The 57,671-nt window shown below is 70.7% G+C and carries 50 protein-coding genes (2 of these 50 cut by a window edge); 13 read left to right on the top strand and 37 right to left on the bottom strand.

The genetic code is table 11. The features are described 5' to 3' along the window. Both HH310_RS32325 and hisI read right to left on the bottom strand, forming a co-directional pair. Positions 1 to 764, bottom strand: partial view of an anthranilate synthase component I gene (locus HH310_RS32325; protein WP_169179501.1) — the start only. Its footprint begins 769 nt before the window's first position; 764 of the gene's 1,533 nt are visible here — the first part of the coding sequence; its start codon is at positions 762 to 764; its stop codon lies beyond the left edge, outside the window. Beyond that, positions 761 to 1,117, bottom strand: a complete 357-nt coding sequence (gene hisI, locus HH310_RS32320; protein WP_312034460.1) for a phosphoribosyl-AMP cyclohydrolase — start codon at positions 1,115 to 1,117, stop codon at positions 761 to 763. Before hisI ends, HH310_RS32325 begins: the two co-directional genes overlap by 4 nt. Positions 1,118 to 3,265: 2,148 nt before the next feature. Here hisI and HH310_RS32315 point away from each other — a divergent pair. From HH310_RS32315 to HH310_RS32300, 4 genes are all read left to right on the top strand, one after another. Then, positions 3,266 to 3,922: a hypothetical protein gene (locus HH310_RS32315; protein ID WP_169179500.1), complete on the top strand. Its 657-nt coding sequence runs from the start codon at positions 3,266 to 3,268 to the stop codon at positions 3,920 to 3,922. Between the two features lie 1,587 nt (positions 3,923 to 5,509). Beyond that, entirely contained in the window at positions 5,510 to 6,235 is a 726-nt protein-coding gene (locus HH310_RS32310) for an ABC transporter ATP-binding protein (RefSeq protein ID WP_169179499.1), read from the top strand. Further along, positions 6,232 to 6,969: an ABC transporter permease gene (locus HH310_RS32305; RefSeq protein WP_169179498.1), complete on the top strand. Its 738-nt coding sequence runs from the start codon at positions 6,232 to 6,234 to the stop codon at positions 6,967 to 6,969. Before HH310_RS32310 ends, HH310_RS32305 begins: the two co-directional genes overlap by 4 nt. A 10-nt stretch (positions 6,970 to 6,979) precedes the next feature. Beyond that, positions 6,980 to 7,585, top strand: coding sequence for a TetR family transcriptional regulator (locus tag HH310_RS32300; protein ID WP_169179497.1), 606 nt, complete (start codon positions 6,980 to 6,982; stop codon positions 7,583 to 7,585). Here HH310_RS32300 and HH310_RS32295 read toward each other — a convergent pair. Next, on the bottom strand, positions 7,582 to 8,307 hold the full coding sequence (locus tag HH310_RS32295; RefSeq protein ID WP_169179496.1) for a DUF2470 domain-containing protein: 726 nt from the start codon (positions 8,305 to 8,307) through the stop codon (positions 7,582 to 7,584). The two genes, HH310_RS32300 and HH310_RS32295, sit on opposite strands and share 4 nt — an antisense overlap. 93 nt (positions 8,308 to 8,400) lie before the next feature. Between HH310_RS32295 and rpsD the strand changes: the two genes are divergently transcribed. Next, on the top strand, positions 8,401 to 9,009 hold the full coding sequence (gene rpsD / locus HH310_RS32290; protein WP_169179495.1) for a 30S ribosomal protein S4: 609 nt from the start codon (positions 8,401 to 8,403) through the stop codon (positions 9,007 to 9,009). Here the strand turns inward: rpsD and HH310_RS32285 are convergent. Both HH310_RS32285 and HH310_RS32280 read right to left on the bottom strand, forming a co-directional pair. Further along, the gene (locus HH310_RS32285) at positions 9,006 to 10,769 is read right to left on the bottom strand and encodes an ABC transporter ATP-binding protein (RefSeq protein WP_169179494.1); all 1,764 of its coding nucleotides are present in this window, start codon (positions 10,767 to 10,769) and stop codon (positions 9,006 to 9,008) included. The two genes, rpsD and HH310_RS32285, sit on opposite strands and share 4 nt — an antisense overlap. Beyond that, entirely contained in the window at positions 10,766 to 12,550 is a 1,785-nt protein-coding gene (locus tag HH310_RS32280) for an ABC transporter ATP-binding protein (protein WP_211192870.1), read from the bottom strand. The genes HH310_RS32285 and HH310_RS32280 overlap by 4 nt, the downstream gene beginning before the upstream one ends. Positions 12,551 to 12,659: 109 nt before the next feature. On the opposite strand from HH310_RS32280, the gene HH310_RS32275 reads away from it, so the two are divergent. Both HH310_RS32275 and HH310_RS32270 read left to right on the top strand, forming a co-directional pair. Next, positions 12,660 to 13,286, top strand: coding sequence for a TIGR03085 family metal-binding protein (locus HH310_RS32275; RefSeq protein WP_169179493.1), 627 nt, complete (start codon positions 12,660 to 12,662; stop codon positions 13,284 to 13,286). Positions 13,287 to 13,353: 67 nt separating this feature from the next. Next, a complete protein-coding gene (locus HH310_RS32270) occupies positions 13,354 to 14,640 on the top strand; it encodes an amino acid permease (RefSeq protein WP_169179492.1) in 1,287 nt (428 codons plus the stop codon). On the opposite strand, the gene HH310_RS32265 is transcribed toward HH310_RS32270, so the two are convergent. Next, positions 14,532 to 15,977, bottom strand: coding sequence for a PLP-dependent aminotransferase family protein (locus tag HH310_RS32265; RefSeq protein WP_169179491.1), 1,446 nt, complete (start codon positions 15,975 to 15,977; stop codon positions 14,532 to 14,534). The two genes, HH310_RS32270 and HH310_RS32265, sit on opposite strands and share 109 nt — an antisense overlap. 239 nt (positions 15,978 to 16,216) lie before the next feature. Here HH310_RS32265 and HH310_RS32260 point away from each other — a divergent pair, with 239 nt between their 5' ends. Together HH310_RS32260 and HH310_RS32255 are read left to right on the top strand one after the other, a co-directional pair. Then, positions 16,217 to 17,434, top strand: a complete 1,218-nt coding sequence (locus HH310_RS32260; RefSeq protein ID WP_169179490.1) for an MFS transporter — start codon at positions 16,217 to 16,219, stop codon at positions 17,432 to 17,434. A 146-nt stretch (positions 17,435 to 17,580) separates the two neighbouring features. Beyond that, positions 17,581 to 19,404, top strand: a complete 1,824-nt coding sequence (locus HH310_RS32255; protein ID WP_169179489.1) for a long-chain fatty acid--CoA ligase — start codon at positions 17,581 to 17,583, stop codon at positions 19,402 to 19,404. 419 nt (positions 19,405 to 19,823) lie between these two features. Here the strand turns inward: HH310_RS32255 and HH310_RS32250 are convergent, their stop codons facing one another. Continuing rightward, positions 19,824 to 21,278 (bottom strand): PLP-dependent aminotransferase family protein, encoded by a 1,455-nt coding sequence (locus HH310_RS32250; protein WP_169179488.1) that lies wholly within the window; start codon positions 21,276 to 21,278, stop codon positions 19,824 to 19,826. Positions 21,279 to 21,337: 59 nt separating this feature from the next. Here HH310_RS32250 and HH310_RS32245 point away from each other — a divergent pair, with 59 nt between their 5' ends. Continuing rightward, positions 21,338 to 21,955: a YitT family protein gene (locus HH310_RS32245; protein WP_169179487.1), complete on the top strand. Its 618-nt coding sequence runs from the start codon at positions 21,338 to 21,340 to the stop codon at positions 21,953 to 21,955. Between the two features lie 98 nt (positions 21,956 to 22,053). Next, positions 22,054 to 22,482 carry a hypothetical protein gene (locus tag HH310_RS32240; RefSeq protein ID WP_169179486.1) on the top strand — a complete coding sequence of 143 codons (429 nt, stop codon included), beginning with the start codon at positions 22,054 to 22,056 and terminating at the stop codon, positions 22,480 to 22,482. A gap of 7 nt (positions 22,483 to 22,489) precedes the next feature. Here the strand turns inward: HH310_RS32240 and hisF are convergent, their stop codons facing one another. Both hisF and HH310_RS32230 read right to left on the bottom strand, forming a co-directional pair. After that, positions 22,490 to 23,242 (bottom strand): imidazole glycerol phosphate synthase subunit HisF, encoded by a 753-nt coding sequence (gene hisF, locus HH310_RS32235; protein WP_169179485.1) that lies wholly within the window; start codon positions 23,240 to 23,242, stop codon positions 22,490 to 22,492. 1,044 nt (positions 23,243 to 24,286) lie between these two features. Beyond that, positions 24,287 to 25,189 (bottom strand): EamA family transporter, encoded by a 903-nt coding sequence (locus HH310_RS32230; RefSeq protein WP_169179484.1) that lies wholly within the window; start codon positions 25,187 to 25,189, stop codon positions 24,287 to 24,289. A 73-nt stretch (positions 25,190 to 25,262) separates the two neighbouring features. Here HH310_RS32230 and HH310_RS32225 point away from each other — a divergent pair, with 73 nt between their 5' ends. Further along, positions 25,263 to 26,180 (top strand): LysR family transcriptional regulator, encoded by a 918-nt coding sequence (locus HH310_RS32225; protein ID WP_169179483.1) that lies wholly within the window; start codon positions 25,263 to 25,265, stop codon positions 26,178 to 26,180. On the opposite strand, the gene priA is transcribed toward HH310_RS32225, so the two are convergent. Genes priA through hisD form a run of 7 tightly spaced genes read right to left on the bottom strand, consistent with a single transcriptional unit; the run spans position 26,135 to position 30,914 of the window. Further along, entirely contained in the window at positions 26,135 to 26,851 is a 717-nt protein-coding gene (gene priA, locus HH310_RS32220) for a bifunctional 1-(5-phosphoribosyl)-5-((5-phosphoribosylamino)methylideneamino)imidazole-4-carboxamide isomerase/phosphoribosylanthranilate isomerase PriA (protein ID WP_169179482.1), read from the bottom strand. The genes HH310_RS32225 and priA overlap by 46 nt on opposite strands. Before the next feature lie 2 nt (positions 26,852 to 26,853). Further along, positions 26,854 to 27,159: a hypothetical protein gene (locus HH310_RS32215; RefSeq protein WP_169179481.1), complete on the bottom strand. Its 306-nt coding sequence runs from the start codon at positions 27,157 to 27,159 to the stop codon at positions 26,854 to 26,856. Continuing rightward, complete coding sequence (gene hisH, locus HH310_RS32210) at positions 27,160 to 27,777, bottom strand: imidazole glycerol phosphate synthase subunit HisH (RefSeq protein ID WP_169179480.1); 618 nt, start codon at positions 27,775 to 27,777, stop codon at positions 27,160 to 27,162. It abuts the gene before it with no gap. Further along, positions 27,774 to 27,929 carry a hypothetical protein gene (locus HH310_RS32205; protein WP_169179479.1) on the bottom strand — a complete coding sequence of 52 codons (156 nt, stop codon included), beginning with the start codon at positions 27,927 to 27,929 and terminating at the stop codon, positions 27,774 to 27,776. Before HH310_RS32205 ends, hisH begins: the two co-directional genes overlap by 4 nt. Beyond that, positions 27,926 to 28,534 (bottom strand): imidazoleglycerol-phosphate dehydratase HisB, encoded by a 609-nt coding sequence (gene hisB, locus HH310_RS32200; RefSeq protein WP_169179478.1) that lies wholly within the window; start codon positions 28,532 to 28,534, stop codon positions 27,926 to 27,928. Before hisB ends, HH310_RS32205 begins: the two co-directional genes overlap by 4 nt. Further along, a complete protein-coding gene (locus HH310_RS32195; protein ID WP_169179477.1) occupies positions 28,531 to 29,610 on the bottom strand; it encodes a histidinol-phosphate transaminase in 1,080 nt (359 codons plus the stop codon). Before HH310_RS32195 ends, hisB begins: the two co-directional genes overlap by 4 nt. Beyond that, the gene (hisD, locus tag HH310_RS44340; RefSeq protein ID WP_169179476.1) at positions 29,607 to 30,914 is read right to left on the bottom strand and encodes a histidinol dehydrogenase; all 1,308 of its coding nucleotides are present in this window, start codon (positions 30,912 to 30,914) and stop codon (positions 29,607 to 29,609) included. Before hisD ends, HH310_RS32195 begins: the two co-directional genes overlap by 4 nt. Positions 30,915 to 31,016: 102 nt before the next feature. Here hisD and HH310_RS32185 point away from each other — a divergent pair, with 102 nt between their 5' ends. Next, the gene (locus tag HH310_RS32185; RefSeq protein ID WP_169179475.1) at positions 31,017 to 31,727 is read left to right on the top strand and encodes an LON peptidase substrate-binding domain-containing protein; all 711 of its coding nucleotides are present in this window, start codon (positions 31,017 to 31,019) and stop codon (positions 31,725 to 31,727) included. A 768-nt stretch (positions 31,728 to 32,495) separates the two neighbouring features. On the opposite strand, the gene HH310_RS32180 is transcribed toward HH310_RS32185, so the two are convergent. The 21 genes from HH310_RS32180 to HH310_RS32080 form a co-directional block, all read right to left on the bottom strand. Then, a complete protein-coding gene (locus HH310_RS32180; protein ID WP_169179474.1) occupies positions 32,496 to 32,984 on the bottom strand; it encodes a hypothetical protein in 489 nt (162 codons plus the stop codon). 1,561 nt (positions 32,985 to 34,545) lie between these two features. Continuing rightward, a complete protein-coding gene (gene dnaE, locus HH310_RS32175; RefSeq protein WP_169179473.1) occupies positions 34,546 to 38,079 on the bottom strand; it encodes a DNA polymerase III subunit alpha in 3,534 nt (1,177 codons plus the stop codon). Between the two features lie 80 nt (positions 38,080 to 38,159). Continuing rightward, positions 38,160 to 39,695 carry an AAA family ATPase gene (locus HH310_RS32170; RefSeq protein ID WP_169179472.1) on the bottom strand — a complete coding sequence of 512 codons (1,536 nt, stop codon included), beginning with the start codon at positions 39,693 to 39,695 and terminating at the stop codon, positions 38,160 to 38,162. Positions 39,696 to 39,899: 204 nt separating this feature from the next. Continuing rightward, positions 39,900 to 40,868, bottom strand: a complete 969-nt coding sequence (locus HH310_RS32165; RefSeq protein ID WP_169179471.1) for a hypothetical protein — start codon at positions 40,866 to 40,868, stop codon at positions 39,900 to 39,902. A 17-nt stretch (positions 40,869 to 40,885) separates the two neighbouring features. After that, positions 40,886 to 41,770, bottom strand: coding sequence for an RluA family pseudouridine synthase (locus tag HH310_RS32160; RefSeq protein ID WP_248294647.1), 885 nt, complete (start codon positions 41,768 to 41,770; stop codon positions 40,886 to 40,888). 38 nt (positions 41,771 to 41,808) lie between these two features. Then, positions 41,809 to 42,330 carry a signal peptidase II gene (gene lspA, locus HH310_RS32155; RefSeq protein ID WP_169179513.1) on the bottom strand — a complete coding sequence of 174 codons (522 nt, stop codon included), beginning with the start codon at positions 42,328 to 42,330 and terminating at the stop codon, positions 41,809 to 41,811. A 68-nt stretch (positions 42,331 to 42,398) separates the two neighbouring features. Beyond that, on the bottom strand, positions 42,399 to 42,821 hold the full coding sequence (locus HH310_RS32150; protein ID WP_169179469.1) for a TraR/DksA family transcriptional regulator: 423 nt from the start codon (positions 42,819 to 42,821) through the stop codon (positions 42,399 to 42,401). A 248-nt stretch (positions 42,822 to 43,069) separates the two neighbouring features. Further along, positions 43,070 to 44,602 (bottom strand): potassium/proton antiporter, encoded by a 1,533-nt coding sequence (locus tag HH310_RS32145; RefSeq protein ID WP_169179512.1) that lies wholly within the window; start codon positions 44,600 to 44,602, stop codon positions 43,070 to 43,072. A 64-nt stretch (positions 44,603 to 44,666) separates the two neighbouring features. Continuing rightward, on the bottom strand, positions 44,667 to 45,302 hold the full coding sequence (locus HH310_RS32140) for a hypothetical protein (protein WP_169179468.1): 636 nt from the start codon (positions 45,300 to 45,302) through the stop codon (positions 44,667 to 44,669). Between the two features lie 42 nt (positions 45,303 to 45,344). Continuing rightward, positions 45,345 to 46,163, bottom strand: coding sequence for a DivIVA domain-containing protein (locus HH310_RS32135; RefSeq protein WP_169179467.1), 819 nt, complete (start codon positions 46,161 to 46,163; stop codon positions 45,345 to 45,347). 51 nt (positions 46,164 to 46,214) lie between these two features. Next, a complete protein-coding gene (locus HH310_RS32130; protein WP_169179466.1) occupies positions 46,215 to 46,520 on the bottom strand; it encodes a YggT family protein in 306 nt (101 codons plus the stop codon). A gap of 22 nt (positions 46,521 to 46,542) precedes the next feature. After that, the gene (locus HH310_RS32125) at positions 46,543 to 47,241 is read right to left on the bottom strand and encodes a cell division protein SepF (protein ID WP_169179465.1); all 699 of its coding nucleotides are present in this window, start codon (positions 47,239 to 47,241) and stop codon (positions 46,543 to 46,545) included. Positions 47,242 to 47,495: 254 nt separating this feature from the next. After that, complete coding sequence (locus tag HH310_RS32120) at positions 47,496 to 48,200, bottom strand: YggS family pyridoxal phosphate-dependent enzyme (protein ID WP_169179464.1); 705 nt, start codon at positions 48,198 to 48,200, stop codon at positions 47,496 to 47,498. A gap of 20 nt (positions 48,201 to 48,220) precedes the next feature. Then, entirely contained in the window at positions 48,221 to 49,354 is a 1,134-nt protein-coding gene (ftsZ, locus tag HH310_RS32115) for a cell division protein FtsZ (RefSeq protein WP_169179463.1), read from the bottom strand. Positions 49,355 to 49,664: 310 nt separating this feature from the next. Further along, complete coding sequence (locus HH310_RS32110; RefSeq protein WP_169179462.1) at positions 49,665 to 50,429, bottom strand: cell division protein FtsQ/DivIB; 765 nt, start codon at positions 50,427 to 50,429, stop codon at positions 49,665 to 49,667. Between the two features lie 8 nt (positions 50,430 to 50,437). Then, complete coding sequence (gene murC, locus HH310_RS32105) at positions 50,438 to 51,895, bottom strand: UDP-N-acetylmuramate--L-alanine ligase (RefSeq protein WP_211192868.1); 1,458 nt, start codon at positions 51,893 to 51,895, stop codon at positions 50,438 to 50,440. Continuing rightward, on the bottom strand, positions 51,892 to 53,004 hold the full coding sequence (gene murG, locus HH310_RS32100) for an undecaprenyldiphospho-muramoylpentapeptide beta-N-acetylglucosaminyltransferase (protein WP_169179460.1): 1,113 nt from the start codon (positions 53,002 to 53,004) through the stop codon (positions 51,892 to 51,894). The genes murC and murG overlap by 4 nt, the downstream gene beginning before the upstream one ends. Continuing rightward, positions 53,004 to 54,359 (bottom strand): FtsW/RodA/SpoVE family cell cycle protein, encoded by a 1,356-nt coding sequence (locus HH310_RS32095; RefSeq protein ID WP_169179459.1) that lies wholly within the window; start codon positions 54,357 to 54,359, stop codon positions 53,004 to 53,006. The genes murG and HH310_RS32095 overlap by 1 nt, the downstream gene beginning before the upstream one ends. 74 nt (positions 54,360 to 54,433) lie before the next feature. Beyond that, positions 54,434 to 55,537 (bottom strand): phospho-N-acetylmuramoyl-pentapeptide-transferase, encoded by a 1,104-nt coding sequence (mraY, locus tag HH310_RS32090; protein ID WP_169179458.1) that lies wholly within the window; start codon positions 55,535 to 55,537, stop codon positions 54,434 to 54,436. Further along, complete coding sequence (gene murF / locus HH310_RS32085) at positions 55,534 to 56,928, bottom strand: UDP-N-acetylmuramoyl-tripeptide--D-alanyl-D-alanine ligase (RefSeq protein WP_169179457.1); 1,395 nt, start codon at positions 56,926 to 56,928, stop codon at positions 55,534 to 55,536. The genes mraY and murF overlap by 4 nt, the downstream gene beginning before the upstream one ends. Beyond that, positions 56,925 to 57,671, bottom strand: partial view of a UDP-N-acetylmuramoyl-L-alanyl-D-glutamate--2,6-diaminopimelate ligase gene (locus HH310_RS32080; protein ID WP_169179456.1) — the 3' portion only. It continues 774 nt past the right edge of the window; 747 of the gene's 1,521 nt are visible here — the last part of the coding sequence; its start codon lies off the right edge, out of view; the stop codon is at positions 56,925 to 56,927. Before HH310_RS32080 ends, murF begins: the two co-directional genes overlap by 4 nt.

Below are 57,671 nucleotides of genomic sequence, written 5' to 3'. Positions count from 1 at the left end.
TGGAAGCACTCGCCCGCGCGGATGGCCTCCTTGGCCTCCTCGACCGATTTCTGGTACGCCCCCGGCGCCGTGTTGCTGACCGGGTCACCGGCCGGCTGCCGCTCCACCGTCGAGATCATCGGCGGCGTCGGGCGGGACAGCGCGGTGGTCATCGCGTCCAGCCGCCCGACGGCGTGGTGATAGGCGGCACGCTTGGCGTCGTCGGTGGCGCCGTCGGCGAGGATGGCGTTCGCCACCAGGATCGCCGAGCCGTCGTAGTGGTCCAGCACCACCAGATCGGTGGCGAGCATCATGCCCAGCTCGGGCAGCTCGAGGTCGTCGGTCGCGCTCACCGGCAGCCGCTCGAAGCGGCGCACCAGGTCGTACGCCAGGTAGCCGACCATGCCCCCGGTCAGCGGTGGCAGGCCCTCCCCGGCCGGGCCCTCGGCCAGTGCTTTCACCGTCTCCCGCAGAGCGACGACCGGGTCGCCGTCGCTTGGTACGCCCTCCGGCGGGGTGCCCAGCCATGCGGCTCGGCCGTCGCGCTCGACCAGGGTGGCGGCGCTGCGGACGCCGACGAACGAATACCGCGACCAGGCGGCGCCGGACGGGCCGGCGCCCTGCTCGGCCGACTCCAGCAGGAAGGTGCCGGGGCCGCCGGCGAGCTTGGTGTACACGCCGACCGGGGTCTCGCCGTCGGCCAGCAGCCGCCGGATCACCGGCACGACGCGGCGGGTCTCGTTCAGGAAACCTTGCTCATCGGGGAAGACGGCTCCGCTGGTCATGGCGTCACCACCGGCAGCTCGTCGCTGAAGCAGGTGTGGGTGCCGGTGTGGCAGGCGGGACCGATCTGGTCGACGGTGACGAGCAACGCGTCACCGTCGCAGTCCAGCGAGACCGACCTCACGTACTGATGGTGACCGGACGTCTCGCCCTTCACCCAGTACTCCCCGCGGCTGCGCGACCAGTAGGTGGCGCGTCCGGTGGTGAGCGTGCGGTGCAGGGCCTCGTCGTCCATCCACGCGAGCATCAGCACATCGCCGGTGGCCTGCTCGCGCACGACGGCGGCGACGAGGCCGTCCGGGGTGCGCTTGAGCCGGGCGGCGATGGCCGGATCCAGGTCGGTCTTGACTACCACGAGACCGATTCTCCCTCCCGGCGGCGGGTCCTGTCCGGCGAGGTCTCCGACACGGCCACGATCCGGGCACGGGGGATGTGCGGGACGGCGAGTAACGGTACCGTCGTCGTGCGCCGCGGCCCGCGCCGTGCCCTGCCAGGGGCGCCTCCGTCCGAGGTCCGAGCTGGCCGGCGCCGCGACCGCGACGGGAGTCTAGAACCGATGGAGCCGACGTCGAGCCCCGACAACCCGCGCCCGCAACGAGGCCTGGCCCGCTTCTGGCCGGTCCACCGCGAGGGCGAGGACGAGACCGGGGCGTCCGATTCGGGGGATATGTCGATCGCTCATCCGGGTGAAACCGAGGTGGTCGCGCTCGGCTCCCGGGAGGTTCCTCCGGCGTCCGCCGGCATGGACGGGCCCCTACCGTCGTCATCGGACCGCGATTCAGATCACTCCGACGCGACGCCGCCCGGCGAAGACGCAGCTCAAAGCCTAGAGTCCTCGGGTGCCGCCCGCTGGGAGGGGAATTCCGGCACGTTCGGCGGGTTCGACCTGGGTGGGCGCAACGGACGCTTCCTGTTCGGGGGCCGGAACACCCCGCCCGCGCCGCGCGGCCTCAACGGCCACGCCGCGACAGAACTGAACGGACGGACGAGGGATCCGGCTGCTGGGGGCTCTACTGTGGATGACCCGGCGCCGGGTGCCGCGGGGTCCACTGCGGAGCCGCCGGGTGCGCAGACTGACGAGAACGGGCGTGATGACATGAGCGGACGGGCGAGCGCACCAGGGTTCCCCGACCCCGCACCCGAGGGCGTCACTCCGGAGCCGGGCGCCGGGGGGCCGGGGCGTCGCCGTGACCTGGGCGACGCGGGCGACCTGATCGCGGGGCGCCGCCGAGAGCTGGGCGACCCGCCGTCACCTCGTCTTGGGGATCCGGCGTCACCGCGGCTTGGGGATCCGGCGTCACCTCGTCTTGGGGATCCGGCGTCACCGCGTCTTGGGGATCCGGTACCGCGGCTGGGGGATCCCGCGTCATCGCGCCTGACCGACCCGGTGTCGCCGCGGCTGGGTGACCCGCCGCCTGCCCCGCCGCGCCTCGGAGAGGTGCCGCCGCGCGTGGGCGACCCGTCGGGCGCGCGCCTGAACGACCCGCCCTTTCCTGGCCCCGCGTCGCCGCGCCTGAGCGACCCGGCGTCGCCTCGACTGGGCGATCCGGCAGCGCCGCGGTTGGGTGATCCGGCAGCGCCGCGGTTGGGTCATCCGGCCGCGTCACGGCTCACTGACTCCGCGGGCGATCCCGCGGCCGCGCGGCTCAACGACCCTGCGTCACCACGCCTCAACGACTCCGCGTCATCGCGCCTCAGCGACCCCGCGTCACCACGGCCGGGAGTTCCGACGCCGACCGACCCCGTGTCGCCGGGCCTCAACAACACGCCGGCCTCCCGGCTGAACGACTCGGCGGCCGCACGGCCGGGCGATCCGGCGGGGTCGCGGCATCGCGAGGCGCCGACGTCACGTCTGAACGACTCGGCTGCCCCACGCCTGGGCGACCCGTCGGCGCCGCGGCTCGGCGACGCGGCAGGTTCGCGCCCGGGAGATGCAGCGGGCTCCCGGCTGGGCGACACGCCGGCGTCGCGGCTCGGGGACGCAGCAGGATCACGGCTCGGCGACCCACCGGCAACGCGGCCCGGAGACGTAGCGGGGCGGCCCGCAGACGTAGCGGGATCGCGGCTGGCCGAAGCAATTGGATCGCGGCTGGGCGACATGCCGGGGACGCCGACCAGCGCGCTGCCGTCCGACTCGGAGTCGCCGCGGCGGCAGGCGACCGGCTGGGCCTCGGTGCCGACGACGACCCACCCGGTGGTGTCGCCTACCTCGGCCACGCCCACGTCGGGTTCGCCCACCTCGGGTTCACCCACGTCAGGCGTGTCTTCCTCAGGTTCGCCCACCTCAGGTTCGCCCACCTCGGGCGCGTCCACTTTGGGTTCGCCGACTTCAGCTACGCCCACGTCAGGTTCACCTACCTCAGGCGCGTCCGCCTTGGGTTCGCCCGCCTTGGGCGCGTCCGCGTCGCGAGCGTCCACGCCGGGTGCGTCCACATCAGCCACGCCTGTCTCGGGGGCGTCCGCGTCAGGCGTATCCGCGACGGGTGGTCTCATACCGGGTGGCGTGACTGGCGGTCTGAGCGGTGCTATCGGCAGCCCCGTGGCGTCCGCGCCGGTTTCCGGGAACGCCTACGGCCAGCCGCCGACATACGTGCCCGGTCTCCCCGATCCGTCCTCCGGCCCGGTCTCCGGACTCCCCGCGCCGCGGCCGGCCTCTCCTTCTCCGCTCTCCCCGGCTGCCGGCACCGCGTCGGTGATCGCCCCGGCCACCGCAGCGCCGCCGGCCGACGCGAACACGGACGAGGATCTCACCACTCGGCGCACCCCGTCTCCGCGCCGTTCGGCAAGCCTGGAGGACGCCGAACCGGCCCATCGCGGCCGCCGCGCCGCCCCCGACCCGGACGATGACTTCGACGACGACCCGCCGCTCCGCCCGGGCGACGTGGCCGAGGGCCAGATCGCCTTCTGGGACGACGAGGCAACCGACCACTTCCGCGCCGCCTGGCACGAGGTGAAGGCCGAGTTCGTCGACGACCCGGTCACGGCATTGACCAGGGCCCACGACCTGCTGACCGACGCCGTGAACGAGCTGACCGAGGCCCTGCTCGCCGAACGCGACGAGCTGGACCCCTTGCGCGGCACAGCCACCCCCGACACGGAGAGCATGCGCATGGCAATGCGCGGCTACCGAGAGTTCCTGGACCGCATCCTGGCCCTCTAACCCAGGGTCACGCTCGCCCTGGAGCGCGACGTGGGTGGCCGCCCGGACGGGCTGCCGCCGCTCGCGCTGGGAGCTGTGGCGCGCTGGGCAGCCACGGCGGCGCCGGCGCGGCGAACGCAAAGTGCCGCCGGTTACGCACCGACGTCTGGCGCGGCTGGGCAGCCATGGCGGCGCCGGTGCGGCAAAAGCAAGTGCCGCCCGTTACGCACCGAAATGTGGCACGCTGGGCAACCATGGCGGCGCCGGTGCGGCAAAAGCAAGTGCCGCCCGTTACGCACCGAAATGTGGCACGCTGGGCAACCATGGCGGCGCCGGTGCGGCAAAAGCAAGTGCCGCCGGTTGCGCTGCGCTGGGTGGCGCGCTTGGCGATCATGGCGGCGGGAGTGGGTGGAAGGTGAGAGCCTCGCGTTGCGTTATTCGCCTGGCTCGTCGCGCGGGCGTGGCGTTTGCTTGATGGGCTCGGCGGTCGATCCCGCGATGTGGACAACCATGCCGCATCGTGGACTTTTGCGAATCTTGGAGAGTTGCGCCCATATTTGAACCACAACTCTCCAAGGTTCGCTTCACGCCGGGAAAACCGCGTGTACAAAAGCCGTATTGAGGGACAAATGGTTGGCCACAATGGATGGTCATCCCACATTGTGGACTTGAATTCACGATGTGGACGCCGTTCCCAGCAGGCGGGCGACCGTCCCGAGTAGTGGAACGCTGCGCCGCTCGGCACGGCCGCCCGCCGCCCGCAGCGGCGAGCCACCGCTGCCGCCCGCAAAATCGGATACCCAGATAGCCGGAAATATCGGATATGAGCAGGCGACACGACCGGCGGCAACCGGAGCAACGGGGGAAGCCGGCGCCGCCACCGCTCTGCAGATCATCAACCGCGGCCCGCCGCAGACCGCAAGCGGCGCTGGGCAGCATGACCATGCACCACGCCGCCATGGCCGCCCACAGCAACCAGCCACCAACCGCAAGCGGCGCCACGCAGCATGACCATGCACCACGCCGCCATGGCCACCCACAGCAACCAGCCACGAACCGCAAGCGGCACCACCCAGCACGACCACCCGCCACCCCGCCATGGCCGCCCACCGCAACCAGCCGCGGGCCGCAAGCGGCGCCACGCAGCATGACCATGCACCACGCCGCCATGGCCACCCACAGCGACCAGCCACAAACCGCAAGCGGCACCACCCAGCACGACCACCCGCCACCCCGCCACGGCCACCCACAGCGACCAGCCACAAACCGCAAGCGGCACCACCCAGCACGACCACCCGCCACCCCGCCACGGCCACCCACCACAACCAGCCACAGACCGCAAGCGGCACCACCCAGCACGACCACGCACCACCACGCCACGGCCACCCAAAGCAGCCAGCGACGAACCGCAAGCGGCGCCACGGCCGCAGAAGCGATCGAGCGCCAGCCCCGTCTCGAACTGAACGGCGTGACCCGCGTGCGGCGCAGGCCTGGGCGCCGGGTGGGTCCGGTTCGGGTAATTCAACGGGTGGTGAGATCTGGCGTTGACCCGGGGGCGGGAATTCATCTAGCGTTGATTTCAACGACTGGTGAATTGGAGGGGCATCGATGGAGAACGCGATCGCGGTCACCGGCCTCGTCGTGGATCGCGGGCGGCGGCGGGTGCTGCACGGCATCGACTGTGCGGTTCCGGCGGGCAGCGTCACCGGGCTCCTCGGGCCCAGTGGCAGCGGCAAGACCACCCTCATCAGGGCGATCGTCGGGGTGCAGATCGTCCGGGCCGGCACGGTCACCGTGCTGGGCAAGCCGGCCGGCAGCGCCGCCCTCAGGCACGCGGTCGGCTATGTCACGCAGGCCCCGAGCATCTACGCCGACCTCTCGGTGCGGGAGAACGCCCGCTACTTCGCCTCCCTGTACGGCTTGAGCGCCACCCACGCGGACGCCGCGATCGCCGACGTCGGGCTGGCGAGCGCGCAGGGCCAGCTGGTCGGCAACCTCTCCGGCGGGCAGCGCAGCCGCGCCTCGCTGGCCTGCGCGCTGATCGGCACCCCCAGGCTGCTGGTGCTGGACGAGCCCACCGTCGGGCAGGATCCGGTGCTGCGCGCCGACCTGTGGGCCAAGTTCCACGCCCTGGCCGCGAGCGGCACCACGCTGCTGGTCTCCAGCCACGTGATGGACGAGGCCGGGCGCTGCGACCGGCTGCTGCTGATCCGCGAGGGGCGCCTGGTCGGCGACGACACGCCGGCCGCGATCCGGGCGCTGGCGGGCACCGACGACCTCGAAGAAGCCTTCCTTCATCTGATCCGCAACCAGGACGAGGCGGTGCCGGCATGAGCCTGAGAATCACGCTGCACACGACCGCGCGCATTCTGCGTCAGTTGCGCCACGACCGGCGTACCGTGGCGCTCCTGATCGTGGTTCCGGCTTTGCTGCTGGCTCTGCTCTATTTCATGTACGACGGGTCGGGCGGCACCTTCGACCGGATCGCCCTGATCATGCTGGGCATCTTCCCGTTCGTGATCATGTTTCTGGTGACCAGCATCGCGATGTTGCGGGAGCGCACCACCGGCACGCTGGAACGCCTGCTCACCACGCCGCTGGGCAAGCTCGACCTGCTGTTCGGCTACGGGCTGGCGTTCGGGCTCGCCGCCGCCGTCCAAGGGGCGGTCGCCACCGCCGCCGCGTACTGGCTGCTGGGTCTGGAAACCACCGGCCACGCCGGACTGGTCGTGCTGATCGCCGTGATCAACGCGGTGCTCGGGGTGGCGCTGGGGTTGCTGTGCAGTGCCTTCGCCCGCACCGAGTTCCAGGCCGTACAGTTCTTACCGGTGGTCGTCGTCCCGCAGGTGCTGCTCTGCGGCCTGTTCGTGTCGCGCGCGCAGATGGCGGGCTGGCTCGAGGCGATCAGCAACGTGCTGCCGCTGACGTACGCGGTGGACGCGCTGGTCGAGGTCGGCCGCCATTCCGAAGCCACCACGGCGATGTGGCGTGACCTGGTCATCGTCGCGGGGGCCGCGGTCGTCGCGCTCGTCCTGGCCGCCGCGACGCTGCGGCGGCGTACACCCTAGGAGCCTTTCTTTGGTACGCAGAAGCGGGCGGCGCCCCGGCAATCAGGACACCAGGCAGTCCATCCTGGAGGCCGCCCGCAGCACGTTCGCCGAGAAGGGCTACGACAACGCGTCGATCCGGGCGATCGCGGCGAGTGCCGAGGTCGATCCGGCACTGGTGCACCACTATTTCGGCACCAAGGAAAAGCTGTTCCTGGCCACCATGAACGCGCCGATCAACCCGGGTGAGCTGATCCCGCAGGCCCTCGACGGCCCGCGCGAGCAGGCCGGCGAGCGGCTGGTGCGGATGGCCTTGACGGTGTGGGACTCGCCGGCCGGCACGGCGGCGCTCGCGGTCTTCCGCTCGGCGTTGAGCAACGAGTGGACCGCGCGGCTGCTGCGCGAGTTCGTGGTCACCCAGATCCTGCGGCGCGCGATCGGCGAGCTGGTCACCGATCCGGCCGAGGCGCCGATGCGCTCGGCGCTGGTGGCCACCCAGATCGCCGGGATCCTGGTGCCGCGTTACGTGCTGCGGATCGAGCCGCTGGCGAGCGCCGACCCGGAGATTCTGGTGGCCGCGCTGGGTCCCAACGTGCAACGTTTCCTGGCCGACCCGCTGCCCGGGGTCTTCGGCTAGGAACCGCAGCGGGGGCAGAACACCGGGTGCAGCAGGTGCGCCAGGTCGTGCCGGTCGGTCACCGGGCGGGGAAACACCAGCCGGGCCACCTTGTCGTCGAGCTCGACCATGAAGCCGTAGCGGTCCATCCGGAGCACGCGCGGCTCGGCGGCCGGCTGGAACGCGGACCCCAGGTGCTTGCGGACGTAGGCGCTGATCGCCGCCCGGTGGTGGTCGGCCAGATCCGCGATCAGGTCGAACTCGCACAGCCGCAGCGGGTCCGGCGCCGCCTCGGTGAACTCGTCCGGGTCGATCTCGGTCAGCTTCTCGTCGCGCTCGTGGCGCACCTCGGAGACGCCCATCCGGTGCAGCACCTGACCGGTGCCGACGTCCAGCAGGTCGCCGGTGGCGTCGATCTCGGCGTAGTCCAGCGCGGCCATCCGCGCCTCGTCACCCTCGAGCAGCGAAGCGAAGCCGGAGACCCACACCCGGCCCAGGGACGGCGAGCCGGGCATCGGCGGGACGTCCGAAATGTCCAGAACCATCGCGGTGTCGTCGGCGCCGTCCCGTGGCCGCAACGCGGAAGCGAGAGCCCCGTCCGAAGGCGAAAGCAGCAGCACCCGGCCCTTCGCGTCGGTCACGTGGCGCACCGGGAGCGAGCCCGGTCCGTACGCGACGTGCGCCACCGCGGGCAGGTGGCCGGCCGCGAGCGTGCGCGCGACCTCGGCGGGAGTGGGCTGCATGGTGGGAACCTCCGGACACCGGTTAGGCTAGCCTTAGTAAGGTGAGGCTACCGTAACAAAGGCCTCAAGCATCGTGTGACTCTCGGAGACTTAGTGAACAACTCTCGGCCCAAGGCCAAGCTCTCTCGCGCCCTCGGCATCCCGCTGACTCAGAAGACCGTGAAGTACTTCGAGAAGCGGCCGTTCCCGCCGGGCGTGCACGGGCGATCGCGGCGCAAGACCTCGGATTACCAGGTGCGGCTGCTGGAGAAGCAGCGGCTCCGCCACCAATACAACATCAGCGAGGCGCAGATGCGCCGCGCGTATGACGACGCTCACCGCGGCGAGGGCAAGACCGGCGAGACCATGGTCAGCCTGCTCGAACGCCGGCTCGACGCCGTCGTGGTCCGGGCCGGCCTGGCCCGGACCATCTACCAGGCCCGGCAGCTCGTCGTGCACGGCCACTTCATGGTCGACGGCCGGAAGGTCGACCGGCCGAGCTTCCGGCTCAAGCCGGGACAGGTCGTCGAGGTGCGCGAACGCAGCCGGGAGAAGCCCCCCTTCCAGATCGCCGCGACCGGCGCCCACCTGGACGGCCCGTCCGCTCCCTACCTGTCGACGGCGGTCGAGGAGTTGCGCACCACGCTGCTGCGCAACCCGGAGCGCAAGGAGATCCCGGTCCTCTGCGACGAGCAGCTGGTCGTCGAGTTCTACGCCCGCTAGCGGGTCTGCTCGAGCCAGCTCGCGTACAGGCGGGCGTAGATCGAGCCTTCCTCGGTGACGAGTGATGAGTGCGGGCCGCGTTGCACCACGCGGCCCGCGTCCACCACGATCACCTCGTCGGCGGCCTGCGCGGTGGACAGCCGGTGCGCGATCGCCACCGTCGTCCGCCCGCGGGTCACCATGTCGAGCGCGCGCTGGATCCGCACCTCGGTGGCCGGGTCGACCGCACTGGTCGCCTCGTCCAGCACCAGAAGATCAGGATCGGCCACGTACGCCCGTACGAGCGCGACGAGTTGCCTCTCGCCCACGCTGAGCGCCTCGCCGCGTTCGCCCACCGGGGTTTCGAGTCCGTTGGGCAGCCCGGACACCCAGTCCTCCAGCCCCAGCTCGGTGAACGCCCCGGCCAGCCGCGCGTCGGACAGATCGGGCGCCGCGAACCGGATGTTCTCGGCGATCGTGGCGTCGAACAGGAACCCGTCCTGCGGCACCATCACGACCCGCGAGCGCAGCGAGGAGAACTTCACCGACGACAGCGGCGTCCCGGACAACTCGACGTCGCCGTCCACCGGGTCCATCAGCCGGGTGAGCAGCTTCGCGAACGTCGTCTTACCGCTTCCGGTCTCGCCGACGACGGCCACCTTGGTCCGCGGCTCGATGGCGAGATCCACGTCGGCCAGCACGATCGGCCCGCCCGGGTACCGGAACGACACGTCGCGGAAGCGCACCGACAACGGCCCGGCCGGCAGGTCCACACCCGCATCGTCCGGGTCGGCCACGTCCGGCCGCAGGTCGAGCACGTCCAGCACCCGCCGCCAGCCGGCCACCGCGTTCTGCGCCTCGTTCAGCATGTCGGTGGCGATCTGCACCGGCTGGATGAACAGCGTGACCAGGAACAGGAACGCGGTCAGCTCGCCCACGCTGAGCCGGCCGTGCACGCCCAGCAGCACGCCGACCACGACCACCGCGGCCATCGCCAGCCCGGCCCCGATCTCGCCCGAAGAGAAGCTGGTCACGCTGGTGCGCAGCGCCTTCTGCTGACCGACGCGGAGCCGCTCGATCGCGGTGTCCAGGCGGCGTTCGGTGCGGTCGCCCACCCCGTACGCGCGGATGACCATGGCACCGACCACGCTCTCGGCGACCGCGCCCAGCATCACGCCGGTCCGCTCGCGCACCGCGCGATAGACCGCGGCCAGCCTCTTCTGGAACAGCCGGATCACCGCGACCGACGGCCCGAACGAGAACAGCACGACCAGCGCGAGCTGCCACGAGTAGACGAACATGACCACGGTGGACACGATGAGCTGGCCGGAGGCGAGCAGCATCTGCACGCCGCCGAACTGCAGGAAGATCGAGATCTGGTCGATGTCGCTGGTCACCCGCGACACCATCGAGCCGCGCCGCTCGGACTGCTGGTGCAGCATCGACAGGTCGTGGATGTGCCGGAACGTACGCGACCGCAGCGCGCCCAGCGCGGTCTCGCTGACCGTGAACAGCCGCCGGGTCATCAGGTAGCCGGCGGCCGTCGAGACCAGCAGCGCGGCCGCGGTGACGAGCACCACCTCCAGCACGTACGACAGATCGGGTCCGCCGGCCGCCCGGATGCCGTGGTCGATGCCCTGCTGGATGGCGATCGGCACGGTGACCCGGCCGCCCATCTGCACGAGGGCCAGCGCGATCGTGCCGGCCAGCCCGGGCCGCAGTTCGGGCGAGAGCCGGACGCCCCGCCGGACGGTGGCGAGCGTGCCGTCGGTCGCGGTCATGCCTCGGCCCTTTCCGCTTCAGCTTTTTCGTACGCCGTGACCAGGTCCGCGTATCCGGCGTGGTTCGCCAGCAGCGACGCGTGCGTGCCGGTCGCCACGACCTTGCCCTGTTCCAGGTAGACCACCTCGTCGGCGAGCGCGATGGTCGCCCGCCGGTAGGCCACCACCAGGATCGACGCGCCCGCGTCCCGGGTCCGCAGCGCGGCCAGGATCGCCGCCTCCACGCGCGGGTCGACAGCGCTCGTGGCGTCGTCCAGCACCAGCAGCCGCGGGTGCCCGGCCAGCGCCCGGGCCAGCGTGATGCGCTGCCGCTGCCCGCCGGACAGCGACGTACCCCGCTCGCCCACCGCGGTGTCGAGCTGCTCGGGCAGCTTGGTCACGAAACTGTCGGCCTGGGCGAGCCGCAGCGCCCGCCACGCGTCCTCGTCGCCGAGGCCCTCGCGGTCCAGCGTCACGTTCCCGCGGACGCTGTCGTCGAACACGAACGGGATCTGCGGGACCAGCGCGGACGTACTCGTCAGCGACACCTCGGTCAGCGACGGCAACGCGACGTCGTCCAGCGTGATCCGGCCGCCGACCGGGTCGAGCAGCCGCACGGCGAGCGCCGCGATGGTCGACTTCCCGGAGCCGGTCGCGCCGACCAGCGCCACGGTCTTGCCCGGCGGCACGGCGAAGGACACATCACGCAACACGAGCGGACCATCGGCGTACGCGAAATCGACGCCCTCGAACCGCAACGTGGCCGGGTCGCCGCGGGACAGCGCGACCGAACCGTAGGTGAGGTCGCCGGTGGCCGACAGCACCGCCTGCACCCGGTCCCACCCGGCCACGCTGCGCGGCAGCTCGCCGACCACCCAGCCGATCGCGCGCACCGGGAACGCCAGCACCGTGAACAGGAACGACACGAAGACGACGTCGGCCACGCTGACCGCGCCGGCTTGTAAGCGCCAGGCGCCGAGCAGCAGGACGGCGAGCGTGCCGAAGCTGGGCAACGCGTCCATGACCGGGTCGAACAGGCCGCGCAGCCGGCCCACCGAGATCAGCGAATCGCGCAGTTCGGTGACGAACACCCCGAACCGGTTCGATTCGTCCTCCTCGCGGCCCATCGTCTTGACCACCAGCGCGCCGTCGAAGCTCTCGTGCGCGACCGCGCTGACCTTCGCCCGCATCTGCTGGACGCGGATCTGGCGCGGCGCCATATAGCGCGAGTAGACGACGTTCACCCCGAACAGCAGCGGGAACAGGGCCACGCCGACCAGCGCGAGCACCCAGTCGGTGAGGAACAGCGCGACCAGCGCACCGACGATCATCACGACCGTGCCGACCGCGAACGGCAGCGGCGCGATCGGCGAGAACGAGGACTCCACATCGGAGTTCGCGTTCGACAGCAGGGTGCCGGTCGAGTGCTGCTGGTGCCAGGACGGCGGCAGCGACAGGTACCGGCGGGTGACCGCCCGGCGGTAGCGCGCCTGCAGCCGGAACTGCATGAACCCGGCGCCCAGCCGGCGACCGAAGATGCTGCCGACGCGCAGCGCGCTGATGCCGAGAAAGACCGCGGCGATCACCGCCAGGTCGTCGGCGCCGGCCTTGCCGTCGGTGAAGGCCGGTACCACGACGTGGCCGGTCACCCAGCCCACCAGGTACGAGTTCGCGATGATCAGCAATCCGAAGACGCTGCTGCCGACGACTCCGACGGTGAACAGGCGCGGCTCTTTGCGGATCGCCTGCCCGAGCACCCAGAGTCCTCGTCCCAGCACGTCCCGGCCGGCCCTGCCACCCAATTGTCCACCTGACTGGTAAGCGTTCGCCGGCGATCCCGGCCTTACCGATCCATCCTGCCGAACGGCCGCGCCCGTTCACACCCGTGAACATGTGTCTAGCATCACGGAGGTGAACTCCTATGCGAAGCTCGAGCGGCGGCAGCTGGCGGATCTGCTGGAGAAACTCGGCCCGGACGTTCCCACTCTCTGTGAAGGATGGACCACCCGGGACCTCGCCGCCCACCTCGTCGTCCGGGAACGCCGGCCGGACGCCGTCGTCGGCAACTACGTGCGCCCGCTGCGCGAGCACGGCGAGAACGTGCGCCTGGCCAAAGCCGCACAGGCGTACGCGGCCGTCCTGCAGGAGTTCCGCCGGCCGCCGCGGTGGAGCCCGGTCAGCAACCCGCTGGTCGACGAGCTCACCAACTCCGGCGAGTTCTTCATCCACCACGAGGACGCGCGGCGCGGCCAGCCCGGATGGGAGCCGCGGACCCTGGACCCGGGCCAGGAGCAGGCCCTCTGGCGCACCCTGAAGATCACCGGGAAGATCGCGCTGCGCCGGCTCGGGGTCCCGGCGGCGATCAAGGCGGACGGCTTCGGCGAGTTCGTCGTGGGCGGCGAGCCGCAGGTCACGATCTCCGGGCCGCCCGGGGAGCTGACGTTGTTCCTGTCCGGGCGGCAGCGGGCCGCGCGGGTTTCGGTGTCCGGCGAGGACGGTCCCTCACAGAGGGTGCAAAAGGCGCGTCTCGGGTTCTGATTGGCCCAATCAAGTCGGTCCGGATTGGCCCAGATCACGAGGCCAATCCGGCCATAGTGTTGCGCGTGTGAAGCAACTATCCGTCGCGCAAGGCACCGCCCTGGCCGTCGGCGCCGTCCTCGGCACCGGTGTGCTGTCCATGCCCGCTCTCGCGGCCGACGTCGCCGGGCCCGCCTCGCTGGTCGCGTGGCTCGCCCTGATCGTCCTGTCCGCGCCGCTGGCCTGGACGTTCGCGGCGCTCGGCGCGCGACATCCGGACGGCGGCGGCGTGTCCACCTACGTGCGGCTGGCGTTCGGCCCGCGCGCCGCCGCCGCGGTCGGCTGGTGCTTCTACTTCGCGGTCCCGCTCGGCGCCCCGGCGGCCGCCGCGTTCGCCGGCAACTACGTCGAGTCGGTGGTCGGCGGCGGCCGCACCACCGTGCTGATCGTGTTCTTCGGCATGGTCGCCGCCGTCTTCGCGATGAACTGGTTCGGCCTGCGCGTCTCCGGCCGGGTCCAGCTCGTGCTCGCCGCCGTACTGGCCACGCTGCTGCTGATCACGGTGATCACGGCGCTGCCGCACGCCCGCTGGTCGAACCTGACCCCGTTCGCCCCGGCCGGCTGGGCCGGCATCGGCTCGGCCGCCGCGGTCCTGGTCTGGGGCTTCGCCGGCTGGGAGGCGATCTCGCCGCTGTCCGCCGAATATCGCAACCCGCGCCGCGACGTGCCCCGGGCCACCGCGATCGCGGTGGTCGTGGTCGGCGTGCTGTATCTCGGGATCGCCACCACCAGCGTCCTCGTGCTCGGCCCGGAGCTGGGCGGCAGCCCGGCGCCGCTGGCCGATCTGCTCGCGATCGGCACCGGCGGCCCGGTGCGGCTGCTCACCGCGATCGTGGCGGTGCTGCTCACGCTCGGCGCGATCAACGCGTACTTCGCCGGCGCGTCGCAGCTCGGCGCGGCGCTGGCCCGCAACGACGCGCTGCCGCGGTGGCTCACCGGGACGCCGCGCAGGTCGCTGACCGTCGCGGCGATCGGCAGTGTGCTCGCGGTGTTCCTGCCGATCGCGCTGCACACCACGATGCTGCTGGTGACCGGCTGCTTCACGCTGGTCTACGTGTTCGGGACGGCGGCCGCGATCCGGTTGCTGCCGGGCGGCCGGGACCGGATCGGCGCGGGCGTGGCGTTCTGCGCGGTCGTCGGGCTGCTCTGGCTCACCGGGTGGCCGGCGCTGCTCAGCCTCGTGGTGGCCGCCGGGGCGGTCGGCTATCAGGCGTGGCGGGCCAGAATCGCCGCGAAGAGGGCCATCCCCTCGTCGATCAGCGACGCGTCGACGGCCCCGAACCCGAACACGAAGCCGGCCTGCGTCGTCGAATAGTCGCGGAGGTCGTTCACCGCGCCGGCCCGCGTCGTCGAATAGTCGCGGAGGTTCTCCACGGCAAGGCCGGCTCGGGCCGCCTCGGCGACGACGGGGGCGGGGTCGGCCCGGGCCAGGGCCGTGACGTGCAGACCCGCCGAGGAAGGAATCACCACAAGAGACGAAATTTCACGCAAAGCGCGGACAATTGCGGCGTGGCGTGACCCGTACTCCTTGCTCGCCTTACGCACATGCCGCGCCAACTGACCCTCGTCGATGAACCGGGCAAGCGCCGCCTGCACCGCCGTCTGCCCGTACCCGTCGGACACCTGCCGCGCGGCCACCACCGCGTCCCGCAGCCCGCCCGGTACCAGCGCGAACCCGGTCCGGATCGCCGGCACCATGCTCTTCGAGAACGTCCCGACGTACAGCACCCGCCCGTGAGTATCGAGGCTGACCAGCGGTTCCAGCGGCCGCGCCGAGAACCGGAACTCGCTGTCGTAGTCGTCCTCGACGATCGCGGCGCTGCGTCCGGCGGCCCAGGCGAGCAGCTCCCGTCGCCGGCCCAGGGACATCGCGCCACCCAGCGGAAATTGGTGCGACGGGGTGGCGTACACCAGCTTGGTCTGGGGTGGCAGAGCCGTCACCACCAGGCCTTCCTCGTCGACCGGCACGCCCACGACCCGGCATCCCATCGCCTGGAACAGCCGTCGCGGCGGCGGATAGCCCGGCTCCTCGACGGCCACGATGTCACCCGGCGTGAGCAACACCCGTCCGATCAGATCAAGCGCGTGCTGCGTCCCGTTGGTGACCACGACATCGTCGCCACGAGTCTTAATACCCCGAGATATACCGACATATCGCGCAATAGCGTTGCGTAGCGCGGGCTGTCCGGACGGTTCCGCATAGGTGCCCGGGCTGTTCGCGCGCAGCCGCAACTCCGCCGCCACCAGCCGCCGCCACGCATCGAACGGGAACAGCCCCGCATCCGGGATCCCGGTCCGGAAGTCGTACCGCGGCGCCACCCCGTTTCCGCTGGTCGGCAACGGTGTGAGCGGCCAGCTCGCGCGCGGCCGCAACGGATCCACCACACTGCGCGCCGCCCGCGGCCCACCGGAAGCGACGGATGCCACGAACGTCCCCGAACCCACCCGCGCCGTCAGATATCCCTCCGCCACCAGCCTCTCGTACGCGATCGCCACGCTCCCCCGCGCCACCCCGAGATCGGCCGCGAGCACCCGCGTCGGCGGCACCCGTTCCCCCACCGGCAGCCGTCCGTCCACGATGGCCTCCCGCAACGCCCGGTACACGAGCACGGTCTTCGCACCGGTGCCGTCGAGCCGGATGACCAGATCCATAAAGCCCATTAAATACGGGATTTACGAAGAGTCCCGAACGTTGCGCCTGCTCCAGGCGTGTCCGCACGGCCATACGCGGCCGCCGGGCCGGCGAGCCGCCGGACGAGGGCCGTGCCGGATTGACGTCAGTCGAAGAGCCGATATCTCATGCATTACATATCCTGCGTCAGGTGACCAAGGCGTGGCGGAGCGTGGTGATCCCTCGACCGCGTGCGGCCCCGCCCCGGAGGGAACCACCGGTGACCAGCCTCTGGCAGAACCGCGAGTTCAATCTGCTGTGGAGCAGCCAGTCGCTGTCCGACCTGGGCGGAACCATCGCCCAGCTGGCGGTTCCGCTGCTCGTGCTGGAGGTGACCGACTCGGCGGTGCTGGCCGGCGCGGTCGGCACCGCCGCCCAGGTGGCGAAGGTGCTCGCCCGCCTGCCCTCGGGCGTGCTCGCCGACCTGGTCAACCGCCGCCGCACGATGCTGATCTGCGACGTCATCCGGCTGTTCGCGTTCGCGGTGCTGACCGCCGCGGTCGCCACCGGGCACGCCGGGCTCGCCCTGATCACGATCGTGGCCGTGGTGGACGCCGCGTGCGGCTCGCTGTTCAACACCACCGAGCACGCCGCGCTGCGCAGCATCGTCCCGGCCCGGCAACTGCCCGACGCCGTGGCCCGCAACGAGGCGCGCAGCTACGGCACCACGCTGGCCGGCCCGCCGCTGGGCGGTCTGCTGTTCGGGGTCACGCACGCGCTGCCCTTCCTCGGCAACGCCCTGTCCTATCTGGTCTCGCTGATCGGCATCACAATGATCCGCAAGCCGCTGCAGGCCGCCCGGCGCGAACCGCCCGCCGGGCACGCCGCCGCGCTGGCCGAGGGGCTGCGTTTCGTCTTCACCAACCCGTTCCTGCGGGCCGTCGTGGTGATCGCCGCGCCGCTGAACCTGGCCCTGACCGGCACCACCTTCACGATCATCCTGACCCTGCAGCACCACCGGGTGGAGCCCGGCGTGATCGGTCTGACCGAGACGATCATCGGGGTCGGCGGCCTGGCCGGGGCGTTCGCGGCACCCCTGCTGCAGCGGGTGTGGCCGTTCGCGAAGCTGATCCGCTACATCTGCTGGGCCGCCACCGGGGTGATCGCGCTGAGCGCGCTGTTCACCGCGACGCTGGCCGCGGCCGTCCCGGTGGCCCTGGCCGTCTTCCTCGGCCCCTCCTGCAACGCGGCCCTCTTCGGCTACCAGGCCGCGATCACCCCGGACCGGCTGCAGGGCCGGGTTCTGAGCGTGATCTTCCTCGCCGCCATGTCGGTCGCGACCGTCGCGCCGCTGCTCGCCGGGGTGCTGGTCACGACGTTGTCAAGCGAGGTCGCCGTCTTATTCTTCGCAGCGGTCGTAACAATCTCCGGGTTGACCGCGACATTCGCGCCCGGCATTCGCACGATGCGCCCACTCGAAGGGGCAGCTCGGGCCTGAGCGGCAGATACACTCCAATCACAGGTTTGTCCCCGATCATTTAGCACGGAATATTTGCACCGAGTCGCTGGCCCTTGGGCGGCGTATTCAATACTCTCCGGTAACACCGTTGTCATTCCCCCGGACCAGCAATGAAGGCGGCGCCGATGGCTCTCGAGGCTCCATACCGGTCGATCCCCGACATGTTCCTGAAGCGCGTGGCGGCCACGCCGAACGGTCAAGCGTTCGCGGTGCCCAACGCCGACGACACGGGGATGGTCTGGCACACCTGGGGACAGGTGGGCGACCAGGCGAAGGCGATCGCGGCCGGCCTGCGCGACCTGGGCATCGGCCTGGAGGACCGGGTTTCCATCCTGTCCGGCACGCGGTATGAGTGGCTGCTCGTCGACATCGCCATCATGCTGGCCGGCGGTGCGACGACCACGGTCTACCCGACGACCGAGCCGGAGGACGCGGGCTACATCATCGCGAACTCCGGGTCGAAGGTGCTGGTCGCGGAGAACGCGAAGCAGGCCCTGAAGATCTCCGGCATGGACACCAGCGTGACGCACGTGGTGCTGATCGACGGCCCGGCCGACGCCGGCGCCACCCCGCCGCAGGTCACGCTCGCCGAGCTGGCGGAGCGCGGGGCACGCACGCTGCGCGAGAGACCCACGCTCGTCGAGGATGTCGTGGCGGGCATCGGTCCCGAGCATCTGGCGACCCTCATCTACACCTCGGGCACCACGGGACGGCCCAAGGGCGTACGGCTGCTGCATCGCAGTTGGGTCTGGCAGGGCGTCGCCCAGGAGGGTCTGGGCCTGTTCAGCGCGACCGACCTGCACTACCTGTGGCTGCCGCTGTCGCACTCGTTCGGCAAGTCGCTGATCTGCGGCATCATCCACGTGGGCACCCCGACGTACGTGGACGGCCGCGTCGACAAGCTGGTCGACATGCTGTCGGTGGTGCGGCCGACGCTGATGTGTGCCGCCCCGCGCATCTTCGAGAAGGTCTACAACCGAGCCGTCACCACCGCGCTGGCCGGCGGCGGGGCCAAGGCCAAGATCTTCCAGTGGGCGGTCGCCACCGGCAAGCAGAAGGTGGCGCTGGAGCAGGCGGGCCGTTCGATGCCCGCGGGCCTCAAACTCAAGTACGCGGTGGCCGAGCGGCTGGTGTTCGCCAAGCTCCAGGCCCGGCTCGGCGGCCGGATCAGCATTCTGGTCAGCGGTTCGGCGCCGCTCAGCCGCGAGATCTCCGAGTTCTTCGCGGCGGCCAACCTGCCCATCCTGGAGGGCTACGGCCTGACCGAGAGCAGCGCGGCGAACTTCGTGAACCGCCCGGAGAGCCTCAAGATCGGCACGGTCGGCCTGGCCATCGGCGACCTCGAATGCAAGATCGACACGGACGGCGAGATCCTGCTCCGCGGAACGCCCATCATGGAGGGCTACCACAACCTGCCGAAGGACACCGCCGAGGCGTTCACCGAGGACGGCTTCCTGCGCACCGGCGACATCGGCCAGCTCGACGCGAACGGCCTGCTGAGCGTCACCGACCGCAAGAAGGACCTGGTCAAGACGTCCGGCGGGAAATACATCGCGCCCTCGGCGATCGAGGGCATGTTCAAGGCGGTCTGCCCGTACACGTCGCAGGTCGTGGTGATCGGCCAGTCGCGCAACTTCGTGACGATGCTGGTGTCGCTGGACGAGGACGCGATCGCCGCATGGGCCGCGGGCAACGGGCTGGCCGGCAAGTCGTACGCGGAGGTGTGCGCGGCCCCGGAGACGCAGGCGATGGTCGAGGGGTATGTGAAGGCGCTCAACGAGAAGCTGAACCGCTGGGAGACCATCAAGAAGTTCGCGATCCTCCCGCGCGACCTCAGCATCGAGGCGGGCGAGATCACCCCGTCCATGAAGATCAAGCGCCGCAGCGTCGAGACCAACTTCGCCGACGAGATCAACCGCATGTACGAGGGTTCGCTGGCCCAGATCTGACCGCGGGGGTGTGGGGAACGGCGCCGCCCTGAGCGTCGCTGTTCCCCACACCCCGGGCCCGCACTGCACGTGTGGGGAACAGCGACGCCCCGGGCGTCCCGCCTCCCCACACCCACGCACCCGTGCCCAGGGTGTGGGGAACCACACCGCTCCGAGCGTCCCGCCTCCCCACACCCACGCACCCGTGCCCAGGGTGTGGGGAACCACGCCGCCCCGAGCGTCCCAACTCCCCACACCCACACCCACGCCCCCGCGCCCAGGGCGCGGGGAACCACGCCGCCCTGGGCGTCCCGACTCCCCACACTCACGCACCCGCACTCCAGGTGTGCCAAGCAGCGACGCGCCCAACGTCCGAACTCCTCACACCAACGCGCCCGCACTCCAGGTGTGGGAAGCGGCGACGCGCGGGCCGGCTCCGGTTACGCGATCACTGACGGGGTGCGCCACTCGGGGCGTGCGCCGCGGTCGAGGTCGTGGCGGACCGAGGCGATGCGGCGGACGGCCTCGGCCAAGTCGTCCGGGGCGAGCGTGAACGGCAATCGCAGGAAGCGTTCCATCGTGCCGTCCAGGCCGAAGCGCGGGCCGGGCGCCAGCCGCACGCCGACGTCCTCGGCCGCGCGGGCCAGCGCGCTGGAGATCGGGCCGTCGAGCTCGGCCCACAGGGTCAGGCCGCCGGGCGGCATCGCGAACGTCCACTCCGGCAGGTGCTCCCCGAGCGCCGCGATCAGGGCGGCGCGGCGGTCGCGGAGCTGGGCGCGGCGGGCCGCGACGATCTGCGACGACTGGCGTAGGAGCCGTACGGCGACGAGCTGTTCCAGCACCGGACTGGCCAGGTCGACGCCGACCCGGATCGCGGCCAGGCGCTGCACCAGCGGGGCCGACGCTCGCACCCAGCCGATCCGCAGGCCACCCCAGTACGCCTTGCTCATCCCGCCGATCGACACCACCCGGGAATGACGGTCGAACACGGCGACCGGAGGCGGCATCTCGTCGACGTCGAGCGCGAGGTCGACGAACGACTCGTCGACGACCAGTTCGGTGCCCGCGCTGTGTGCCGTGGCGACGAGCCGCTCGCGCAGGTCGGCCGCCATCAAGTGGCCGGTGGGGTTGTGGAACTCCGGGATCACGTACGTCAGGCGGGGTTTGGTCTGCCGCAGTGCGCCGAGCAGCATCTCGCCGTCCCAGCCGAACGCCGGGTCGATGCCGTGCGTGTTGATCCGGGCGCGGCGCGACGAGAGGGCGGCGAGCGCGTTCGGATATGTCGGCGCCTCCACGAGCACCGGCGAACCGGGGGGCACGCACAGGCGTACCACCAAATCGAGTGCTTGCTGGGTGCCCGCCGTGATCAGAATCTGCTCGGGTGAGGTGGTGACGCCACGGCCGGTGTAGAGCTCGGCGACCGCCTCGCGCAGCTCGACCAGGCCGGTCGGGTGGTAGCCCGCGGTGCCCAGATAGCGCGGCAGGTCGTCGGCGGCGGCGCGGGCGGCGGGCACCAGCTCGAGCGGCGCCCCCGAGGCCGCCACGCCCAGGTCGATCATGTCGAGGTCGTCGCCGGCCGCCCACAAGCCGGAGGTGGCCACCCGATGGCCGGACGGCAGGGTGGTCCAGCTCCCCGCGCCGCGCCGGCTGGTCAGATGGTCACTCTCGCGCAGGGCCCGGTACGCCGCGGAGACCGTGGTCCGGCTGATCCCCAGCGACTCGGCCAGCTCCCGCTCGGCCGGCATCCGGACGCCGAGAGGCAGCCGCCCGTCGGAGAGAAGCCCGCGCACCGCACCGGCCAGCGCGGCGTAATCCGGGCTTCGGTGACGACCGGGCAGGGAGTGCCACTGACCGAGTAAACGGGCCAATTGGCCCCCTCGTATCGTCGTGGTCACATCCACCTCCGTGAAATTGGCACTATTGCCACGTGCAATTGGCCTTCAGAGTGGCAGTCGTGCAGAGAACTGGCAACCTCACCCGACGTGTGATGCAACTCTTAGCCGGGCTGGTGCTCTATGGCGTCAGCATGGCGATCATGATCCGGTCGGGGCTGGGTCTGAGCCCCTGGGACGTCTTCCACCAGGGTTTGTCGAAGGTCACCGGGATCAGCTTCGGCACCGTGGTGATCCTGCTCGGCATCCCGATCCTGCTGCTCTGGATCCCGCTGCGGCAGCGGCCCGGGTGGGGCACGCTGGCGAACCTCGTGGTGATCGGCTTCGTGGTGGACTTCGCGCTGTCGGTGCTGCCGGCCGGGCACGCCCTCCCCGCCAAGATCGGGTATCTGGTCACCGGGATCCTGATGAACGGGCTGGCCACCGGGCTGTACATCGGCAGCCGCTTCGGGCCGGGACCGCGGGACGGCCTGATGACCGGGATCGCCGGGCGCTTCCCGCGGCTGTCGATCCGGCTGGTGCGCACCACGATCGAGGTGACGGTCCTCGCTGTGGGTTTCCTGCTCGGCGGTACGGCCGGGGTCGGCACCGTGGCGTACGCGCTGGCGATCGGTCCGCTGGTGCAGCTGTTCCTCCCGCTTTGCACTGTCGAACCGCGCCGTTTGTCCCTTGTGGAGTGATACTTTTTGCACCGCTCGTGACGTTTTTAGGACACAGCTTGGTGATCACCCGGACACATTTGCTTCCGGGGTCGCCGGGGGCACGGCATCATTGCGCCATGGGGGCCGGGGACTGGCAGTGGAACGACGCTTGGATCTTCGTGTCCGCGGTGATCGCCGAACGGATCGAGCGGGACAGGGCGATCGACGCCGCCCTGCCGATCACCGGGGCGAGCCTGGCCGAGGTCCTGGCCGCCGCCGACTTCCTGCACCACACCGTGCCGAACCGCGACGAGCTCGAGGAGTCGGTGCGCCGCCTGGCCGGCGCTGGCCTGCTGAACATCGAGGACGACCTGGTCCAGATCGCGCCGGCCGGTGAGCAGCTGTGGCGCACCCGCCCGTTCAGCGGCCTGTCCTCAGCGGTGATGACGCTGCAGGCGCAGTTGAACCGCGCGGCCCGGCCGGGTTCGCACGACTGGACGCTCGACCAGCAGACGTACAACGCGGCGCTGCGCGACTACCAGCACCGCCTGGCCGACGGTCGCTAGCGTCGCTTTATCGGACGGGGTGGCCGGCCTCGCGCAGGCTGTCCTTGACCTCGCCGACGGTCAGCTCTCCGAAGTGGAAGACGCTGGCCGCGAGCACGGCGTCGGCCCCGGCGGCCACGGCCGGCGGAAAATGCCCGACCGCGCCCGCACCGCCGCTGGCGATCACCGGGATGTCGACGACGGCCCGCACGGCCTCGATGAGCGGCAGGTCGAACCCGGCCTTGGTGCCGTCCGCGTCCATCGAGTTGAGCAGGATCTCCCCGGCCCCTCGCTGCGCGACCTCCCGGGCCCACTCGATCGCGTCCAGCCCGGCCCCGCGGCGGCCGCCGTGCGTGGTGACCTCCCAGCCGTTGCCGGCCCGGCGCACGTCCAGCGAGAGCACCAGCACCTGGTTCCCGAACCGCTCGGCGATCTCCCCGATCAGCTCGGGCCGCTTGATCGCCGCCGTGTTGACGCCCACCTTGTCGGCCCCGGCGCGCAGCAGCACGTCGACGTCGTCGGGCGAGCGCACCCCGCCCCCGACGGTCAGCGGGATGAAGACCGACTCGGCCGTGCGGCGCACCACGTCCAGCGTCGTACGGCGGTCGTCGGAGGAGGCGGTCACGTCCAGGAAGGTCAGCTCATCGGCACCGGCGGCGTCATAGGCGGCGGCCAGTTCCACGGGGTCACCGGCGTCGCGCAGGTCAACGAAGTTGACCCCCTTGACCACGCGCCCGGCGTCCACGTCCAGGCAAGGAATCACACGCACCGCCACCGTCATGCCGTTAAGCGTAGTGACCCGCTGGTGGAGCGGTGGCGTGCCGGGGGTCGCCTCGGCCGCGCCACCCCAGCGTCTCCCACGACTTGTTCACGGCGGCGGCCGCCCCGCACTCTGCGCCCGCGTCACTGGGCACGGCCCACCTGATCACTCATCCTCACCCTGCCCCGCTGAGCACGCCTCGCAGCCACCCGGTCACCCGACCTGCCGCCCCTCACCCCGGGTAAGCCCGCAGCCACCTGGTCATACAACCTGCCGCCCGTCACCCGACGCCACGGGGCACGCACCGCAGCCAGGCTGGCAACCACCCGGTCACCCAACGTGCCGCCCCTCACCCCACGCTACGGGGCACGCACCACAGCCAGGCCGGCAACCACCCGGTCACCCAACGTGCCGCCCCTCACCCCACGCCACGGGGCACGCACCACAGCCAGGCCGGCAACCACCCGGCCACCCGACCTGCCGCCCCTCACCCACGTCATTGGGCGTGCACTCGCCTGCGTCGCCAGGTTTCACCGCCTTCGTCCGTATTGTTCGCTGGGTCAACGCGCCCACGACCGAATTTCGGAGACCTTGGAGAGTTATGGCTCGTATGTGGGCGTAACTCTCCAAGGTCTCGAAATCAGTCATCGATTCGGGGTCACAAGCTGGCACAAATACGGACGAAGGCGTCGTCCACTTTGGATGATCGTCCGCCATCCGGGAGACCCTGACCGAATAGTGAGACGTCGGCGCGTGCGGGCAACAACCGCCGGCCCCGCCGCCAAGTCTTCTCCACCCTAAAACGGGATATATGCGGATAAAGCGCAACGCGAGGATGGGCACGATCCGCAGCATGGCCAGCCCGCGTGGCCGGCAGCGGGCTTCTGGAGGAAGGAGGTCAGCGGGCGGCCACCGGCGCCCGGGTCAGGTCGGGCTGCGGGCCGCCGCCGGCTCCGGAGTCAGGTCGAGCCACGGGCCGCCGCCGACTCCCCAGTCAGGTCGGGCCGCGGGCCGCCGCCAGCCCCCGGGTCAGGTCGGGCCGGACGCGGTCGCCAGCCCCCCGGATCAGGTCGGGCCGGACGCGGTCGCCAGCTCCCGGGGCACGTCGGGGCGGGGGCTGACGGCGGTGCGCTTCAAGCCCAGCAAGATGCCGCCCACCACCAAGACGCCACCCACCACGTCCAACGCGTGGATTCGCTCCCCGAGGAACACGGCCGCTGACGCCATGCCGAAGAACGGGACCAGCATGGAGAACGGGGCGACCGTTGCGGAGGCGTACCGGCGCAAGAGGAAACCCCAGCCGGCGAATCCCGCGAGTGTCGAGATCAGCGCGACGTAAAGCAAAGCCAGGACAGCCTCTGGATCGATCGCGCGCAGCGCGGCGACGTCCGCGGCGGGACCGTCGAACGTCAGCGAGAGCAGGATCAACGGGCCGGACGCGACGGCGCTCACCCAGATCATGAAGCGCAGCGTGTCCGGCGGGGACGCCTTGCGGGTGGCGATGTTCGAGAGGCCCCACGCCGCCGCCGCGCCGACGATCAGCAGGAACGCGCCCAAGTTGGTGCCGCTTCGGGTGGCCACCACGATGATGCCGGCGAACGCCACGGCCAGGCCGGTCACCTGGAGGGCGCGCGGCCGTTCGCGCAGCAGCAGCACCGCGAACACCGTGGTGAACACCGCCTGGGCCTGCAGAACCAGCGAGCTCAGACCGGCCGGCATGCCCGCCGCCATCCCGGCGAACAGCAGCGAGAACTTCGTGACGCCCAGGACCAGCCCGACCGCGATGATCCAGCGCCACGGCACCTGGGGTCGGCCGGCGAACAATAACGCGGGGAACGCCGCCAGCGTGAAGCGCAACGCGTTGAACAGCAGGGGCGGAAAATGGTCCAGGCCGGTCTCGATGACGACGAAGTTGAATCCCCAGATCGCCATCACCACGACGGCCAGAGCGATGTCGCGCGGTTTCATGTGCCCCAGCCTCGCGGCCACCAACAGTTAAGCACCAGCGAAATTTCCTACACCGACGATGTAGAGTCGCTGCATGATTGATCTGGGCCGTCTCCGGGCTTTGCATGCCGTGGCCAGCTACGGAACGGTGCTGGCCGCCGGGGAAGCATTGCACTGCACGCCGTCGGCCGTGTCGCAGCAGCTCGCCAAGCTCGAACGGGAGACCGGCGCCACGCTCATCGAGAAGGACGGGCGGCGGCTGCGGCTGACCGAGGCCGGCCGGGTGCTGGCGGCGCACGCCGAGCGGGTGCTGTCCACGGTGGACGAGGCGGAGGCGGCGCTGGCCGCGCATCGCGATACGGTGATGGGACGGCTCACGGTGGCGGCGTTCGCGACGGCGTGCCGGGCGCTCCTGCCGTACGCGTTGCACCGCCTGGAAAGCGAGCATCCGCAACTGGCGACCGGCTTGGTCGAGGTGAATCCGCACGAGGGCCTCGACATGCTGCATCGCGGCCACGTCGACATGGCCGTGCTGGACGACTGGCCGGAGGCCGCGCTGCACTATCCGGCCGGCATCGCCCACGTGAAGCTGGGCTGGGACGTGGCCGACCTGATCGTGCCGAGCGGTCACCGGCTGAGCGGCACCACCACGCTGGCCAAGGCGAGCAAGGAGCGGTGGATCTCGGCGAAGGCCGGCGACATCTGCCACGAGTGGCTGCTGCGGGTGTTGCCGGGTGTGCAACCCGACTTCCACGTCGGCGAGTTCGAGACGCAACTGACGCTGATCGCGGCGGGGCTCGGGGTGGCGATGATCCCGCGCTTGGCGCGGCCCGCCGAGCTTCCTTCGGGCGTACGCGTCGTGCGGGTGACCCCGGAGCCCAAGCGTCAGGTCGTGCTCGCCTGGCGGGATGCGTCAGCGGCCCGCCCGGCCATCAGGGCCGCCGAGAAGGCGCTGAGCGAATCCTTTCAGAGGGCGTCGAGCGCCTCCCGCACCGTGAAAGCCCCGGCGTAAAGCGCTTTCCCGGCGATCACCCCTTCGACACCGAGCGACTCCAGGGCCGCCAGCGCACGCAGATCGTCCAGGGTGGACACTCCACCGCTCGCGATGACCGGCTTGTCGGTGGCGGCGCACACCTCACGGAGCAGGTCGAGGTTCGGCCCGCGCATCGTGCCGTCCTTAGTAATATCTGTCACGACATATCGTGACGCGCCCGCTTTGTCCAAGCGCGCCAACACCTCGTACAGGTCCCCGCCGTCCTTGGTCCAGCCGCGCGCCGACAGCGTCCGCCCGCGCACGTCGAGGCCGATCGCCACCCGCTCGCCATACGACGCGACAACGCGATCACACCACTCCGGATTCTCCAGCGCGGCGGTGCCGATGTTGACCCGGGTCGCCCCGGTTTCCAGCGCGCGGGTCAGCGACTCGTCGTCCCGGATGCCGCCGGACAACTCGACCTTGACGTCCAGGCGCCGCACCACATCCTTGAGCAGCGACGCGTTCGACCCCCGCCCGAACGCCGCGTCCAGATCCACCAGATGCACCCATTCGGCCCCGTCATTCTGCCAGGCCAGCGCCGCCTGCAGCGGGTCACCGTACGCGGTCTCGGAACCGGCGGCGCCCTGCACGAGGCGTACGGCTTGGCCGTCGGCCACATCCACCGCGGGGAGCAGAGTCAGGGTCATCTCTATGCCTTTCTGCCTAGTACCACGACCACCAGCGCGGGCAGAGCCACGATGATCACCGCGGTCAGTACCACCCGCAGCGCCATGTCCGGCACCAGCAGCCAGATCAGCGCGGCCGCGGCGAGCGGCACCACGACGATGCCCACCCGCTGACGCCGGCTGCGCCGATAGAGCCGTCCGGACCGGCCGACGCGTGGTTTGAGTTTTCGCATGGCGGCCCGCCGACGGGCGCGCCGTTTCTCGTTCGCGAGCTTCTTTTCGAGCACGGCCAAGCGCTCGGCGCGACGTCGCGCCCGTTCCTTCGACATCTACAGCCCGGCCACCCAGTTGCGCAGCAGCGCATAGCCCGCGTCGGCGGACTTCTCCGGATGGAACTGGGCGGCACTGAGCGAGCCGAGCTCGACCGCGGCGGCAAAGGGCTCGTCGTGGCTCGCGGTGGTCACCTTGGCGCCGGCTTGGTGCAAGACGTCAAGATCAGTTGCCGCGTACGAATGGACAAAGTAGAACCGGGTGTCGGATGGCACGTCGCGCAGCAACGCGGACTCGTCCGCCACCTCGACCGTGTTCCACCCCATGTGCGGGATCCGATCCGCGGTGAGCCGGGTGACCCGGCCGGGCAGCAGCCCGAGCCCCTTCGTCTCGACGCCGTGCTCGACACCGTGGTCGAAGAGGATCTGCATGCCGACGCAGATGCCCAGCACCGGCTTGCCGTCCGCGACGCGCTCGGCGATCACCGGCCCGGCCCCGAGCGCGTCGATTCCCGCCATGCACGCCGCGTACGCCCCGACCCCCGGCACCACCAGGCCATCGGCCTCGCGGGCGGCGTCCAGGTCGCTGGTCACCGTGACATCGGCACCGGTGCGCGCCACGGCCCGTTCGGCGCTGCGCAGATTGCCCGAGCCGTAGTCGAGAATGACGACGTTCATCCCGGCAGCATCCACGCGACGCCCCCGGCCACGGCCAGCCCGGCGAGCACCCCGACCAGGCCGATGCTGAACTTCGTGGCACCGGACTTGACCATCTGAATCACACCGCCGGTCAGGACGCCGGCCACGATGAACAAAATGACCGCGATCATAGGACGCCCTTCGTCGAGGGAAGCTGGCCGACGTTGCGCGGGTCGATCTCGACGGCCTCGCGCAGCGCCCGGGAGAACGCCTTGAACTGCGCCTCCACCACATGATGCGCGTCCGGCCGGGAGCCGTCACGGGCCGCCCGCAGCACGCTCACGTGCAGGGTCAGCTTCGCGGCGAAGCCGAACGACTCGAAGATGTGCCGGGTCATGCTGGTCGGGTAGACCGGCCCGATGTACGGCGCGAGCTCCGGCTCGTCGTGCACCACGTACGGGCGGCCGGACAGGTCCACGGCGGCACGGCAGAGCACCTCGTCCATCGGGATCGTCGCCGACCCGTACCGCCGGATGCCGGCCTTGTCGCCCAGCGCGCGCGAGAACGCCTCGCCGAGCGCGATGGCCGTGTCCTCCATGGTGTGATGGGCGTCGATCTCCAGGTCGCCCTCGGTGCGGACGGTCAGGTCGAACCCGCCGTGCTTGGCGAGCTGGTTGAGCATGTGGTCGTAGAAGCCGACGCCGGTAGCCAGGTCGCCCTTGCCGGTGCCGTCGAGGTCGATCTCGACGAGCACCTTGGTCTCCTTCGTGACCCGCTCCACGCGTGCGGTCCTCATGCCATCGCCTCCAGGAACGCGTCGGTCTCCGCCGGGGTGCCCGCGGTGACCCGTAGCCAGCCTTGCAGGCCGACGTCGCGGATCAGTACGCCTCGGTCGAGCATCCGCTGCCACACCTCTTTCTGGTCTTTCTGGTCGCCTTTCTGGTCGCCGCCGACCTCGAAGAGCACGAAGTTCGCGTCGCTGTCGGCCACCCTCAGGCCGCGCTCGCGAAGCGTGGACACGATCCGGTCGCGCTGCTGTTTGATCGCGTCGACGGTCGCGAGTAAGGCGGTGCGCTGCGCGAGCGCCGCCCGCGCGGCCGCCTGCGTCAGGCTGCTCAGGTGGTACGGCAGCCGGACGAGCTGGACCGCGTCGACCACGTCGGGATCGGCGGCGAAGTAGCCCAGCCGGCCGCCGGCGAACCCGAACGCCTTGCTCATCGTGCGGGTCACCACCAGGCGGCGATGCCGGCCGAGCAGCGTCAGCGCGCTGGGGGTGCCGGGCCGGGCGAACTCGAAATACGCCTCGTCGACCAGCACGATGCCCTTCGCCGCGCCGAGCACCGCGGTGATCACCTCGGGGTCGAGCGCCGTGCCGGTCGGGTTGTTCGGCGAGCAGAGGAAGACCACGTCCGGGTCGTGCCGGCGGATCTCCTCCGCGGCTTTATCCGGATTTATGCCGAAATCTGGGTCGCGCAGCGCGCCGACCCAGCGGGTGCCGGTGCCCTGCGCCAGCAGCGGGTGCATCGAATACGACGGGCCGAACCCCAACGCCGTACGCCCGGGGCCGCCGAACGTCTGCAACAGCTGCTGCTGCACCTCGTTCGACCCGTTGGCCGCCCACACGTTCGCGACCGTCAGGCCGTGGCCCAGATAGTCGGCCAGGTCGGTCCGCAGCGCCACCGCGTTGCGATCCGGGTAGCGGTTGAGGTCGCGCAGCTCGGCCTGCACCGCCTTGCCGATCGCCTCGACCACCTCATCCGGCAGCGCGTACGAGTTCTCGTTGGTGTTCAACCGCACCGGGACATCGATCTGCGGGGCCCCGTACGGCGTCTTGCCCTTGAGGTCCTCACGAATCGGAAGATCGTCGATCACTGGAACCTCCCCTTCACGGCGTCCCCGTGCGCGGGGAGATCCTCGGCGTTGGCCAGGGCCACGACATGCCCGGACACGTCCCGGAGCGCCGCCTCGTCGTATTCGACGACGTGGATGCCACGCAGGAACGACTGCACCGACAGCCCCGAGGAGAACCGGGCACAACCCGCGGTGGGCAGCACGTGGTTGGAGCCCGCCGCGTAGTCCCCCAGCGACACCGGCGACCAGGCACCGACGAAGACCGCGCCGGCGTTGCGGACCCGCATGGCCCACTGCCGCGCGTCCCGCGTCTGGATTTCCAGATGCTCGGCCGCGTACGCGTCGACGACCGCCAGCCCGTGCTCCAGATCGTCGACGAGCACCACGCCGGACTGCTCACCGGTCAGCGACGTACGCACCCGCGACTCGTGCTTGGTCGCGGCCACCTGGCGGATCAGCTCGGCCTCGACCCGGGTGAGCAGCGTCTCCGAGTCGGTGACCAGCACGCTCGCGGCCAGCGGGTCGTGCTCGGCCTGGCTGATCAGGTCGGCCGCGACGTGCCGGGGGTCGGCGCTGTCGTCGGCGAGGATGGCGATCTCGGTGGGCCCGGCCTCGGCGTCGATGCCGACCGTGCCCTGCAGCATCCGCTTGGCCGCGGTCACCCAGATGTTGCCCGGCCCGGTGATCACATCCACCGGCTCACAGCGGTCCGTCTCGTCGGCGCCGTCCGAGCCGTAGCCCAGCATCGCGATCGCCTGCGCGCCGCCGACGGCATACACCTCGTCGACGCCGAGCAGCGCGCACGCGGCCAGCACCCGGCTGTCCGGCAGTCCGCCATTTTCACGCTGCGGGGGGCTGGCCACCACCAGGCTCTCGACCCCGGCCTCCTGAGCCGGAACGACATTCATGACCACCGTGGACGGATAGACCGCCAGCCCGCCCGGCACATACAGGCCGACCCGGCGCACCGGAACCCACCGCTCGGTGACCGTGCCCCCGTCGACGACCTGGGTCGTCACGTCGCTGCGACGCTGATCACGGTGCACCTTGCGGGCCCGCTTGATCGACTCCTCCAGGGCTGCCCGCACCTCCGGCTCCAGCGTGCCGGCGGCCCGGGCGATCGCCGCCGCCGGAACCCGCAGCCGCTCGATGGCCACCCCGTCGAACCTCTGCGTCGCCTCCCGGATCGCGGAGAAACCATGCTGATGGACCGCCTCGACAACGGGACGGATCTGCTCGACCGCCGCGGAGACGTCGAGCCGGGCACGGGGCAGCAGGCCGCGCGGGTCCCGGCGGGAGCCACGCAGGTCGGTCCGATTCAGCACGGCACAAGTTTAGGCGTAGATCCCCGGGGCGCCTTTTACCAGGCCATCACTTGGGACGCGGCTGATCTTTGACCATGGTGCGCCCCCCGTTACGCTGAAACGGTGAGTGAGCGGCTGCCGGTGTTCCCCCTGGGTACTGTGCTGTTTCCCGGCCTGGTGCTGCCCCTGCACATCTTCGAGGCGCGGTACCGCACCCTCGTGCGCGAGCTGATCGCCAGTCCGGCCGACGACCCGCACGAGTTCGGCGTGGTCACGCTGCGCCGCGGCGCCGAGGCCCCACCCGCCGACGAGGCCGAGGACGACCTGGTCACGGCGCTGGCCCCGGTCGGCCGCGAGGATCTCTACCCGGTCGGGTGCACGGCCGAGCTGCGCCAGGTCACCGAGCTCCCGGACGGCCGCTACGACATCATGACGGTGGGCCGCCGGCGCTTCGCCATCCGCGAGATCAGCCAGGGCGACGAGCCCTACTTGATGGCGTCGGTCGACTGGCTGCCCGACGAGTCGAGCGACGACTTGGCCGAGCTGCTGGCACCGCGCGCGCTGGCGGCGTTCCGCACGTACCTGGACCTGCTCCGCCCCGACTCCGAGATCCTGGACGCGGTCCCCGCCGACCCGACGGTCCTGTCCCACCTGATCGCCGCGACGGCCCAGCTCACCACCGACGAGCGCCAGCTGCTGCTGGCCGCCCCCGACACGGCGAGCCGTTTACGCGCCGAGCTGAAGCTGCTCAACCGCGAGGCAGGCTTGCTGGCAAAGGTCCGGGCGGTCCCGGTCCCGCTCTCCGACCTGGCCCGCCCCGCCAGCCCAAACTAGACGAGTGCCTCCGGCTCCGGGTCAGTGGCCGCCCGCGCAGGCCGCGTGACCGCCGGCGCAGGCCACCCGCGCAGGCCGCATGGCCGCCCGCGCAGGCCGCATGGCCGCCCACGCAGGCCGCGTGACCGCCCGCGCAGGCCACCCGCGCAGGCCGCGTGACCGCCCGCGCAGGCCACCCGCGCAGGCCGCATGCCGCCCACGCAGGCCGCATGGCCGCCCACGCAGGTCGCGTAGCCGCCCGCAGGCCGCATGAGTTAAACGATCAGTGGCTGGGTCGCCGGAAACGCCGTATTCCGCCTCGCCGCTCGGCGGAACATTTCCGACATTTCCGGAAACCGGTCGAATCGGGTGACCGTTAGGCCCCGCGGGCAGCGCGCCGCATGTCCATTATCTGGGCTCGCCGACCGCCTGCTGAGATCGGCGACCACATTCTGGAACCGGTGTCCATGATGAGGGATCGCCGTCCACTGTAGAGGAACTTTTGTCACAAAATGCGGCATTTATGCCGCAGACTTTCTCCGCTGGATGTGAACCTTGGAGAGTTATGGCTCGTATATGGGCGCAACTCTCCAAGGTTCACAAAAAGCCCACGATGTGGCGACGATGTCCACGCAGTGGGAACGCCCGCGCACGAACGCATCGCCACGCCACGCCATGCGATGCCATGCCATGCCATGCGATGCGATGCCATGCCATGCAATGCGATGCCATGCGATGGCACCACGACGATCGCGACGGCCATAGCGGCGGCACGCATCGGGTCGCGCGTCAGCCCTGCGGAGCCTCGACCGATTCGTTCGGGTTTGCCGCGGCCTCGTTCGGGCCGTAGCCCGGTTTCGCCCCCGGCTCATCGAGATCCGGATCATTGGACCAGCCGGCCAGTAGCGTCAGCGCGACAGCCGCGATGAACGCCGGCACCAGCGACGGCCCGATCGAGTGCAGCTCGGGCGGCGCGACGTTGGTCGCCCCCTGCTGCGCCGTCGCCTCCCACGCCTTGTACGCACTACGACCGATCATCTCGCCGACCGTGGGCGCCGAGTAGTAACCGGCCCCCAGCAGCCCGACCACGATGCCCAGCAGCAGGAACGGCCCCCGGTCCCGGCGCAGCACCAGCCAGGCGACAACCGCAACGACCAGCCCGAACCCGAGCCCCAGCAGCGTGAACCACCCATCGGCCGCGATGAACTCCTCCGGCGACGGGTCATTGATCAGGATCTTCCCCCCGATCGCGATGGCCGGCGTCCCCGGGGCGAGCACGTGCCACAAGACTCCCAACGGCACCCCGAGCGCAAAGATCCCAAGAGCCACCGAAACAGCCACAATTACCGTACGCCGCCAGGACCGCGCCTTCTTCGCCCGGAACCCGAAAAACCCCGCCCGCGACTCCGACCCCTCGGGCCCGCTGGGATGAGCAAGCCCGTATGCGGCCTCCGCCCCGTAGCCATACGGCACCTGGTCGCCCGCCTCCCCGTCGAGACCCGCAGCGCCCGCGTCGCCGTAACCGGCTAACCCACCCGCGGCACCGCCACCGCCCGGTAACCCACCCCAAGCCGCCGCGTCAGTTTGCCAGGATGCCGACCCCGCCCCGTCGGGTCGCGGGAACGAAGACCCCACCCCAGCCGACGCGTCGGATCCCGAGAACGAAGAACCCGCACCGCCTGCCGCGTAGGATCCCGGGAACGAAGAGCCCGCCCCGCCCGCCGCGCCGGCGTGCGGGAAGCTTGCGCCGGGCGAAGCCGCCGTGCCGTTTCCGGCGAAGTTTGCCGGCAGGGGCGAGCCGTTGACCGGGCTGGACGAAGCGTCGCCGGGCTCGTCCGCGGCCGGCTGACCAGGCGCGCCGTACGCGACGGGGTCTGCGGTCGGATCGGCCGGCGGCGGGCCGGACTGTTGCGGCTGAGCCGGCTCCTGACTCGGGTTCACCCCTCGATCCTGCCAGGTCTTCCTGTCAGCGTCCGCCACCCCTGCGCAACCCCGACGCCACGCAGCGTCCCACCAGCTCAACCCCACCAGTTCAGCCCGCCGACGACCGCGAGCCACGGCGCAAAATCCCCGCGCACCCGCCAATCCCGACAAATCCGCCCGCCGATTCGGCACCGCGCGAACCGGTTGGCCGCACCCGCGACGCCAACGGCGCCGCCGGCAGATCAGCGCGGCAGCCCCGGCCCCACCGCAAGCCCGCGCCGCACTTGCGCACAGATCAACGCGGCAACCACCGTCCGACCCCGAGCCCCCGCCGCACTTACGCACAGATCAACGCGGCAACCACCGTCCGACCCCGAGCCCCCGCCGCACTTACGCACAGATCGACGCGGCAACCACGGTCCGAAGGGCCCCGAGTCCGCGCCGCACTTGCGCCAGCAAACCACCCGTCGGCCACAGCCGACCGCGCCCGTTCGTCGCTTGCGCGCAGGCTCGCCCGGTGGCCGCCGCAAGCCCACAACCCCGCCCCGCCCCGCGCTACCAGTTCGATCCAGCGGCCAGCCAAAGACCGCAACCCACCTCTGGCTCGCAGCAGCAGACCAGCCCCACAACCGCAGCAAGACCGCAACCACCACCCGCCCGCCCGCAGCAGCGCAGACCAGCCCGTGAGCCGCAACCACCACCCGGCCGGAACAGCGGACCAACGGCGCAGCCGCAACCACCACCCGCCCGCACGAGCAGACCAGCCCCCGGCCGCAACCACCATCCGGCTGCGGCGGCAGGTCAGCCCGGTGGGCGCGGCAGGGCCGTGACCAGACGCCTGGCTCGCGGCGGCAGCCGCCGGAGGCGGGGGGCTGGGCCGGTGCGGTTGGGGAGCCGCGCCGGCGTACCGGATGGGTCAGCCCACCGCCGACGGGCCCAGGATGGTTTTCAGGTCTGCTCGCAAGGCCGGCGTGGGGGCCACCCGGACCGCGCCGAGGCGGAGGACCGTGGTGCGGCTGCCGTTCTGCAAGTGGACGTGGACCTCTGAGTCGCCGGGGTGGCTGGTGAGGATCTCCTTGAGCTCGGAGACCAGCGGCGGGGTGCAGCGGGTGATCGGCATGGTCAGGGTGATCGGTTTGCTGTCCGGATTGTGGCTGATGTCGGGCAAGGACATGTCCATCGCCATGATGCGTGGGGTGTCGTCGCGGCGGTCGACGCGGCCGCGGACCACCACGATGGCGTCCTCGGCGATGTACTGGCCGATCACCTCGTACGTGTTCGGGAAGAACAACGTCTCGACGCCGCCGGCCAGATCCTCCAGCGTCGCGGACGCCCACGCCCGGCCCTGCTTGGTGATGCGCCGCTGCACGCCGGTCAGGATGCCGGCCAGCGTGACGATCTGGCCGTCGGCGACCGAGCCCTCCTCGTTCAGCGCGGCGATCGTGGTGTCGGCCGAAGCCTGCAGCAGTTGTTCGAGGCCGGCCAGCGGATGGTCGGAGACGTAGAGGCCGAGCATCTCCCGCTCGAAGGCCAATTTGTCGCGCTTGTCCCACTCGTCGTCGGTGATGGGCGGCATCGCGACCGTGGCCGAACTGCCGCCCTCCGCGTCGCCGAACGCGCCGAACAGGTCGAACTGGCCCGCGGCCTCGTTGCGCTTCACGTCGGCGTACGCGTCGATGGCCTCGGCGTGCACGGCGAGCAGGCCCTTGCGGCTGTGGCCCATCGAGTCGAACGCGCCCGCCTTGATCAAGGATTCAATGGTCTTCTTGTTGCAGACCACCGCGTCCACCTTCGACAGGAAGTCGTAGAAGTCCTGATACGCGGATTTCTCGGTGCGGGCGCGGGCGATCGCGTCGACCACGTTGTGGCCGACGTTGCGGACCGCCGCCAGACCGAAGCGGATGTCCTTGCCCACCGGGGTGAACGGGCCCGCCGACTGGTTCACGTCGGGCGGCAGGACCTGGATGCCCATGCGCCGGCACTCGGCCAGATACATCGCCATCTTGTCCTTGTCGTCGCCGACGCTGGTCAGCAGCCCCGCCATGTATTCGGCCGGGTAGTGCGCCTTGAGATACGCCGTCCAGTAGGACACCAGCCCGTACGCCGCGGAGTGTGCCTTGTTGAACGCGTAACCGGCGAACGGGACCAGCACGTCCCAGACAGCCTGGATCGCCTCGTCAGAAAAACCCCTGGCACGGCACCCGTCTCGGAAGGGGCCGAACTCCTTGTCGAGGATCTCCTTCTTCTTCTTACCCATCGCACGCCGAAGAAGATCGGCCTGACCCAGGGTGTAGTCCGCGAGGATCTGCGCTGCTCGCTGCACCTGCTCCTGGTAGACGATCAGACCGTAGGTCGGCTCGAGGATCTCGCGCAGCGGCTCCGCCAACTCCGGGTGGATCGGCGTAATGTCCTGAAGCTTGTTCTTACGCAGCGCGTAGTTGGTATGCGACTCGACACCCATTGGGCCCGGCCGATACAACGCCAGCACGGCCGAGATGTCCTCGAAGTTGTCCGGCTTCATCAACCGCAGCAGCGACCGCATCGGGCCACCGTCGAGCTGGAACACGCCCAGGGTGTCGCCCCGGGCCAGCAGTTCGTACGACGGGGCGTCGTCGAGCGGCAACGCCAGCAGATCCAGGTCGAGCCCGTGGTTCAGCTTGATGTTCTTGACCGCGTCGTCCAGGATCGTCAGATTTCGCAGGCCCAGGAAGTCCATCTTGAGCAGCCCGAGCGTCTCGCAGGTCGGGTAGTCGAACTGCGTGATGATCACCCCGTCGGCGGGGCGGCGCATCAGCGGGATGTGGTCGATGATCGGCTCGGCGGACATGATCACGCCGGCCGCGTGCACACCGGTCTGCCGGATCAGGCCCTCGATGCCCCGCGCGGTGTCGATCACCTTCTTGACGTCGGGGTCCTGCTCGTACATCGTCCGGATCTCGCCGGCCTCGCTGTACCGCTTGTGGTCCTTGTCGAAGATGCCGGCGAGCGGGATGCCCTTGCCCATCACGTCGGGCGGCAGCGCCTTGGTGATCCGGTCGCCGACCGCGAACGGGTAACCGAGCACGCGCGCCGAGTCCTTGATCGCGGCCTTCGCCTTGATCGTGCCGAAGGTGGCGATCTGGGCGACCTTGTCCTCGCCCCACCGGTCGGTCACGTACTTGATGACCTCGCCGCGCCGGCGCTCGTCGAAGTCGATGTCGACGTCCGGCATCGAGATGCGCTCCGGGTTGAGGAACCGCTCGAAGATCAGCCCGTGCGGCAGCGGGTCGAGGTCGGTGATGCCCATCGCGTACGCCACCAGCGAGCCCGCGGCCGAGCCACGGCCCGGGCCGACCGCGATGCCGTTGCGCTTCGACCACTGGATGAAATCGGCGACCACCAGGAAGTACGCCGGGAAGCCCATCTGGATGATGACGCCCAGTTCGTATTCGGCCTGCTTGACGTGGGTGTCCGGGATGCCGTCCGGGAACCGGTGGTGCAGGCCCTCGTACGCGACGTGCCGGAAATACTCCTCCTCGGTGTAGCCGTCCGGGATCGGGAAGCGGGGCATCAGGTTCTTGAAGGTGAACATGCCGTCGGTCTCGACCCGCGACGCCACCAGCAACGTGTTGCGGACGCCCTCCTGCCAGGCCTCGGAGGAGTCGACCGCGCGCATCTGGTCGGCCGACTTGACGAAGTAGCCCTTGCCGTCGAACCGGAACCTGTTCGGGTCGGCCACGTTGCTGCCGGTCTGCACGCAGAGCAGCACGTCGTGGGCCTCGGCCTGCGCTTCGTACGTGTAGTGCGAGTCGTTGGTGACCAGCGGCGGGATGCCCAGCTTCTGACCGATCTCGAGCAGGCCGTCGCGCACCCGCTTCTCGATCGACAGGCCGTGATCCATGATCTCGAGGAAGTAGTTGTCCTTCCCCAGGGCCTCCTGATACATCGCCGCGGACTTCAAGGCCTCGTCGAACTGGCCGAGCCGCAAGCGGGTCTGCACCGTGCCGGACGGGCAGCCGGTGGTCCCCATGATCCCCTCGGCGTGCTCCGCGATGATGTCGAAATCCATCCGCGGATACTTACCGAGCTGGCCCTCCATCGAGGCCCGCGAGTTGAGCCGGAACAGGTTCTTCAGCCCGACCGCGTTGCGCGCCCACATGGTCATATGGGTATACGCACCGTTACCGGAGACGTCGTCGCCCTTCTGCTCCGGGCGGCCCCACTTGATGCGGCTCTTGGTCAGCCGGGACTCCGGAGCCACGTACGCCTCGACCCCGATCACCGGCGTGATGCCGGCGGCCTTGGCCTGCGTATAGAAGTCGTACGCCCCGTGCATGTTGCCGTGGTCGGTGATCGCCGCGGCCGGCATGCCCAGCCGGGACGCCTCGGCGAGCAGCTCTTTGACGCGGGCAGCCCCGTCGAGCATCGAATACTCGGTGTGCACGTGGAGATGCACGAACGAGTCAGACACTCCGGGCCCCCTTTAGTTGTTGTACGACTGCGAGAGACTCTAGCCCCGACCCCCGACACTTTCCGGGTATCAAACGCGGGTCACTCCGCGAATGGCTCGATCATCACAGATGCGGCCCGCAGCCATGCCTCGCGCGTCTCGACCTGAAGATCCTGATACTCGATCGACGAGCCCACCTCGAGAGCCGGATCGTACGGGACCACGGCGACCGCGCGGGTGCGGGTGGTGAAGTGCTTCACGAAGTCGTCCAGCAGCGGCAGCGGCCCCGGCGCCGGGCAGGAGATCAGCGTGACCGCGTTCGCGACCAGGTCACCCATGCCGCTCTCGTCGAGCACGTCGAGCATCCAGTCGGCGGTGAAGGCGGCGTCCTCGCGCGGCACCGTGGTGATCACCAGCTGGTCGGCCTGGCGCATCACGGTCTGCCAGTTGACGCTCTCCACGTTGTTGCCGGTGTCGACGCAGATCACGTCGTGCGTGCGGCGCAGCAGGTCCATCACGCGGCGCACCGTGCCCTGGTCGAGTCGCTGCGCGAAACGCGGATTCTCCTCGCCGGCCAGCACGTCGTACGACCCGTCCGAGGCGTGCCGCAGGTACCCGTCGAGCTCCTGCAGCAGGGCATCGCCGTGCAGATTCTCGATCTGCATGAGATCGGCGAGAAGATGCTTGATCGTACGGGCGTGCCGGGCGCTCCCGGCTCGCAGGCCGAGGGTGCCGCGCAGCTCGTTGTCGTCCCACGCGAGCACGCCCCGCCCCCGGACGCTGCCGATGGTGGCGGCGGCCAGCACGGTCGCGGTCGTCTTGTGCACGCCGCCCTTCGGGTTGGCGAACGCCAGCACCCGCGGCTTGCCCACCTTGCGCCGCATCACCGCGACGGCGCGTTCCCGCTCGTCGTCCGGCCGGGTCTGACGCCACTCGATGCGGGCCGCGGCCGGCGACGTCGGTTGCGGCGCGACGGCCGGGCGAACCGGCTGCGAGGCGGGCGGCGCAGGCGCGGACACGGGCGGCGGCGCAAGCGGCGCAGGCGCGGAAACGGGCGGCGGTGCGAGCTGCGCGGGCGGCGGCATCACCGGAGCGGCCGCGGAGGCCCGGATCTGCGGATAGTCCCGGGCCGGCGGCGGTGCGACCGGCGCCGACCGCGCCGACGGGCTGAAGAAGCTACCCGGGTCCGAGCGGCGCGCGGGCGTCTGCTCCCCCTGCCGCGACTCGGCCTGCCAAGACTCGGCCGGCCGCGACTCGGCCTGCCTCGACTCGGCCTGCCACGGCTCAGCCGGACGCGACTCCGCCTGCCAGGAATCGGCGGCACGCGTTTCCTGCTGCCGCCCCTGCCAGCGCGGATCAAGCGGATTGATCGGCCGCGGCGGCACCGCAGCCGGCTCGGCCCGGCGCGGCTCGTACGGCGTGGCAGCGGGCGCGGGCCGCTCGTACGACCCGCGGGAATCCAGCGGATTCACCGGCCGGCGCGTAGGAAGCGGCTGCGAATACTGCTGCGGCGCCTGCGGAGTCTCGGGCTCGGCCGGCTCGTCCGTGTTCCGGGCGTGCCGGGCACGGTCGAGCAGCGCCCGCCAGCGCGGGGCTGGTTCCGCAGGCCGGCCCCAGCCGGTCTCGGTCCCATCCACGGCTAGTCCTCCCTGCCCGTAACTCTCGGTGATGCCCGTCGCCCCGGGCTCCTCGCCCCTGACAGGCTACGGAGCGAACCCTATTCAGGCCACTACCTGATGGACCTTCCTGGTCGCTCGCGTGCTCGAACATCGGCAGCACGGTTGCCGACGGGTGACCGTGCGTACGTATCGTGGACGAGAAACCTAACGCCCGGACCGCGATCAGGGTGCTGCCGGTGAACGGCTCGGCACGTCCTGAGCAGGCTTCGCGTCTGACGCAGAGGGTACGGCAGGGCGATCCTCCGATGTGGGGGCGGCGGGGCGGCTCCGGCTGTCGTCACCGCTCGATGAGGCGGATCTCACAGACGGAACCCCGAGCGACGACAGTATCGGCGCGGACGTACGGGTGGCAATGCCCGAAACATCGTTTGGCACTACAGGCGAGGGACCGGAGTCGGGCGGCACCGTGCCGGACTGCTCGGGCAACGGCGGCCGGAACTCGGTGCGGTCCAGGCGAAGCACCTCGGGCGCGGGGTCGACCACCCGGACGCCGGGGCGGGTCGCCACTCCCTGCAATGTGGTCGGTGCGCCGCGTATCACCGCGGCGAACACGCAGGAGCAGCCGGTCCGGTACGCCGCCGCCTCCGCGGCCGCCGAGACCGCCGCCGCCTCGTACGCCTGCCGGGCCCGCACCTGATCGGCCGCGGTGCGGCGGCTGAGCTGGCGGTACTCGGCCGCTTCCCGGTCGCGGTCCAGCGACGCGTCGAGCATCCCGGTCATCACGTCGGCGGGCAGCCGGTACACCGGGATGCGGACCACCTGGGTGTGCACTCCGGACAGCGGCACCCGGGTGTAGACCTCGGCCACCGCGGCGCCGGAGAACAGGTCCGGCAGGCTGCCCGGTGCGACGTACCTGTCCAGGCTGACCAGCGCCCACGTGTCACCGGCCACCGGCGCGGACGCTTTGGTGAGGGAGGCCAGCTCCTTGCGCGCGGACGCGATGTATCCGCCGACGGTCTGGCCCTGCACGACCCCGACGCGTACCACGTCGCCGAGGTCGTCGTCGGGCAGCGCCTGCCGGCGGCTCACCCAGAGCGCGCCGAGCAGGACCACACCCACGGCCAGGACGGAGAACGCGATCACCGTACGGAACGAGACCGCGCCGTGCACCGCCTGGTCCGCGGACCCCAAGCCGGACTCCCCCGCGTTCAGCTGCCGTCCCGCAGGACGTCCAGCGCGTACCTGAGGTCGTCAGGGTATTCGCTGACGAACCGGACCTCATCCTGCGTCCGGGGGTGCAGGAACCCCAATTCCCGGGCGTGCAGCCACTGCCGGTTCAGGTTCAGCCGGGTCGCCAGCGTCGGGTCGGCGCCGTAGGTCAGGTCGCCCACGCACGGATGACGCAGCGCGGAGAAGTGCACCCGGATCTGATGCGTACGCCCGGTCTCCAGTTTCACGTCGACCAGGCTGGCCGAGCGGAACGCCTCGATCGTGTCGTAATGCGTGACACTGGGCTTACCGCTCGACATCACCGCGTACCGGTAGTCGGCCGTGGGGTGCCGGTCGATCGGCGCGTCGATGGTGCCGCGCAGCGGATCGAGGTGACCCTGCACCACCGCGTGGTAGCGCTTGTCCACCTCGCGTTCCTTGAACGCGCGTTTGAGAACGCTGTACGCCATCTCGCTCTTCGCCACCACCATGAGTCCGGTGGTGCCGACGTCGAGGCGGTGCACGATGCCCTGCCGTTCGGCGGCGCCGCTGGTCGCCACGTTCTGCCCCATCGCGGCCAGTCCGCCGATGACGGTCGGGCCGGTCCAGCCCGGACTCGGGTGCGCGGCCACGCCGACCGGCTTGTCCACCACCACGATGTCGTCGTCGCTGTAGATGATGGACATGCCGTGCACCGGCTCGGCCACCACGGCGGGCGCGGTGACCGGCGGCGGCAGCGTCACCTCCAGCCAGGAACCGGCGCTGACCTTGTCGGACTTGGGCCGCGGAAAGCCGTCGACGAGCGCGTCACCGGACTCCACCAGCGTCGCGGCGGCCGTGCGGGACAGCCCGAACAGCCGCGACACGGCCTGGTCGAGCCGCATGCCGTCCAACCCGTCCGGCACCGGCAGGCTGCGGCTGGTCACGACGCTTTCTCTTTCGCCCGTACGCCTCGACGCCCGTCCCGTTGCCGGCCGGTGAGCTCCAGCAGGATCGCCAGGATGACCCCGACCGTGAGACAGCTGTCCGCGATGTTGAAAACGGCGAACTTCTCCCCGTACGGCGCGAACGCGCTGATCATGTCGACCACGTGACCGCGGAACGGGCCCGGCGCGCGGAACAGCCGGTCGGTGAGGTTGCCGAGCGCCCCGCCGAGCACCAGCCCGAGCGCGATCGCCCACGGCACCGACCGCAGCCGGGTCGCCATCCACACGATCCAGCCGACCACCACCAGCGTGATCAGCGGGAACACCCACGTGACGCCGGTGCCCAGGCTGAACGCCGCTCCGCTGTTACGCAGCAGCGACAGGTAGATCAGGCCGCCGAGGATGCGAACCGGCTCGCCCTCGGTCAGGTGCTGCGTGCTGAGATATTTCACTATCTGATCAACAGCCACCGCGAGCACCGCGACGGCCGCGAGCACCGCGATCGCCCGGCCACGCATGCCAGGCTTGTGCTGTTCCTCCGGGTCCGGCTCGCTCACCGTGGCCGCTCCCGCTGCCTCGTCGGCGTTCAGCGTCGTTCCTCCAGCTGCTTACAGGTCACACAAAGGGTCGCGGACGGGAACGCCGCCAGTCGCTCGACCGGGATCGCGTTGCCGCACCGCTCGCAGTAACCGTAGTTGCCCGCGCCGAGCCGGTCGATGGCGCGTTCCACCTGTGTGATCCGCTCCAGCAACGTGTTCGCGAGGGTGATCTCCTGTTCTCGCTCGAACGTCTTGGTGCCGGTGTCGGCCTGGTCGTCACCCGCCGAGTCGGCGAGCCGTTCCCGTTGTAGCTCGTTGATCTCGACAAGTGATACCTCGTACTCGGTCTGCAGCTCGTCGCGACGCTCGACCAGCGCGACCCGGATCTTCTCGGTTTCCGCCGCGGTGCGGGTCTTCTTCACGGGAGCCTTCTCGGTCGCGCCCGACGTGGTGCTCGTTGCTTTGGCCATGGTCGCTCCCTCGGCCACGCCCGGCGGCGCGGCGGTCAGCGGTCCCGGGACCCGGCGTCGCCTACGCCGGTCCCGCTGTCAAACCGGCCGCTCTGCCCCGAGCGGCCGTCCCCCACCTGCACGAACGGCGCGGCCGGAGAACCGCCGCGCGCACTCAATGAGGATGGCAAGGATACGGTGCGTAAACGAAGCCGACAACCAACCCCACCGGATCCTTCGTTTCTGGCACCCACCCGGCGGAGATCATGTTACGGCTGCTCGCGGCCGTCCTCACCGAACCATCGGGCCAGCCGGCCGCGCCGGCTCACCGCCCGCAAGCGGCGTTCGGCCACGTCCCGTACGGCCGCGGTGGTTACGATGAGCATCGCGTCACCGGTGCGCAGCCGGGTGTCCGGCCCGGGCACGAAACCGGCGCCGTCGCGCACCACCAGCGTCACCGAGGCCCCGACCGGCAGGCGAAGCTCGTCGATGTGCACGCCGGCCAGCCGCGACCCCTCGGCCACATCGATCTGCAGGAGATCCGCGTTCATGTTCTCCAGCGGCGCGGTCTCCACATGCACCTCGGCCGCCTCGGCCGGCGCCGTGATCCGCAGCAGCCGGGCCGCCGGTCCCAGCGTGCTGGCCTGCAGCAGGGTGAAGATGACCACCAGGACGAAGACCGCGTCGAACAGCCCGAGCGCGCCCGGCGTCCCAGCCGAGAGCGGGATCGTGGCCAGCACGATCGGGACGGCCCCGCGCAGCCCGGCCCAGGACAGGAACGCGCTGCCGCGCCAGCCGACCCGGTTGCCGGGCCGCCGCGGGCCGCGCAGCGGACGGGCGACCACCGCCGAGATGATCACCGAGAGCGGGCGTGCCAGCAGCACCAGGGCGACGCCGACGACCAGGGCCGGGACCAGGGCGGAGCCCAGCCGGTCGGGCGAGACGAGCAGGCCGAGCAGTACGAACAGGCCGATCTGGGCGACCCAGGCGAGGCCGTCGGCGAAACCGAGGATGGCCCGGCGATGCGGGAGGCGGCCGTTGCCGAGCACGACGCCGGCGACGTAGACCGCGAGGAATCCGGACGCGTGGGCGACGGCGCCCACGGCGTACGCGAGAACCGTGAGCCCGACCGCGGCGATGGGATAGAGGCCCGAGGAGGGCAGCGCGGCCCGGCGCAGCAGCCAGACGCCGCCGGCGCCCACCAGATAGCCGAAGGCGGCCCCGGCGGCCAGCTCGTAGACCACGATGAGCAGCTCGTACCACCACGGGTGCCCGGACACGTCGGTGGCGCTGAGCAGCACGACCAGCAGGACGACCGGGGCGTCGTTCATGCCGGACTCGGCCTCGAGGGTGGCCACCACCCGGGGTGGCAGCCGCAGCCGGCGCAGCGTGGCGAAGACGGCGGCGGCGTCGGTCGACGACAGCACCGCGCCGTAGAGCAGCGACAACCGCCAGTCGAGCCCGAGGATCCAGTGCACGGCGAGCCCGACCACGACGATGCTGACCGCGACGCCGACGGTCGCCAGCGTCGCGGAGAGCCCGAGCACCGGCCGCAGGCTGCTCCACCGCGCGGTGAGGCCGCCCTCCGCGATGATCACGATGAGCGCGCAGAGCCCGAGCGTGCGGGTCAGTTCGAAATCCTCGAACTGGATGCCGAGGCCGGCCTCGCCGATCAGGACGCCGAGGGCCAGGTAGACGAGAAGGCTGGGCAGGCCGAGCCGGGTGGACCACCGCACCGCGGCCACGGCGACGAGCAGGACCGCCGCTCCGATGAGCAACGCGAGGTCCAGCCTCCCGGCCACCTCAGCCGCCACCGTCTTCGAGCATGCCCCATTGTGCCGATCAAGGTGCCTGGATGTGCACCCCTCAGCTGTGGGCCGCGGCGGCAGCCAAGCGATCCACCGGCCGGCACAGCCCGCACGGGCTGAAGCCGAGCTCGATCGCCTCGTTGACCGGAACCGGCTCGGCGAGCTTGCCGACCAGATGCGGGCAGTCGGCCAGGTGATAGCGCGGACGCCCGTCGACCACCAGCACCTCGGCGTCCATCCGGGCCACCCGGACAGCGTCGGCGGGGCGCACCGCCTGGGGCAGCGGCTCGTCGTCCGGGTCGTCGGCGTCCGGTTCGGCGAACTCTTCCTCGTCGTCGGCCTCGTCGGAAGCGGCCGGAGTGGGCACAGGAGCCTCATCGGCGGACAAATCGCCCGCAACGGAATCCGGCACCGGCTCGAACTGGACGGTGTCGCGCGCGGCCTCGGCGAACTCGGGCTCGGCCGCATACGTCGGCTCGGCGTCGGGCGCGAACTCGGGCGCGGCCGGGAACGCGGGCGCGGGCTCCTCGGCCACGCGCTTGGACGCCGTCTGGCGGGCGCTGATGACCAGGGCCACCGCAGCCAGCAGACTGGCCACGATGGAGCTGATCAGCAGGTTGCTCGATCCGCCGGTGAGGCCGAGAACGAGCAGCGTCACCGCGACGAGGATGAGCAGCAGGCTAGCGGGAATCATGGCTCATCCTCGTCGTCGGTGACGGTCGATGAAGGGGCGGCGTCAGCGCCCGGACTCGATGGCACCGGCGCGGGTGCCGCCGTACGAGCTGGCGAGACCGGCCGCGGCGAGACCGCCGGAGCCGCCGACGGCCCGGCCGGTGTCGGCACGCGACATCTCCGCCTCGAGGCCCTGGCCACGACCGTCCAGGTCGCGCAGCTGGCTCTCCAGGTAGGCCTTGAGGCGAGTGCGGTACTCGCGCTCGAACTGCTTGAGCTCCTCGATGTGCTTCTGCAGCGCGGAACGCTTCGCGTCGAGGCCGCCCATGGCCTCCTGGTGACGCTGGCGAGCGTCGCGCTCGAGGGCGTCGGCCTTGGCGCGGGCCTCGCGGGTGACCTCCTCCGCCTTCGACCGGGCGTCGGAGAGCAGCTTGTCGGCCTCGCGGCGGGCGTCGGCGACGTGGTCGTCGGCGGTGCGCTGGGCCATCATCAGGACCCGCAGGGCCTGCTGCTCGCCGTCCGCGCCGCCGGCGGCGGGGCCGGCACCGACCGGTCCCTGGGCACGCACCTGCTCGAGCTCGGCCTGCATCTGCCGGGCGGCCTGCTCGGCCTGCGCCTTGTCGCGCTGCACCCGGTCCAGCTGGGCCTTGACTTCGTTCAGCTCCGCAGCGAGGCGGGGGTCGGCACCCGGGCCGGCTGGTGCGCCACCCCGACCGCCACGCTCCACCTGGGCACGCAGCTCGTTGTTCTCCTCGATCAGACGGGCGAGCTCACGCTCGACCTCGTCCAGGAAGGCGTCGACCTCCTCCTCGTCGTACCCCCGCTTGCCGATCGGGGGCTTCTTGAAGGCGACGTTGTGCACGTCGGCCGGGGTCAGCGGCATCGAAACTCCTCGGGTCAGTCGCGGCCGCGGTTGGGGCTGCTGTCTATCTAGCTAGCTGAAGTTGTTAATCAAGCTTTCCAGCACGAACGCATAGAGCACGAACAGGATAACCAGCAGCACGATGGAAGCTAGGTCCAAACTCACGTTACCAATGCGCAGCGGAGGGATCACACGCCTCAACGCCTTGAGGGGCGGATCAGTGACGCTCCACACCGTTTCGAGTGCCGCCGAAGCCCCGCGACCAGGCTGCCAGCGTCGGCCGTATTGGAGTACCGCACCGAGCACGAACCTGGCAAGCAGGACTAAGAAATAGACGTATACCAAGAGGTACAGGATCTGAAAGACGATCGACAGCACGCTGGTGGATCCCTCGTTCGGGTCAACTCTGGTTGAAGAACCCACCCTCAGCGATCTTGGCCTTGTCCTCCGCGGTGACCTGGACATTCGCCGGTGAGAGCAGGAAAACCCGGTTGGTCACGCGCTCGATCGTACCGCGTAGACCGAACGCCAGACCGGCAGCGAAGTCCACCAGACGGCGGGCATCCCCTTCATCCATCTCGGTGAGGTTGATGATCACCGGAACGCCGTCGCGGAAGTGCTCCCCGATCGTGCGCGCCTCGCGGTAGGTGGTCGGGTGCAGCGTCGTGATCTGGTATCGCTGCTCGTCCTCGACCTGCCGGGGGGCCGGCGACGGCTGGTGCACGGCCTGCGGCGCGAGCGCCAGGTTCTCCCGGGTGGAGTAGCTCATCGGAGCGGCGGCCTCACTGGACGTGGTGGAACGCGTGATCGACCGGACGCTCGCCCGTTCGGGGCGTTCCACCCGATCGTGGTCCTCGAGGTCCGCGCGGGACAGACGCTCGGAGATGCGGGTGCGCTCGGACCGCGCCCGTGGCACCGCTCGCTCCTCCTCCATCTCCTCGTCCTCGTCGGCGAACTCGTCCGCGTAGCGATCGTTGGAGTACCGGTCGCGGTCACGGTCGCGGTAGGAGCTCTCGCGGTATCCCCGCTCGTCGTAGCCGCGGTCGTCGTCCTCCTCGACGAGGCCCAGCCAGACGCCCGCCTTACGAAGCGCGCTCATGCGTTCACCCCATCCCGCACCCGAGCGGTTCCCCGCCCGGCGTCGACCTGACCAGTCATGTCCCCCACCTTCGTCCGCTGCACGGAACGCGCCCCCTGGGCGAACCGCATTCCCCCCTCGTGCGTACCGGAGCTCCGGTAACGGATCCCCGCCCGCGGTACTGCCGTGCCGTCCCCGCGCCGGCGTACCCCCGGTGTGCCCCGGAAACGCGTCGCGTTAAACAACACCTATGTAGTTTGCTGCCCGCCGCAAGGCTACCGCAGCTGGTTTCGCATCCCGAGCAAAGAAGTGCCTATCCGTACGTGTGTCGCTCCGTGCCGTACAGCCGCTTCCAGATCGCCGCTCATCCCCGCGGAGATCGCCGCCGCCTCGGGATGGGCCTTGACCAGCCGCTCGGAGAGCCCGGCCAGCCGTTCGAAGGCGCGGTCCGGGTCCCAGTCCATCGGCGCCACCGCCATCAGTCCGCGTAACCGCAGGTGGCCGGCGGCGGCGACGGTGTCGGAAACCCGCCAGAGATCATCGCCGACGGTGCCGCCGCGCGCCGGATCGCCGTCGATGCTCACCTGGATCAGCACCGACAGCGGGCCGGCCCGCAGGACCGCCGCCCGGTCGAGCGCCTCGGCGAGGCGGGCCGAGTCGACCGACTCGACCACGTCCGCGTACGCGGCGACCGACTTCGCCTTGTTCCGCTGCAACTGGCCGACGAAGTGCCAGCGCACCTTCGCACCGCCGGCCGCGGCGGCCAAGGCCTTCGGCGCCGCCTCCTGGTCGCGGTTCTCGCCGACATCGGTGACGCCGAGCTCGCTGAGCAGCACCACGTCGCTGGCCGGGTACGTCTTGGTCACCGCGACCAGGGTGACCTGGCCGGCCGGGCGCCCGGCCGACGCGCAGGCACGCGCGATCCGCTCCCGTACCTCGGCGAGCGAGGCCGCGAGCTGATCACGGCGTCCGGGAACCATGGGGGGCGTACGCGTGGGTATCAGGAACCGTTCTTCAGGAAGTCGGGCACATCGACGTCATCGAACAATACGCGGCGCGGCGGCGGGGTGGTCGCGGCCGGCGGCGGCGTGACCGGGGCCGGAGCCGGGGTGTTCGCCGGGACGGCCGGGGCCGAGGCCGGCTGCGGGACCACCTTGCGAGCCGGCTCGGACGGCTTGTAGGAGGGGGTGCCCCCGTCGAAGCCCGCCGCGATCACGGTCACCCGCACCTCGTCGCCGAGAGCGTCGTCGATGACCGCGCCGAAGATGATGTTCGCGTCCGGGTGCGCGGCGTCGGTGACCAGCTGCGCCGCGTCGTTGATCTCGAACAGGCCGAGGTCGGAACCGCCGGCGATGGACAACAGCACGCCACGCGCACCGTCCATGCTCTGCTCCAGCAGCGGGCTGGAGATCGCCTTCTCGGCGGCCTCGACCGCGCGGTTGTCGCCGCGGGCGCTGCCGATACCCATCAGTGCGCTGCCGGCGCCGCTCATCACGCTCTTGACGTCGGCGAAGTCCAGGTTGATCAGACCGGGCGTGGTGATCAGGTCGGTGATGCCCTGGACACCGGAGAGCAGCACCTGGTCGGCCTGACGGAACGCGTCCATCATGCTGATGCCACGGTCGCCGAGCGCGAGCAGACGGTCGTTCGGGATGACGATCAGCGTGTCGCACTGGTTGCGGAGCTCGTCGATGCCGGCCTCGGCCTGCACCTGGCGGCGCTTGCCCTCGAACGAGAACGGCCGGGTGACCACGCCGATGGTGAGAGCGCCGAGCTTGCGGGCGATGTTCGCGACCACGGGCGCGCCGCCGGTGCCCGTGCCGCCGCCCTCGCCGCACGTCACGAAGACCATGTCGGCGCCCTTGAGCACCTCTTCGATCTCGTCGCGGTGGTCCTCGGCGGCGTTCTTGCCGACTTCCGGCTGCGCGCCGGCGCCCAGCCCGCGGGTCAGCTCCCGGCCGACGTCGAGCTTCACGTCGGCGTCGCTCATGAGCAGCGCCTGTGCGTCGGTGTTGATAGCGATGAACTCGACGCCCTTGAGCCCTACCTCGATCATGCGGTTCACGGCGTTGACGCCGCCGCCGCCGATACCGACGACTTTGATGACCGCCAGGTAGTTGTGTGGAGGTGTCATCGGGCTCAGCCTTCCCTTCCGGGGTTGGCGGATGTCGTGGGCCCCGTGCGGTCCGCGAGGAACCGCAACTTCGACATCCGCTGCCACTACAAGGGAGGGCGAGGAAACCCTCACCCTCTACTAGAGGCTTAGGGTTATGTCAACCACTGAACCTCTGGAGGCAACGTAAGCGGACTTCAGGCGTAGGCCAAAGACCCCGCACGGCGTGTCGGCGCCCGCTTAGGTGGCGAATATCCGACGCAGCCGTAACCTACGACAGAACGGGGCATTTACCCCAAAAGAGACACCGCAGCCTCTTGCCGGACAAACCCTAGCGGATCGTCGGAACCATCGGCGCACTGACGTCGATCCGCTTGTCGGCCCGCTTCAGCAGCAGCGTGGCCACCTCGCTCTTCAGCGGGCTGTCGGTGTCGTCGCCCCACACCACCGTGCGGTTCTTGCGCAGTTCGAGGCTGATCTGCGCGGGCGTGGCCACCGAGATCTCGACGACCTGCTCGCGCAAGTCGTCGCTGAGCGCGGCCAGCACCTTGAGCGCCGACCGGGTGTTCACGTCGGACGGTCCCGGTGTCGCGATGCGCACCAGCGGCAGGCCACCGGGGTTGGCGGCCACCGTCCGGTACGGCACGCCGCTGCGGTCGATCAGCGTGAACTCCTTGCCGACCGGCACCGCGGCCACCGGCGTACGCTCGACGACCTCGACCACCAATGTGGACGGCCAGCTCCGCCGCACGGTCACGCGGTCGACCGGCGCGAGGGTGCGCACCCGGGCGCGCACCGCGCCCAGGTCGACCCGGGCGAGCGGCTGGTCGGCCGGCACCGCGGCGACCCGCTCCACCTCGAACGGGGTCAGCGCCTGCACACCGATCACCCGCACGTCGCGCACCCCGAGCGCGGACGTGCCGTAGACGATCCAGCTCAGCAGGGCGACCAGCACCAGCACCCCGGCCGCGATCGCCCAGGGCATCGCGGCGCGCAGCCGGCGCTGCCGGGCGCGGGCCATGAACCGGCGGACGGACGGCGGCACCGCGTCGGTGTCCGCGCGCACCAGCCGCCAGTTACGCCCGCCCCCACTCATCGGCGGCGTTACTCGGAATCCGCCAGCGCGGCCAGCAACTCGTCACCCATCAGCGAGATCGGCGGTGCACCCATGGTCACCACCACATCACCTTCGCGGCTGCGGCGCACGACCTCGGCCGGCACGTCCTCCCAGTCGGGGACGAAAACCTTGCGGTCGGCGGGCAGGTCGATCGCCGCGGTCAGCGCCACGCCGCCCTCGCCCGGCTGGCGCACCTCACCCGGCCCGAAGACCTCCATGACGATCACCTGGTCCGCGATCGCCAGGCCCTCGGCCAGTTCGGCCTGCAGGTCGCGGGTGCGGTACACCCGGTACGGCTGGAAGACGACCAGCAGGCGGCCGTCGCCGGCCACCTCGCGCAGCGTGCGCAGCGCCGCCTTCACCGAGGTCGGGTGGTAGGCGTACTCGTCGTAGACGCGCACGCCCGCGGCGATGCCCTTGCGCTCGAACCGGCGGCGCACCCCCGGGAACGCGGCCAGCGCCTCGACCACCTTGTCCAGCGGCAGGCCCAGACGCAGCGCGGTCAGCACCGCGGCGGCGCTGTTGAGCCCCATGTGCTTGCCGGGCAGCGCCAGCTTGATCTCGCCGAGCGGCTCGCCGTCCAGCGACGCGGCGTAGCGCACCCCGCTCGCGGTGGACACGATGTCGCTGATCCGCAGGTCGGCGTCCGCGCTCTCGCCGTACGTCCACACCGTACGGCCCTCGGCGCGCAGCGTCGTGATGAGATCCTGGGTGCCCGGGTCGTCGGCGCAGGTCACCACGCAGCCGTCGGGCTCGGTGAGCCGGCCGAACTGGACGAACCCGGCCTTCAGAGCGTCCAGGTCACCCCAGTTGTTGAGGTGGTCGCCCTCGATGTTGGTGACGATGGCGACGTGCGGCCGGTAGATGAGGAACGACTTGTCGCTCTCGTCGGCCTCGGCCACGAAGTGCGGGCCGGTGCCGTGGTGCCCGTTCGAGCCGGCCTCGGAGATCTCGCCGCCGATCACGAACGACGGGTCCTGCCCGGCGTGCTGCAGGATCACCGTCATGATCGACGTCGTGGTGGTCTTGCCGTGCGTGCCGGCGACCGCGATCGTCTGCCGGTTGGTCATCGCGGCCTTGAGCGCCTCGGACCGGTGCAGCACCCGCAGGCCGCGCTTGCGCGCCTCGACCAGTTCCAGGTGGTCCTGCGGGATGGCGGTCGAGTAGACGACCGTGTCCACACCGTCGAGGTTCGACGCGACGTGCGACATGTGGATGATGCCGCCGAGCGCGCGCAGACCGGCCAGCGTCGGCCACTCGCGCAGCTCGCTGCCGGAGACCGGGATGCCGCGGGTGAGCAGCAACCGGGCCAGCCCGGCCATGCCGACGCCGCCGATCCCGATGAGGTGCACGCTGCCCAGATCCTCGGCGGTCAACTCGCCGGCCGAGGTCAGCTCCGCCGTGTTCACTTCTGCGCTCCCCTTGCTCGCCACGTCCGACGTCATCGTGTCTTGGCCACCGCCTCGAGAACGAACTCGAGCAGTTTCTCGTCGCCGTCCCGCCGCCCGTACCGCGCGGCGGCCGTGCCCATCTGCGTCAGTCGCTGCCGGTCACGGGCCAGCGGGATGACGGTCTGCTCGACCCACGCGGGGGTCACCTCCGCGTCGTCGACCAGGATGCCACCCCCCGACTCCACCACCGGCAGCGCGTTGCGCTTCTGTTCCTGATTACTGTGCGGGTACGGGACATAGATGGCCGGCACGCCCAGCGCGGTCGTCTCGGCCACCGTGATCGCGCCGCCCCGGCACAGCATGAGATCGGCCGCAGCGTACCCGAGCTGCATCTCGGACAGATAGGGCAGGACGCGGTACGGCACCGGAAGATCGGCCGGCACGTCGAACGGGTCGTTCCGCCCGCCCTGCACGTGCAGCACCTGGATGCCGGAGTGGCTGAGCCGCTTGGCCGCCCCGGCGACCGCCAGGTTGATGGTGCGGGCGCCGGACGACCCGCCGGAGACGAACAGCACCGGCAGATCCGGGCGCAGGCCGAAACGGTAGAGCGCCTCCGGCCGCAGCGCGGGCCGGTCGAGATGCGAGATGCCGGTGCGCAGCGGCACGCCGACCACCCGGGCGTCGCGCAGCGACTCGGCCATCACCGGCTGCTGCGGGAAGCCCACCGCGACGTTCTTGGTGAACCGCATCCCCATCCGGTTTGCGACGCCGGGCGGCACGTTGACCTCGTGGATCACGATCGGCACGCCCCGGCGCCAGGCGGCGAGATAGGCGGGGACGGACACATATCCCCCGAAGCCGACCACGACGTCGGCCTGGACCTCTTCGAGGATCTTGCCGGCCGCGTGCGCCGACTTGTACATCCGATCGGGCGTACGCAGCAGATTCATGTTGACCGCGCGGGGCAGCTGGAACGCCGGAATCACCCGCAGGTCGTACCCGGCGGCCGGGATCAGCTCGTTCTCCATGCCCTGGGGGCTGCCCAGCGTGGTGATCCGGACCTCGGGGAAGTGCCGCTTGAGAGCATCGGCGAAGGCGAGCAGCGGATAGATGTGACCACCGGTACCTCCCCCGGCGAGCACGACCGACCGCAGCACACCCATCACCTTCTCCTAACACCCTCTGGCGTACGCCGCGGCGGGGACATCGGCGGCAGCGGGGCCCAGACTAGTCGCACCCATCGAGAGGGCGGACGGGCGTTCAGGGCCCGCGCGGCGTCCGGCTCGGCGCGCGCGAACGAGGCGAGCATCCCGACCGCGGCCATCGTCACGACCAGGGCGCTGCCACCAGCGGAGATGAACGGGAGCGGCAGACCGGTGATCGGGAGCATGCCGGTCACCCCGCCCACATTGATCACCGCCTGGGCGACGAGCCACGTGGTGATCGCGGTGGCGGCCAGCCGGCGGAACGGGTCCTGCGAGCGGCGGGCGATCCGGAACCCGGTGTACGCCAGGACGGAGAACAGGGCGAGCACCACGGCACACCCGACCACGCCCAGTTCCTCGGCGACCACCCCGAAGATGAAGTCGTTGTCCGCCTCGGGCAGCCAGTTCCACTTCAGCGCGCCCTTGCCCAGGCCGACCCCGAACCAGCCACCCTCGAAGATCGCGGAACGGGCCTGGATGAGCTGGTAGCACGGCCCTTCCAGGTCGCATTTGTCCAGCGGCTGCAGGAAGGTGGTGAGCCGGGCCAGGCGGTAGTTGTCCGAGCCGGCCTCGCCGGAACCCGCGCCACCGGACGCCGCCGCGATCAGCAGCCCGATACCCGCCAGCCCGAGCACGCCCAGCGCACCGAACACCCGCAGGCGTACGCCGGCCGCCCAGAGCAACCCCACGACCAGCGCGAGAAGAACGAGCATCGTGCCCAGGTCGTTGTAGCCGACCAGGACGAACAGCAGGCCGACCACGGGGAGCAGCGGACGGGCGAGCTCACGCCAGTGGCCCAGCGCCGGGCCCTTGCGGGCGATCATGTCGGCGCCCCACAGCACCAGCCCGAGCTTGGCCAGCTCGGCCGGCTGCAGGCCGATCGGGCCGACGTAGAGCCAGAGCAGGTCGGCACGGACCGGGCCGATCTTGGGCGCGCCGATCAGGTGCACCGACCGCAGGGCGTTCAGGAAGTCGAGGATGGCGAGCAGCACGATGGCCGCGCCCAGCACGTACTTGCCGAGGTCGCGCAGCGTGCTCGCGGGCAGCCGCTGGCACACCCAGAACGCGACCAGGCCGAGCAGGGCGAAGACCGCCTGGTTGGCGATGGCCGAGAAGGCGTTTCCGTTCTCCGCGTACGCCTTGACGCTCGTCGCCGAGAACACCATGGTGAGCCCGATGAGCAGCAGCAGGCCGGAGCTCGCGACGAGCAGGTAGTACGACGAGAGGGGCCGGGCCAGCAACCCGTGCACGGCGGGCAGCAACTGCCGGCTCAGTGACGGGCGAGCAGCCTGTTGGGTTCGGTCGTCCGCCATGCCCTCATCATGGTCGTCACGACACGCGAGTCCGTGTCACCACGATGGTGTGTCGTGTGCGGGTTTCGTGTGACTCAGCCCATGACCGCCAGGAAGTCCGAGTAGAACAATCCGAGACCGATGGCCACGCAGATGCCGGCCACGATCCAGAACCGGACCACGATGTTGACCTCGGACCAGCCCGCCAGTTCGAAGTGGTGCTGCAGCGGCGACATGCGGAAGACGCGTTTGCCGGTGGTCTTGAACGAGATGATCTGGATGACCACGGACATCGTGATGATCACGAACAGGCCGCCGATGATGATCGACAGGAGCGTGGTGCGGGTGGCGACGGCCAGGCCGCCGATCAGACCGCCCAGGCCGAGCGCGCCGGTGTCGCCCATGAAGATCCGGGCCGGGTTCGTGTTCCACCACAGGAAGCCCACACACGCCGCCGCGGCCGCCGCCGCGATCATGGCGATCTCCAGTGGATCCCGGACCTGGTAGCAGTAGGCGTTCGCGGTCGCGTACGCGGTGTCACCACACCAGTGGCGGTACTGCCAGAAACCCATCAGCGCGTACGCCGCGAGCACCAGGATCGAGGCGCCGGTGGCGAGGCCGTCCAGTCCGTCGGTCAGGTTCACGCCGTTCGACATCGCCATGATGACGAACACGAAGACCAGAACCGAGCCGACCTTGCCGACGTCCAGCCAGCTGACGTCCCGGATGAACGAGATGTGCTCGCTGGCCACCGTCTGCCCGTTGGTGCTGGGCACGTACAGCGCCACGATGCCGAAGCCGACCCCGACGATGAGCTGGCCGAGCAGTTTGCCCTTGGCGCTCAGGCCGTCCGAGTTGCGCCGGCGCACCTTCAGGAAGTCGTCCAGGAAGCCCACCACGCCGCAGAAGACGAACAGGCCGAGCAGGACCAGCGCGGTCATGGTCGGCTTCTCCTGGGCGATCTGCCGGTCCGGGAGAGTGGTCAGGGCGAGGTGGCCGGCCGCGTACGCGAACACGGTGGCCACGATGAACGCCACGCCGCCCATGGTGGGGGTGCCCCGCTTGCCCATGTGCGTCGCCGGCCCGATGGTGCGGATCGGCTGCCCGGCCTTGAGCGCCGAGAAGACCCGGATCGCCACCGGCGTGCCGAACAGCGAGATGATGAACGCGACCGCCGCCGCGACGATTACTGCCCTCACGGGCTGACCTCACTCCTTGCCGGGCGCAGTGCGTCGACCACGTCCCACGTGCGGTAGCGCGAACCCTTGACCAGCACGACATCGTCGGCGTGCAGGTCGCCCTTCACGATCTCGATCGCGGTGGCCTGGTCCTCGGCGAAGATAGCCGAGCCGGTCCACCCGTTCACAGCCGTGGCCCCGTCCAGGATCGGCCGGGCGTTCTCCGGGCCGACCGCTATCACCCGGTGCACGCCGAGTTCGGCGGCGAGCCGGCCGACCCCCTCGTGCCCGGAGCGTTCCTGCTCGCCCATCTCGGCCATGTAGCCGAGGACGGCGGTGGCGCGGCGGCCACCGGCCATCGTGGCCAGCGCGTGCAGGGCGGCGGCCATGGACGACGGATTCGCGTTGTACGAGTCGTCGATGACGGTGACGCCGTCCGGGCGCCGGAACACGTCCATCCGCCGGACCGAGACGATGCCGATCTCGCCCAGCGCGGTCACCAGGTCGTCGAAGTCGATGCCCAAGGACAGCGCCACGCCGGCCGCCGACAGCGTATTGGCCACTTGGTGGCGACCCGTCACGGCGAGACCGACATTTCCGGTTTTATCGCCGAAATGCAGGATGTATGAAGCGCGCCCCTGATCGTCCACCGTCACGTCGGTGGCGCGCACCGCGGCCTCGGCCGCCTCGCCGACCAGCAGCACCCTGGCGGCGGTCCGCGGCGCCATGCCGGCGACCAGCGGATCGTCCGCGTTGAGCACCGCGACCCCGTCCGGCGGCAGCGCCTCGACCAGCTCACCCTTCGCCAGCGCGGTGCCCTCGCGGGAGCCGAACCCGGCCAGGTGCGCGTCGCCGATGTTCAGCACCGCGCCGACCCGCGGCCGCGCGATGTCGGTCAGGTACCGGATGTGACCCACCCCGCGCGCGCCCATCTCGAGCACCAGGAAGCGGGTCTCCTCGTTCGCCTGCAGCACCGTGTACGGGAAGCCGAGCTCGTTGTTCAGCGACCCCGGCGGCGCCACCACCGGACCGAGCCGGCCCAGCAGCTGCGCGATGTAGTCCTTCGTGGTGGTCTTGCCGGACGAACCGGTCAGCCCGACCACGGCGAGCTCCGGCAGCCGCTCGAGCGACGCGTGGGCCAGCCGGGCCAGCGCGGCCAGCGGCTCGTCCACCACGACGCCCGGCTCGCCGGTGTCCCGGGTGCTCAGCACCGCGGCCGCACCCGATGTCATCGCGGTGGCCGCGTAGTCGTGCCCGTCGACCTTCTCGCCCTCGAACGCGGCGAACAGACCGCCCGGCCCGATCTTGCGGGAGTCGTACTCGACCGGCCCGGTCACCACCAGGTCGGACGCGGCGTTCACGAGACGTCCACCGGTGATCCGGGCGACCTCGCCCAATGTCATGCGGATCAAGAAGAAGCACCTTCCGCGGCGGCGGTCAGCGCGGCCGCCAGCTCGATCCGGTCGTCGAACGGCAGCACCTGGCCGTTCACCTCCTGGCCCCGCTCGTGTCCCTTGCCGAGTACCGCGACCACGTCGCCCGGCCCGGCGAGACGGACCGCCTCGTCGATCGCCGCACGCCGGCCGGCCACCTCGACGATCTTCGCCGCGGCGCCCGCGCCTTCCGCACCGGCGCGCACGGCAGCGCGTACGGAAGCCGGGTCTTCGGTCCTGGGGTTGTCATCCGTCACGATCACCAGGTCCGAACCCCGGGCCGCGGCGGCACCCATCAGCGGGCGTTTGCCCTTGTCGCGGTCGCCGCCGGCACCGATCAGGCAGATCAGCCGGCCGCCCCGCCCGGTCGCCAGCTCACGCAGCGCGGCGAGGGCCGCCACGATCGCGTCCGGCTTGTGCGCGTAGTCGACCACGCCGAGGATCTCGCCCGGCGCGTCCACCAGCTCGAGACGGCCCGGCACGCCCTTGCAGGCGGCGATGCCCCGGGCCGCGATGCGCGCGTCCACCCCGACCGTGACCAGCGAGGCCAGGGCCAGCAGCGCGTTCGCCACGTTGTGCCGGCCAGGCAGCGCCACGCCCGCCTCGACGGCCAGATCGTCCGGGCCGTGCGCGACGAAACGCTGACCGAACGCCGACGGGCGGACGTCCGAGGCCCACCACGTCGCGTCCCGGTCGCCGGCCGCCGAATACGTCACCGTCGC

The sequence above is a fragment of the Actinoplanes sp. TBRC 11911 genome, from assembly GCF_012933445.1.
Classification (GTDB): Bacteria; Actinomycetota; Actinomycetes; order Mycobacteriales; family Micromonosporaceae; genus Actinoplanes.
Note: the sequence above shows the minus strand (reverse complement) of the source record. Positions and strands in the feature narration are given on the sequence as shown.

Bases quoted from the DNA above. Each gene is read 5' to 3' on its own strand.
- HH310_RS32310 (WP_169179499.1), top strand. From the start codon at position 5,510: ATGGAGAACGCGATCGCGGTCACCGGCCTCGTCGTGGATCGCGGGCGG.
- HH310_RS32305 (WP_169179498.1), top strand. From the start codon at position 6,232: ATGAGCCTGAGAATCACGCTGCACACGACCGCGCGCATTCTGCGTCAG.
- HH310_RS32295 (WP_169179496.1), bottom strand. From the start codon at position 8,307: ATGCAGCCCACTCCCGCCGAGGTCGCGCGCACGCTCGCGGCCGGCCAC.
- HH310_RS32285 (WP_169179494.1), bottom strand. From the start codon at position 10,769: ATGACCGCGACCGACGGCACGCTCGCCACCGTCCGGCGGGGCGTCCGG.
- HH310_RS32265 (WP_169179491.1), bottom strand. From the start codon at position 15,977: ATGGATCTGGTCATCCGGCTCGACGGCACCGGTGCGAAGACCGTGCTC.
- HH310_RS32255 (WP_169179489.1), top strand. From the start codon at position 17,581: ATGGCTCTCGAGGCTCCATACCGGTCGATCCCCGACATGTTCCTGAAG.
- HH310_RS32240 (WP_169179486.1), top strand. From the start codon at position 22,054: ATGGGGGCCGGGGACTGGCAGTGGAACGACGCTTGGATCTTCGTGTCC.
- hisF (WP_169179485.1), bottom strand. From the start codon at position 23,242: ATGACGGTGGCGGTGCGTGTGATTCCTTGCCTGGACGTGGACGCCGGG.
- HH310_RS32230 (WP_169179484.1), bottom strand. From the start codon at position 25,189: ATGAAACCGCGCGACATCGCTCTGGCCGTCGTGGTGATGGCGATCTGG.
- HH310_RS32225 (WP_169179483.1), top strand. From the start codon at position 25,263: ATGATTGATCTGGGCCGTCTCCGGGCTTTGCATGCCGTGGCCAGCTAC.
- priA (WP_169179482.1), bottom strand. From the start codon at position 26,851: ATGACCCTGACTCTGCTCCCCGCGGTGGATGTGGCCGACGGCCAAGCC.
- HH310_RS32215 (WP_169179481.1), bottom strand. From the start codon at position 27,159: ATGTCGAAGGAACGGGCGCGACGTCGCGCCGAGCGCTTGGCCGTGCTC.
- hisH (WP_169179480.1), bottom strand. From the start codon at position 27,777: ATGAACGTCGTCATTCTCGACTACGGCTCGGGCAATCTGCGCAGCGCC.
- HH310_RS32205 (WP_169179479.1), bottom strand. From the start codon at position 27,929: ATGATCGCGGTCATTTTGTTCATCGTGGCCGGCGTCCTGACCGGCGGT.
- hisB (WP_169179478.1), bottom strand. From the start codon at position 28,534: ATGAGGACCGCACGCGTGGAGCGGGTCACGAAGGAGACCAAGGTGCTC.
- HH310_RS32160 (WP_248294647.1), bottom strand. From the start codon at position 41,770: ATGCGGCTCGACCAGGCCGTGTCGCGGCTGTTCGGGCTGTCCCGCACG.
- lspA (WP_169179513.1), bottom strand. From the start codon at position 42,330: ATGCGTGGCCGGGCGATCGCGGTGCTCGCGGCCGTCGCGGTGCTCGCG.
- HH310_RS32150 (WP_169179469.1), bottom strand. From the start codon at position 42,821: ATGGCCAAAGCAACGAGCACCACGTCGGGCGCGACCGAGAAGGCTCCC.
- HH310_RS32140 (WP_169179468.1), bottom strand. From the start codon at position 45,302: ATGATTCCCGCTAGCCTGCTGCTCATCCTCGTCGCGGTGACGCTGCTC.
- HH310_RS32135 (WP_169179467.1), bottom strand. From the start codon at position 46,163: ATGCCGCTGACCCCGGCCGACGTGCACAACGTCGCCTTCAAGAAGCCC.
- HH310_RS32125 (WP_169179465.1), bottom strand. From the start codon at position 47,241: ATGAGCGCGCTTCGTAAGGCGGGCGTCTGGCTGGGCCTCGTCGAGGAG.
- HH310_RS32120 (WP_169179464.1), bottom strand. From the start codon at position 48,200: ATGGTTCCCGGACGCCGTGATCAGCTCGCGGCCTCGCTCGCCGAGGTA.
- ftsZ (WP_169179463.1), bottom strand. From the start codon at position 49,354: ATGACACCTCCACACAACTACCTGGCGGTCATCAAAGTCGTCGGTATC.
- HH310_RS32110 (WP_169179462.1), bottom strand. From the start codon at position 50,429: ATGAGTGGGGGCGGGCGTAACTGGCGGCTGGTGCGCGCGGACACCGAC.
- murC (WP_211192868.1), bottom strand. From the start codon at position 51,895: ATGACGTCGGACGTGGCGAGCAAGGGGAGCGCAGAAGTGAACACGGCG.
- murG (WP_169179460.1), bottom strand. From the start codon at position 53,004: ATGGGTGTGCTGCGGTCGGTCGTGCTCGCCGGGGGAGGTACCGGTGGT.
- HH310_RS32095 (WP_169179459.1), bottom strand. From the start codon at position 54,359: ATGGCGGACGACCGAACCCAACAGGCTGCTCGCCCGTCACTGAGCCGG.